This window comes from Pseudomonas sp. TWRC1-2, assembly GCF_049896685.1.
Taxonomy (GTDB): Bacteria; Pseudomonadota; Gammaproteobacteria; order Pseudomonadales; family Pseudomonadaceae; genus Aquipseudomonas.
Genome location: NZ_JAFCUU010000002.1, coordinates 555,841 through 613,253 on the forward strand (window position 1 = coordinate 555,841; position 57,413 = coordinate 613,253).

At 61.1% G+C, this 57,413-nt stretch carries 49 protein-coding genes, 1 other RNA gene and 1 pseudogene (2 of these 51 only partly in view); 27 read left to right on the forward strand and 24 right to left on the reverse strand.

Translation table 11 applies throughout. From position 1 onward, the window contains the following. On the reverse strand, positions 1-2,397 hold the 5' portion of the coding sequence (hrpA, locus tag ACP7B3_RS07030) for an ATP-dependent RNA helicase HrpA (RefSeq protein ID WP_426178518.1). 1,515 nt of this gene lie to the left of the window's left edge; the window shows 2,397 of its 3,912 coding nt (coding positions 1-2,397); it begins with the start codon at positions 2,395-2,397; the stop codon falls past the left edge of the window. A 70-nt stretch (positions 2,398-2,467) separates the two neighbouring features. Continuing rightward, a complete protein-coding gene (aceK, locus tag ACP7B3_RS07035; RefSeq protein WP_426178519.1) occupies positions 2,468-4,183 on the reverse strand; it encodes a bifunctional isocitrate dehydrogenase kinase/phosphatase in 1,716 nt (571 codons plus the stop codon). Positions 4,184-4,634: 451 nt separating this feature from the next. On the opposite strand from aceK, the gene ACP7B3_RS07040 reads away from it, so the two are divergent. Next, positions 4,635-6,197: a methyl-accepting chemotaxis protein gene (locus tag ACP7B3_RS07040; RefSeq protein WP_426178648.1), complete on the forward strand. Its 1,563-nt coding sequence runs from the start codon at positions 4,635-4,637 to the stop codon at positions 6,195-6,197. A gap of 64 nt (positions 6,198-6,261) precedes the next feature. Next, positions 6,262-7,158 (forward strand): DMT family transporter, encoded by an 897-nt coding sequence (locus ACP7B3_RS07045; protein WP_426178520.1) that lies wholly within the window; start codon positions 6,262-6,264, stop codon positions 7,156-7,158. Between the two features lie 91 nt (positions 7,159-7,249). Here the strand turns inward: ACP7B3_RS07045 and ACP7B3_RS07050 are convergent, their stop codons facing one another. The 4 genes and pseudogenes from ACP7B3_RS07050 to rfbD form a co-directional block, all read right to left on the reverse strand. Beyond that, a complete protein-coding gene (locus ACP7B3_RS07050; protein ID WP_306098697.1) occupies positions 7,250-8,059 on the reverse strand; it encodes a WxcM-like domain-containing protein in 810 nt (269 codons plus the stop codon). Positions 8,060-8,233: 174 nt separating this feature from the next. Continuing rightward, a complete protein-coding gene (gene rfbC, locus ACP7B3_RS07055; protein WP_145159031.1) occupies positions 8,234-8,776 on the reverse strand; it encodes a dTDP-4-dehydrorhamnose 3,5-epimerase in 543 nt (180 codons plus the stop codon). Positions 8,777-8,858: 82 nt separating this feature from the next. Continuing rightward, a pseudogene (locus ACP7B3_RS07060) lies at positions 8,859-9,401 on the reverse strand (sugar phosphate nucleotidyltransferase); the annotation flags it as partial. A 33-nt stretch (positions 9,402-9,434) separates the two neighbouring features. Further along, positions 9,435-10,331 (reverse strand): dTDP-4-dehydrorhamnose reductase, encoded by an 897-nt coding sequence (gene rfbD, locus ACP7B3_RS07065; RefSeq protein WP_145159033.1) that lies wholly within the window; start codon positions 10,329-10,331, stop codon positions 9,435-9,437. Positions 10,332-10,774: 443 nt separating this feature from the next. On the opposite strand from rfbD, the gene ACP7B3_RS07070 reads away from it, so the two are divergent. Together ACP7B3_RS07070 and ACP7B3_RS07075 are read left to right on the forward strand one after the other, a co-directional pair. Continuing rightward, positions 10,775-11,566 carry a CPBP family intramembrane glutamic endopeptidase gene (locus ACP7B3_RS07070; protein WP_426178521.1) on the forward strand — a complete coding sequence of 264 codons (792 nt, stop codon included), beginning with the start codon at positions 10,775-10,777 and terminating at the stop codon, positions 11,564-11,566. 74 nt (positions 11,567-11,640) lie between these two features. Beyond that, a complete protein-coding gene (locus tag ACP7B3_RS07075) occupies positions 11,641-13,206 on the forward strand; it encodes a methyl-accepting chemotaxis protein (protein ID WP_426178522.1) in 1,566 nt (521 codons plus the stop codon). Positions 13,207-13,308: 102 nt separating this feature from the next. Here ACP7B3_RS07075 and ACP7B3_RS07080 read toward each other — a convergent pair whose 3' ends face one another. Beyond that, a complete protein-coding gene (locus ACP7B3_RS07080; protein WP_426178523.1) occupies positions 13,309-14,001 on the reverse strand; it encodes an alpha/beta family hydrolase in 693 nt (230 codons plus the stop codon). Positions 14,002-14,080: 79 nt separating this feature from the next. Here ACP7B3_RS07080 and ccoN (ACP7B3_RS07085) point away from each other — a divergent pair, with 79 nt between their 5' ends. From ccoN (ACP7B3_RS07085) to hemN, 14 genes are all read left to right on the forward strand, one after another. Continuing rightward, a complete protein-coding gene (ccoN, locus tag ACP7B3_RS07085) occupies positions 14,081-15,505 on the forward strand; it encodes a cytochrome-c oxidase, cbb3-type subunit I (protein WP_242195813.1) in 1,425 nt (474 codons plus the stop codon). 10 nt (positions 15,506-15,515) lie between these two features. After that, entirely contained in the window at positions 15,516-16,124 is a 609-nt protein-coding gene (gene ccoO / locus ACP7B3_RS07090; RefSeq protein WP_065909614.1) for a cytochrome-c oxidase, cbb3-type subunit II, read from the forward strand. A 3-nt stretch (positions 16,125-16,127) separates the two neighbouring features. After that, positions 16,128-16,328, forward strand: coding sequence for a cbb3-type cytochrome oxidase subunit 3 (locus tag ACP7B3_RS07095; RefSeq protein WP_106576350.1), 201 nt, complete (start codon positions 16,128-16,130; stop codon positions 16,326-16,328). Then, the gene (ccoP, locus tag ACP7B3_RS07100; RefSeq protein ID WP_404484166.1) at positions 16,325-17,272 is read left to right on the forward strand and encodes a cytochrome-c oxidase, cbb3-type subunit III; all 948 of its coding nucleotides are present in this window, start codon (positions 16,325-16,327) and stop codon (positions 17,270-17,272) included. Before ACP7B3_RS07095 ends, ccoP (ACP7B3_RS07100) begins: the two co-directional genes overlap by 4 nt. Before the next feature lie 348 nt (positions 17,273-17,620). Next, complete coding sequence (ccoN, locus tag ACP7B3_RS07105) at positions 17,621-19,063, forward strand: cytochrome-c oxidase, cbb3-type subunit I (RefSeq protein ID WP_106576348.1); 1,443 nt, start codon at positions 17,621-17,623, stop codon at positions 19,061-19,063. Then, the gene (gene ccoO, locus ACP7B3_RS07110; RefSeq protein ID WP_078738505.1) at positions 19,063-19,671 is read left to right on the forward strand and encodes a cytochrome-c oxidase, cbb3-type subunit II; all 609 of its coding nucleotides are present in this window, start codon (positions 19,063-19,065) and stop codon (positions 19,669-19,671) included. Before ccoN (ACP7B3_RS07105) ends, ccoO (ACP7B3_RS07110) begins: the two co-directional genes overlap by 1 nt. 5 nt (positions 19,672-19,676) lie before the next feature. Beyond that, a complete protein-coding gene (locus ACP7B3_RS07115; RefSeq protein WP_003193169.1) occupies positions 19,677-19,862 on the forward strand; it encodes a CcoQ/FixQ family Cbb3-type cytochrome c oxidase assembly chaperone in 186 nt (61 codons plus the stop codon). After that, entirely contained in the window at positions 19,859-20,836 is a 978-nt protein-coding gene (gene ccoP / locus ACP7B3_RS07120) for a cytochrome-c oxidase, cbb3-type subunit III (RefSeq protein ID WP_242195823.1), read from the forward strand. The genes ACP7B3_RS07115 and ccoP (ACP7B3_RS07120) overlap by 4 nt, the downstream gene beginning before the upstream one ends. 337 nt (positions 20,837-21,173) lie before the next feature. Next, entirely contained in the window at positions 21,174-22,589 is a 1,416-nt protein-coding gene (gene ccoG / locus ACP7B3_RS07125; protein WP_426178524.1) for a cytochrome c oxidase accessory protein CcoG, read from the forward strand. Positions 22,590-22,604: 15 nt separating this feature from the next. Further along, the gene (locus ACP7B3_RS07130) at positions 22,605-23,144 is read left to right on the forward strand and encodes a FixH family protein (protein ID WP_106576345.1); all 540 of its coding nucleotides are present in this window, start codon (positions 22,605-22,607) and stop codon (positions 23,142-23,144) included. Positions 23,145-23,260: 116 nt separating this feature from the next. Further along, a complete protein-coding gene (locus tag ACP7B3_RS07135; RefSeq protein WP_426178525.1) occupies positions 23,261-25,711 on the forward strand; it encodes a heavy metal translocating P-type ATPase in 2,451 nt (816 codons plus the stop codon). Between the two features lie 22 nt (positions 25,712-25,733). After that, positions 25,734-25,946 (forward strand): cbb3-type cytochrome oxidase assembly protein CcoS, encoded by a 213-nt coding sequence (gene ccoS / locus ACP7B3_RS07140; RefSeq protein ID WP_262208362.1) that lies wholly within the window; start codon positions 25,734-25,736, stop codon positions 25,944-25,946. Continuing rightward, on the forward strand, positions 25,939-26,622 hold the full coding sequence (locus tag ACP7B3_RS07145; RefSeq protein WP_262208363.1) for a sulfite exporter TauE/SafE family protein: 684 nt from the start codon (positions 25,939-25,941) through the stop codon (positions 26,620-26,622). The genes ccoS and ACP7B3_RS07145 overlap by 8 nt, the downstream gene beginning before the upstream one ends. A gap of 103 nt (positions 26,623-26,725) precedes the next feature. Beyond that, positions 26,726-28,108: an oxygen-independent coproporphyrinogen III oxidase gene (gene hemN, locus ACP7B3_RS07150; RefSeq protein WP_426178526.1), complete on the forward strand. Its 1,383-nt coding sequence runs from the start codon at positions 26,726-26,728 to the stop codon at positions 28,106-28,108. Positions 28,109-28,115: 7 nt separating this feature from the next. Here the strand turns inward: hemN and ACP7B3_RS07155 are convergent, their stop codons facing one another. Beyond that, positions 28,116-28,586 (reverse strand): hypothetical protein, encoded by a 471-nt coding sequence (locus ACP7B3_RS07155; RefSeq protein WP_145159057.1) that lies wholly within the window; start codon positions 28,584-28,586, stop codon positions 28,116-28,118. 153 nt (positions 28,587-28,739) lie between these two features. Between ACP7B3_RS07155 and fnr the strand changes: the two genes are divergently transcribed. Both fnr and ACP7B3_RS07165 read left to right on the forward strand, forming a co-directional pair. Further along, entirely contained in the window at positions 28,740-29,474 is a 735-nt protein-coding gene (fnr, locus tag ACP7B3_RS07160) for a fumarate/nitrate reduction transcriptional regulator Fnr (RefSeq protein ID WP_106576340.1), read from the forward strand. Positions 29,475-29,555: 81 nt separating this feature from the next. Then, positions 29,556-30,104: an adenine phosphoribosyltransferase gene (locus ACP7B3_RS07165; protein WP_145159059.1), complete on the forward strand. Its 549-nt coding sequence runs from the start codon at positions 29,556-29,558 to the stop codon at positions 30,102-30,104. A 132-nt stretch (positions 30,105-30,236) separates the two neighbouring features. Here the strand turns inward: ACP7B3_RS07165 and ACP7B3_RS07170 are convergent, their stop codons facing one another. The 5 genes from ACP7B3_RS07170 to dnaX form a co-directional block, all read right to left on the reverse strand. Continuing rightward, positions 30,237-31,385 (reverse strand): acyl-CoA dehydrogenase family protein, encoded by a 1,149-nt coding sequence (locus tag ACP7B3_RS07170; protein ID WP_262208368.1) that lies wholly within the window; start codon positions 31,383-31,385, stop codon positions 30,237-30,239. 188 nt (positions 31,386-31,573) lie between these two features. Then, positions 31,574-32,176, reverse strand: coding sequence for a recombination mediator RecR (gene recR, locus ACP7B3_RS07175; RefSeq protein WP_106576337.1), 603 nt, complete (start codon positions 32,174-32,176; stop codon positions 31,574-31,576). Between the two features lie 66 nt (positions 32,177-32,242). Then, positions 32,243-33,277: an NADP-dependent oxidoreductase gene (locus ACP7B3_RS07180; RefSeq protein ID WP_426178527.1), complete on the reverse strand. Its 1,035-nt coding sequence runs from the start codon at positions 33,275-33,277 to the stop codon at positions 32,243-32,245. Between the two features lie 135 nt (positions 33,278-33,412). Continuing rightward, entirely contained in the window at positions 33,413-33,751 is a 339-nt protein-coding gene (locus ACP7B3_RS07185; RefSeq protein ID WP_083357362.1) for a YbaB/EbfC family nucleoid-associated protein, read from the reverse strand. Between the two features lie 43 nt (positions 33,752-33,794). Next, positions 33,795-35,870, reverse strand: a complete 2,076-nt coding sequence (gene dnaX, locus ACP7B3_RS07190) for a DNA polymerase III subunit gamma/tau (RefSeq protein ID WP_426178528.1) — start codon at positions 35,868-35,870, stop codon at positions 33,795-33,797. 133 nt (positions 35,871-36,003) lie between these two features. On the opposite strand from dnaX, the gene ACP7B3_RS07195 reads away from it, so the two are divergent. Both ACP7B3_RS07195 and ACP7B3_RS07200 read left to right on the forward strand, forming a co-directional pair. Beyond that, entirely contained in the window at positions 36,004-36,771 is a 768-nt protein-coding gene (locus ACP7B3_RS07195; RefSeq protein ID WP_426178529.1) for a substrate-binding periplasmic protein, read from the forward strand. A 55-nt stretch (positions 36,772-36,826) separates the two neighbouring features. Next, a complete protein-coding gene (locus ACP7B3_RS07200; RefSeq protein WP_369301343.1) occupies positions 36,827-37,198 on the forward strand; it encodes a VOC family protein in 372 nt (123 codons plus the stop codon). Here the strand turns inward: ACP7B3_RS07200 and ACP7B3_RS07205 are convergent. Continuing rightward, the gene (locus ACP7B3_RS07205) at positions 37,112-38,071 is read right to left on the reverse strand and encodes a DMT family transporter (RefSeq protein WP_426178530.1); all 960 of its coding nucleotides are present in this window, start codon (positions 38,069-38,071) and stop codon (positions 37,112-37,114) included. The two genes, ACP7B3_RS07200 and ACP7B3_RS07205, sit on opposite strands and share 87 nt — an antisense overlap. Positions 38,072-38,172: 101 nt before the next feature. Between ACP7B3_RS07205 and ACP7B3_RS07210 the strand changes: the two genes are divergently transcribed. Beyond that, complete coding sequence (locus ACP7B3_RS07210; RefSeq protein ID WP_426178531.1) at positions 38,173-39,036, forward strand: LysR family transcriptional regulator; 864 nt, start codon at positions 38,173-38,175, stop codon at positions 39,034-39,036. Between the two features lie 59 nt (positions 39,037-39,095). Then, positions 39,096-39,998 carry a DUF2167 domain-containing protein gene (locus ACP7B3_RS07215; protein WP_426178532.1) on the forward strand — a complete coding sequence of 301 codons (903 nt, stop codon included), beginning with the start codon at positions 39,096-39,098 and terminating at the stop codon, positions 39,996-39,998. A 56-nt stretch (positions 39,999-40,054) separates the two neighbouring features. On the opposite strand, the gene ACP7B3_RS07220 is transcribed toward ACP7B3_RS07215, so the two are convergent. From ACP7B3_RS07220 to ACP7B3_RS07265, 10 genes are all read right to left on the reverse strand, one after another. Next, entirely contained in the window at positions 40,055-40,672 is a 618-nt protein-coding gene (locus tag ACP7B3_RS07220) for a hypothetical protein (protein WP_426178533.1), read from the reverse strand. A gap of 74 nt (positions 40,673-40,746) precedes the next feature. Then, positions 40,747-41,337, reverse strand: a complete 591-nt coding sequence (locus ACP7B3_RS07225; protein ID WP_145159080.1) for a hypothetical protein — start codon at positions 41,335-41,337, stop codon at positions 40,747-40,749. A 1-nt stretch (position 41,338) separates the two neighbouring features. Continuing rightward, a complete protein-coding gene (locus ACP7B3_RS07230) occupies positions 41,339-42,385 on the reverse strand; it encodes an N-acetylmuramidase family protein (protein ID WP_262208377.1) in 1,047 nt (348 codons plus the stop codon). A gap of 156 nt (positions 42,386-42,541) precedes the next feature. Continuing rightward, positions 42,542-43,543 (reverse strand): N-acetylmuramidase family protein, encoded by a 1,002-nt coding sequence (locus ACP7B3_RS07235; protein WP_242195857.1) that lies wholly within the window; start codon positions 43,541-43,543, stop codon positions 42,542-42,544. Between the two features lie 217 nt (positions 43,544-43,760). Continuing rightward, positions 43,761-43,857: signal recognition particle sRNA small type (gene ffs, locus ACP7B3_RS07240), an RNA gene on the reverse strand. Between the two features lie 115 nt (positions 43,858-43,972). Beyond that, positions 43,973-45,136, reverse strand: a complete 1,164-nt coding sequence (locus tag ACP7B3_RS07245; protein ID WP_369301447.1) for a zinc-binding metallopeptidase family protein — start codon at positions 45,134-45,136, stop codon at positions 43,973-43,975. A 138-nt stretch (positions 45,137-45,274) separates the two neighbouring features. Further along, positions 45,275-47,641 carry an NAD-dependent DNA ligase LigA gene (gene ligA / locus ACP7B3_RS07250; protein ID WP_426178534.1) on the reverse strand — a complete coding sequence of 789 codons (2,367 nt, stop codon included), beginning with the start codon at positions 47,639-47,641 and terminating at the stop codon, positions 45,275-45,277. 87 nt (positions 47,642-47,728) lie between these two features. Further along, positions 47,729-48,592 carry a cell division protein ZipA gene (gene zipA / locus ACP7B3_RS07255; protein WP_034119293.1) on the reverse strand — a complete coding sequence of 288 codons (864 nt, stop codon included), beginning with the start codon at positions 48,590-48,592 and terminating at the stop codon, positions 47,729-47,731. Between the two features lie 285 nt (positions 48,593-48,877). Then, positions 48,878-52,366, reverse strand: coding sequence for a chromosome segregation protein SMC (smc, locus tag ACP7B3_RS07260; RefSeq protein WP_426178535.1), 3,489 nt, complete (start codon positions 52,364-52,366; stop codon positions 48,878-48,880). Positions 52,367-52,368: 2 nt separating this feature from the next. Continuing rightward, positions 52,369-53,028 (reverse strand): GntR family transcriptional regulator, encoded by a 660-nt coding sequence (locus tag ACP7B3_RS07265; RefSeq protein ID WP_426178536.1) that lies wholly within the window; start codon positions 53,026-53,028, stop codon positions 52,369-52,371. 280 nt (positions 53,029-53,308) lie between these two features. Between ACP7B3_RS07265 and xdhA the strand changes: the two genes are divergently transcribed. The 3 genes from xdhA to xdhC all read left to right on the forward strand — a co-directional run. Then, entirely contained in the window at positions 53,309-54,757 is a 1,449-nt protein-coding gene (xdhA, locus tag ACP7B3_RS07270; RefSeq protein WP_145159094.1) for a xanthine dehydrogenase small subunit, read from the forward strand. Then, a complete protein-coding gene (gene xdhB / locus ACP7B3_RS07275; RefSeq protein ID WP_145159096.1) occupies positions 54,750-57,149 on the forward strand; it encodes a xanthine dehydrogenase molybdopterin binding subunit in 2,400 nt (799 codons plus the stop codon). The genes xdhA and xdhB overlap by 8 nt, the downstream gene beginning before the upstream one ends. A gap of 118 nt (positions 57,150-57,267) precedes the next feature. Beyond that, a protein-coding gene (xdhC, locus tag ACP7B3_RS07280; RefSeq protein ID WP_145159098.1) for a xanthine dehydrogenase accessory protein XdhC crosses the window boundary here: on the forward strand, positions 57,268-57,413 show its start. Its footprint extends 694 nt past the window's final position; only the first 146 of its 840 coding nucleotides appear in the window; it begins with the start codon at positions 57,268-57,270; the stop codon falls past the right edge of the window.

Here is a 57,413-nt window from a genome sequence, read left to right on the forward strand (position 1 = left end):
GAAGGCGTACAGGGTTTCTTCGTCCGCCAGGATGTCGCGGCGGCGCGCCTTGGCCTCCAGTTCGTCGAGCTGCTCCAGCAGTTGCTGGTTGGCCGTCAGGCACTTGGCCCGCGACTGAATCTCGCCGCGCACCAGGCCTTCGCGGATAAACAGCTCGCGCGACACCACCGGGTCGATCGGCCCGTAATGCACCGGCCGGCGCCCAACCACAATCAGCCCGAACAGGGTGATCTGCTCAAAGGCCACCACTTGGCCGCGCTTCTTCTCCCAATGCGGCTCGAAGTGGTTTTTCTTGATCAAGTGGCCGGCCAGCGGCTCGATCCAGTCGGCATCGATCTTCGCCACCATGCGCGCATACAGCTTGGTGGTTTCCACCAGTTCGGCGGTCATCAGCCATTGCGGGCGCTTCTTGCCGATGCCCGAGGACGGATGAATCCAGAAGCGCCGCTGACGCGCGCCGAGGTAATCGCCGTCTTCGGTCTTCTGGCCGATCTGGCTCAACAGGCCAGACAACACGGCCTTGTGCAGCTTGGCAAAGTCCGCCGGCTCTTTATTGACGGTCAGTTGCATGTCGCGGCAAATCAGGCTGAGCTGGCGATGGGAGTCGCGCCACTCGCGCAGGCGCAGGTAATTCAGGAAGTTCTTGCGGCACCAGTTGCGCAACGGGCTGGCGGTCAATTCCTGGCGCTGCTCTTCAAAACCACGCCACAGATTCACCAACCCGGCGAAGTCCGAATCCGGGTCCTTCCACTGTGCGTGAGCCTGGTCGGCGGCTTGATGGCGTTCCGGCGGACGCTCGCGCGGGTCCTGAATCGACATGGCACTGGCGACGATCAGCACTTCCTGCAAACTGCCCAACTTGGCGGCTTCGAGCAGCATGCGGCCCATGCGCGGGTCCACTGGCAGGCGCGCCAGTTGACGGCCCAGCGGCGTGAGCTGGCTGTTGCGGTCGACCGCCGAAAGCTCTTGCAGCAGGTTGAAACCGTCGCTGATGGCCTTGCCGTCCGGCGGTTCGATGAACGGGAAATCGGTGATTTCGCCGAGGCGCAGGTGCAGCATCTGCAGGATTACGGCGGCAAGGTTGGTGCGCAGAATTTCCGGGTCGGTGAATTCCGGGCGGCCAATAAAATCCTCTTCGCTGTACAAGCGGATGCAAATACCCGGCTCGACCCGCCCGCAACGGCCTTTACGCTGGTTGGCGCTGGCCTGGGAAATCGCTTCGATCGGCAGGCGCTGCACCTTGGCGCGGTAGCTGTAACGGCTGATGCGCGCGGTGCCGCTGTCGATCACATAACGGATGCCCGGCACGGTCAGCGAGGTTTCCGCGACGTTGGTCGCCAGCACCACACGGCGGCCCGGGTGGGACTGGAAAATGCGCTGTTGTTCAGCCGGTGACAGGCGCGCATACAGCGGCAGAATTTCGGTGTGCTTGAGCTGGGCCTTGCGCAGCATCTCGGCGGCGTCACGAATCTCGCGCTCGCCCGGCAAGAACACCAGCACATCGCCAGGGCTGCGCCGCTCGCTGCGTTCATAGGCGGCGATTTCATCCAGGGTGGCGAGGATCGCCTGGTCGACGGTCAAGTCGTCCTCGACGCGGTTGCCCTCCTCGTCCTGCTCCAGGGTCAGCGGGCGATACCAGGTGTCCACCGGGAAGGTACGGCCCGAGACCTCAACAATCGGCGCATCGTCAAAGTGCTTGGAAAAACGCTCCAGGTCGATGGTCGCCGAGGTGATGATGACTTTCAGGTCGGGGCGACGCGGCAACAGGGTTTTCAGGTAGCCGAGCAGGAAGTCGATGTTCAGACTGCGTTCGTGGGCTTCGTCGACGATGATCGTGTCGTAGCGTTCCAGGTAACGGTCGTTCTGGGTTTCCGCCAGCAGGATGCCGTCGGTCATCAGCTTGATCAGGGTGTTGGCGTCACTCTGGTCTTCGAAACGCACCTGATAGCCGACCAGCGCGCCCAACGGCGTGGCCAGTTCTTCGGCGACGCGGCTGGCGACGCTGCGCGCGGCGATTCGGCGCGGCTGGGTGTGGCCGATCAGGCCGTATTGGCCACGGCCGATTTCCAGGCAGATTTTCGGCAGTTGGGTGGTTTTACCCGAGCCGGTTTCACCGGCGATGATCAGCACCTGATGCTTTTGCAGCGCGTCTTTGATCTCGTCGCGCTTGGCGGCAATCGGCAGGCTATCGTCGTAGCGAATCACCGGCAGGCTGGCACGCCGCGCCGTGACCTGTGCGCAGGACGCCTGCATGCGCGTGACCCACTGCGCCAGCTTGTCCTCGTCGGGCTTCTTGCGCAGCTCGAGCAACTGGCGCCGCAAGCGGTGGCGGTCGGCGAGCATGGCGTGATCGAGGTTTTTCAGCAGTTGGTCGATAGCGGGCGCTTGGTCAGTCATCAGATGCGTTTGGGTCGTCTATTTATGCAGGGGCCGGATTGTCGCAGAAAACCGCCAACGCGCGCGCCCCTCATTCGTTATCACGGTCTTTGCGCCGGTACGGGAACACGTCGATGACCTTGCCGGCGCGAATCGCGTCCTGCAGGCCTTTCCAGTAGTCGGCGTTGTACAGCTCACCATGCAGCTCATCGAACAGCTTGCGCTGGCCGGCGTCGGCAAACAGGAACGGCGGGAATTCTTCGGGGAACACATCCAGCGGACCGATGGAGTACCAGGGCTCCGAGGCCATTTCGTCCTCGGGCGTGCGCGGTGCCGGGATGTGGCGAAAGTTGGCTTCGGTGAGAAAGCAGATTTCGTCGTAGTCATAAAACACCACGCGACCGTGGCGGGTGACGCCGAAGTTTTTCAGCAGCATGTCGCCGGGAAAGATGTTCGCCGCCGCCAGTTGCTTGATGGCCAGGCCGTAGTCCTCCAGGGCTTCGCGCACTTGAGCGTCGTTGGCGTTGTCGAGGTAGAGGTTGAGTGGGGTCATGCGCCGTTCGGTCCAGCAGTGGCGGATCAGCACGGTGTCGCCTTCCACTTCGACGGTGCCCGCAGCGACTTCCAACAGCTCGGCCAGGCATTCAGGCTCGAACTTGCTCAAGGGGAAACGGAAATCGGCGAACTCCTGAGTGTCGGCCATGCGACCCACGCGGTCGACGCTTTTTACCAGACGGTACTTCTCGATGACGGTGGCGCGATTGACGTTTTTCGACGGTGAAAAACGGTCCTTGATGATCTTGAACACGGTGTTGAAGCCCGGCAGCGTGAACACGCTCATGACCATGCCACGCACGCCGGGCGCCATGATGAAGCGGTCATCGGTGGTGGCCAGGTGGTTGATCAGCGCGCGATAGAACTCCGACTTGCCGTGTTTGTAGAAACCGATTGAGGTGTACAGCTCGGCGATGTGCTTGCCAGGCAGGATACGTTTGAGAAACCCGATGAATTCCGCGGGCACCGGCACATCGACCATGAAATACGAGCGCGTGAACGAGAAGATGATCGACACGTCGGCTTCGTCAGTGATCAGCGCGTCGATCTGAATGCCGCGCCCTTCGCGATGCAGCAGCGGAATCACCAACGGCCATTGTTCGTCACGGGTATAGATGCGTCCTACAAGGTAGGCGCCTTTATTGCGGTAGAGCACCGAGGAAAACAGCTCGACATTGAGGTCAGGATCTTTGCACACCCAGTCCGGCAGGTTCTCGCGCAATTGCGCTTCGAGCCGGCGCAGGTCGGTCGCAAGGTCTGCGTAGGGTTCGCTGAACGCGTAATCGGCGAAGACCTGCGCCAACATCGCCGTCAGGTCGCCCGCCGGCTGATAAACGCGGGTTTGCGCCGCACGTGCACGGCGCAGGCTCGGCCGCGTGGTGTGGATGAACATGCAGGCGTCGCTGATCAGGTCATGACTGAACAGGCCGCAGAAGATCGAGTTGTACCAGGTCTCGGACAGCTCATCGTCAAAGCGCAGGTCGATCAGGCCGATGTAGGCACTCTTCACCAGCGGCCACGCGTCCACTTCCAGCAGCGTGGCCTCGTCGAACTGGGCGCGCAGGCGCGCTGTTACTTCAGCGACTTTTTCTTCGTACAAGTTGATCCGCGCCGCCGAAGCCGCCTGCCCTTGCTGCCACTGGGCCTTCTCGAAACGTTCACGGGCGCCGTCAGTGATCTGGCGAAAGTGCTCACGGTAATCGTCGAAGCCCTCGAGGATCATGCGGGCGATGGCGAGGGCGGATGGCGACATGCGGGAAACCTCGAACGGGCATCTGGAAGCCCTGAGCTTAGCCAGTGAAACGAAGCAGGAGAAGGATGATTTTCCGGGCTTATCTGTACCCCTTCGCGCAGTTTGTACATTTACTTTCAATTTTCCCAACTCGACCAAGCGGTCAATAAACGCACCGAAAAGTCTCACCGCGCACGCCTGTAGCCCCACAACCGCATGGCTTGGCGCTGGCGCGAGAGAAAACCAGTGCTGTCGCCGATTCTCAGCACAGGTCACCGCCTCGATGCACCGTAAGGGAAACCCTGATTACCACCTTGATGGCACTTTGATATATAGCGCGCCCTTTCCCACCCAAATCAGGTCCGAAGACGGTCCGGGAACAGAAGCTAATCGCCTAAGGAGCACCAAGATGTCATTGAGGAATATGCGAATCGGTCTGCGCGCCAGTCTGAGTTTCGGGGTTTTGGCCGCCATGCTGGTGATTGTCGGCCTGTTTGGCCTGGGCCAGATGGCCAAGCTGCGGGAAAGCGCGCTGGTCATCGAAGCGTCATGGATGCCGAGCATCGAGAATATTCACGACAGTGCCGCCTATGTGGCCAATATTCGCCTTGAGGCCTTGCGCCTGGCGACCACCGACGAATCGCGGATTCGCGACAACAGCAAAAGCCTAATCACCCGCCAGAGCACTGAGCTGCAAACGCTGCTGACCCATCACGAAACCCTGACCAGCGGCGACGACGAAACCGCTCTGCTGAAAAAACTCAAAGGCGACGTGGCGACCTATCTCGGCATCGTCGGGCAGATGGTTGCCCTGGTGGACAAGGATCAACAGCAAAACGCCATCGACCTGCTGACCAGCCGGCTGGCACCCCAAGGTGCGGTCCTCAACAAGAGCCTGGAGGACATGATCACCTTCAATCAGAAAGGCGTCGAAGACGCGGCCGACGCGGCCGCGCAGATGTATTCCAGCGCGCAGTGGGTAGTCGGCCTGATCATCGTTTGCGCGTTGATCGCCACCTTGTTACTCGCCTGGCTGCTGACCCGCAGTATCACCGCCCCCCTCGGCCAGGCCCTGGCCGTGGCACGCACCATCGCCGGCGGCGATTTGAGCCAGCCTGTGGTGGTCAAAGGCACCGACGAACCGGCGCAATTGCTGACGGCCCTGGCCACCATGCAGGGCCAGTTGCGAACCACTATCCATGGCATCAGCGAATCGGCGCAGCAACTGGCCTCCGCCGCCGAGGAGATGAGCTCGGTGATGGAACAGAGCACCCGTGGCCTGCAGGCGCAAAACGATGAAATCGAACAGGCGGCGACCGCCGTCAACGAGATGAGCGCGGCCGTGGACGAAGTGGCGGGCAACGCGGTGTCCAGCGCCGAAGCGTCCAAGGCCTCCGATGAAGACAGCAAGCACGGCCACTACCAGATCAGCGAAACCATCAGTTCGATCCAGAACCTGGTGAACGAAGTGCTTGGCGCCTCGAACAAAGCCGAAGGCCTGGCCGTGCAGGCTCAGGACATCAGCAAAGTGCTTGAAGTGATCCGCGGCATCGCCGGGCAAACCAACCTGCTGGCCCTCAATGCCGCCATCGAAGCGGCGCGCGCAGGCGAAGCCGGCCGAGGCTTTGCGGTAGTGGCCGATGAGGTGCGCTCGCTGGCGCAACGCACCCAGGATTCCACCGAAGAAATCGAACAGATGATCACCGGTATCCAGCAAGGCACTCAGGACACCGTTGACGCCCTCAACAGCAGCGCCGAACACGCCGGCCAAACCCTGCAACGCGCCAACAGCGCCGGCAGCGCGCTGGAGAAAATCACCGCGGCCATCTCGCAGATCAGCGAGCGCAACCTGGTCATCGCCAGCGCCGCTGAGCAGCAGGCACTGGTGGCCCGTGACGTCGACCGTAGCCTGGTGAACATTCGCGACCTGTCCACCCAAACCGCCGCCGGCGCCACCCAGACCTCAGCCGCCAGCCAGGAACTGTCGCGCCTGGCCGTGGACCTCAACGGCATGGTGACGCGGTTTGTCCTGTAATTAGCGATTGTGTCGGCCAGGCCTCTAGGCAACACTCGCCGCCTAATTCAGTTAGGAGTGTTCCGTGAGACCTGTCGACACCCTGTATTTGCTGGGGCTGGCTGCCATCTGGGGCGCGAGCTTCCTGTTCATGCGCATCATCGCGCCGGAAATCGGCACCGTGCCGACCGCATTTTTTCGCGTGTCGATTGCCGCCGCCGGCTTGCTGGTGATACTCGCAGCGATGCGCGTCAACTGGGACTTCCAGGGCAAGTTCAAGACCGTGCTGCTGCTGGGCGTGATCAACTCCGGCATCCCCGCGACCATGTACTCGGTGGCCGCGCAGGTGCTGCCGGCCGGCTACTCGGCGATCTTCAACGCCACCACGCCGTTGATGGGCGTGTTGATTGGTGGGTTGTTCTTCAGTGAACGGCTGACACCGTCGAAAATCGCCGGCGTCAGCCTGGGCCTGCTCGGCGTGGCCGTGCTGACGCGCGCCGGGCCGGTGGCGTTTGACCTGGAATTATTGATGGGCGCGCTGGCCTGCCTGCTGGCCACTACCTGCTACGGCTTCGCCGGGTTCCTCGCACGGCGTTGGCTGGACCAACGCGGCGGCCTGGACAGCCGACTCGCGGCGCTGGGCAGCATGCTCGGCGCCACTCTGTTTTTACTGCCGTTTTTTGCCTACAGCGCGATCAGCCATCCTCCTGCAAGCTGGGGCGGCTGGCAGGTGTGGGCGTCACTGCTGGGATTGGGGCTGGTGTGCACGGCGTTTGCCTACATCCTGTACTTCCGCTTGCTGTCGTCCATTGGGCCGGTCAAGTCGATGACGGTGACCTTCATGATTCCGCCGTTTGGGGTTTTGTGGGGGGCGTTGTTATTGGATGAGCCGTTGTCGATGGCGCATGTGTATGGCGGGGTGTTGATTGCGGGGGCGTTGTGGTTGGTGTTGCGGGTGGGGAAGTTGGCGAAGAACCGCTAGAAAGCACCCTGCGCGCGAAAGTCTCTCGCTGCGTCAGGGTGTGAGTCCTCCGGCAGAAACGCCTTTGAGGATGCTGGCTCCGCCGGACTTATCAAACGTCGGCGATCAGCGCTTTAAACTCGTCATAGCTACGAATGTAATCCGCAGAATCATAGTGATGCGAGGCGAACACCATCAACACAGCATCATGGGAATAGCGGTACTGAATTCCCCAGGTCATTGGCGGCAAATAAATGCCCTTGTTCGGCCGGTCCAGCACAAATTCTTCCCGGTTCGTGCCATCGTCAGCAACAACGTGCACCGAGCCTTTCACTGCGATCAAAAATTGATGGCAAACCCGATGAGCGTGTTCGCCTCGTGTTTCTGCAGTGGGGACGTCGTAAACCAGAAAATATCGCTCGGACTTGAACGGCACTGTACGCTCGAACTCGCCAACGGAGAGGTTGCCACGAATGTCGACAACTTCAGTCATCGTGTGCAACGTAACACCGCTGACGGACGTTTCGACCGCACCGGGCGTGACAGCCAGTTTTTCCGTCACTGCTTGCGAGGACGCGACGGGCTTGGCGTCAACGTAGCCAATAATTTTGGCCGGGTTGCCGACGACGATTGCGTTGGGCGGTATGGACCGTGTGACGACCGCGCCTGCGCCGATCATGGCATTGGTGCCAATGGTCAACCCTGGAAGGATCGTGCAATTGGCACCCAGCGAGGCGCCTTTTCTAATGATCGTACGAGCACAGGTCTGTGGGTAGACTTTACTGCGCGGAAAAATATCGTTTGTGAAGGTCGCATTGGGGCCAATGAAAACGTCGTCTTCAATCGTGATGCCGCCCCACACCTGCACACCGCATTTGAGTGTTACACGGTCACCAATGAGCACATCGTTTTCGATGAACACGTTGCCGTAAACATTGCATTCACTGCCCAATGCAGCACCCGGCAGGATATGCGCGAAGGCCTGGACTCATGTGTCTTTGCCAATATTTGTGGACTCGCACAGCGCATGGCTGTGGACGAAAAAATCTTTAGTACTGCTCATTCTTATCTCCAGGTCCGATGTGAGATGCCGTTATTAGAAGGCCTCAGCGTCAACCAGATTGACTGCATCTGCATCTTTGGCGGAGAGCGTAGGCGGCTCTGAAAGCGGCCAGTCGATAGCCAGGGCGGGGTCATTCCACGCCAGGCTGCGTTCGTGCTCAGGCGCCCAGTAATCGGTGGTCTTGTACAGAAACTCGGCATTTTCTGATAACACAACAAACCCGTGAGCAAACCCCTCAGGTATCCACAACTGAGCACGGTTACTATCGCTGAGGTGCACCCCTACCCATTTGCCGAAGGTGGGCGAACGTTTACGTAGGTCCACAGCTACGTCAAAGACTTCTCCATGGGTCACGCGCACCAGTTTTCCCTGGGTCTGCTTGATTTGATAATGCAGACCGCGAAGCACCCCCTTTGCAGATCGGGAGTGGTTGTCCTGCACAAAATGAACAGATCTTCCAACAGCGGCCTCGAAAACTTTCTGATTGAAGCTTTCGTAGAAAAATCCGCGCTCGTCCCCGAACACTTTCGGCTCAAACAGAAGAACGTCCGGGATAGCGAGTGGGCTGGCTTTCATCTTTGTAACATCTCCAAAATGTTGTCAGCAGACTTAACGGCACCACAGGTGCAAAGCGATCTTGGGGCAACGAGCCACTCGATCAAAAAATCTTTTCACGCAGTAAACGCTTGAGGTATTGCCCGTAGCCATTTTTGGATAGCGGTAGCGCAAGTTTCTCCAGTTGCTGCGCATCAATCCAGTTCTGCCGAAATGCAATCTCTTCAGGGCAGGCAACCTTGAGTCCCTGACGATGCTCAAGCGTGGCGATGAAACTGCTGGCTTCAAGCAGCGAATCATGGGTGCCGGTGTCCAGCCATGCGTAACCGCGCCCCATGATTTCCACTGACAGCTTGCCCCTCTCCATATAAATACGATTGAGGTCGGTAATCTCTAGCTCGCCACGAGCGGAGGGTTTGATGCCTTCGGCAATTTCAACCACGTCCTGGTCATAGAAATAAAGTCCGTTCACGGCGTATGATAAATGCCTGTGGCAGGCCATCCGGGGACGCTTGCACAGCGTAGGAAATGTTCAAGTGCCGTCACCCAGCAACTGTTCGAAACGCGGGGTGTCCTCTGGTGTGGAAATGATGAGGATGTCGCGAATACCTGCCAGCATCAGCGTGGTCAGCGGGTAATAGATCATCGACCAGAATTATTTTTTTACGTTTAGGCATGTTCATTTTTCGAGAATCTCAGTAAGCATCCGTGCCACGCCATCCTGCCATTCAGGCAAGCGCAGCGAGAAGGCATTCTGCAGCTTTTGAGTGTTGAGCCGGGAATTGCCGGGCCGTCTGGCCGGCGTGGGATAAGAGGCTGTCGTAATCGCACCTAGCGACGCCGGAGCGACCTTGAGTTGCACATCGGCAGCCTGCGCTTGCTCGAGCACAAAACGGGCATAGCGGTGCCATGTGGTTTCGCCAGCTGCGGCGAGATGGTAATTCCCTTCCAGTTGCGGGTTTATGCGCGTCGCGCGGATAGCGTGCGCGGTAACATCCGCCAGCAGGTCAGCCCCGGTTGGAGCGCCAAACTGGTCGTCAATCACGTTGAGGCTTTCACGCTCCGTCGCCAAGCGCAGCATGGTCTTCGCGAAGTTGTTACCTCGCGCTGCGTAGACCCAACTGGTGCGCAAGATTAAATACGCGCAACCGCTGGCCTCGATAGCTCGCTCACCTTGTAGTTTGGTTGCCCCATAGACACTCAGCGGCCCCACCTGATCGCTTTCCTGCCACGGCGCTTCACCATCACCTGCGAACACATAGTCAGTGGAATAGTGCACCAGCAAGGCATTCAGCTTGCGGGCCTCTGCTGCCAATACCGCTGGCGCCTCTGCGTTGACACGCAATGCCTGGTCCGGCTCGCTTTCGGCCTTGTCGACAGCCGTGTAGGCCGCTGCGTTGACGATTACGTCAGGCGCGAACCGCTGCACGCTCCCGGCCACCCCCTTGAGGTCGTTGAAATCACCGCAGTAATCCTGGCTCTGGGAGCTCAACGCTAAGACTTGGCCTAAAGTCGACAAACTACGTTGGAGTTCCCAGCCGACTTGGCCATTTTTACCCAGCAATAGAATCTTCATGCCAAACGCTCGGAATTATTCTTTTCGATCCACTCCCGGTAAAAACCGGACTGGTCATCAATGACGGGCGAATCCGTCAGATGATTAACGCGCAAGCCGCCTGCACCACCGCCCCATCGATCTGGGCCACAGTATAGAGCGGTAATAAAGCCAAGGCGGATTTGCGTCGGCATTTACAGGGAGGAGGGTATTGACCCGATCTGCGCAGGCTGACCGTTCGCGCACGGCACGACCACAGCGTTTAACGCTGAATCGGCTACCGCTGTGCGCTGGAAAGCTGGCATGTGCTGATCTTGTGTGAGAGGAAAAACAGGCGAGGACTATCACCAGCCACAAACACACTTTGCAATCACTTAACCCACGCGCCGTGCGTGGAAGAGTTTTCATGCCTGCGCAGAAAGCCGGTCGCTATAATGCCGGCCAGTTTTTTCCAAGGATTTCACATGATCGCTTTGCCCTGGCTGTACCTGGTGCTTCTTTCGATTGGCTACGGACTGGCCCTGACATACGGGCAACTGGGCGCGCTGGCGGCCGTGTCGGTGGCCATGCTGCTGATCGCCGGGTACGCCGTGCGCCAGCAACGCAGCCCTTGGGCGCGCTACCTCGGCCACGGCCTGTTCATTGTCCTGGCCCTGGGTCTGGCGATGCACTGGCTGCCGGGCTTCTACAACGGCCGCGGTATCGCGCCGCAGCGTTTTACCCCTGACTCGGTACCGTTTTCAATGTACCTGAACCAGGACAAACCGCTGATTGGCTTCTGGCTGTTGCTGGCCTGCCCATGGATCGTGGCGCGTCGCACGCTGCGCCTGTCGATCTGCGTCGCTGCCCTGGCACTGACCCTCACGGCGGTCGCTGCGCTGGGCGGCGCCACATTGCTGGGGATGATCGACTGGGCACCCAAATGGCCGGAACAGGCTTGGCTGTGGGTCCTGAACAACCTGCTGCTGGTGACGCTGGTGGAAGAGGCGTTGTTTCGTGGCTATATCCAGGGTGGCCTGAGTCAACGCTTCAAACACCTGCCCTACGGCGAGCACCTTGCACTGTTGCTGGCCTCGCTGCTGTTCGGCCTGGTGCACCTCGGCGCGGGCTGGCATTGGGTGCTGCTGGCGAGCATTGCAGGCATCGGTTATGGCCTGGCGTATCGCTTCGGCGGGTTGGGCGCCGCGATTGCCACGCACTTTGGCTTGAATCTGCTTCACTTCGGGTTGTTCACCTACCCGATGCTGGCCGGCTGATTGTTGCAAAAAATAAGTTAAATAAATGCCTGCAACGGCCGACAACCCATCAAAGCCTTGCGGATTGAACAATCATGCGTAATAACCAACCCGTTACCCAGCGCGAACGTACCTTCCCCGCTCAGCAACGGTTGATCTCCACCACAGACGCCAAAGGTGTGATCACCTACTGCAACGACGCCTTCGTCGAAATCAGTGGGTTCACCCGTGACGAGTTGATCCGTGCCCCGCACAACCTGGTGCGTCACCCGGATGTGCCGTCGGCCGTGTTCGCGCACATGTGGTCCACGCTCAAACAAGGCTTGCCATGGATGGGCATCGTCAAGAACCGCTGCAAGACCGGCGATCACTACTGGGTTAACGCCTATGTAACGCCGGTTTTCGATGGCAGCCAGGTGGTCGGCTACGAATCGGTGCGCATCAAGCCCACCGCCGAGCAGATTCGCCGCGCCGAAGCGCTCTATCAACGCATCAACCAGGGCAAGTCGGCCGTGCCTCAGCGCGACAAATGGCTGCCGGTGCTGCAAGACTGGCTGCCATTTATCCTGATCAGCCAGCTCAGCTTCATGATCGGTGCGTCGCTCAACTCCCACTGGGGCTTTGCCCTGGCGGCGGGGCTGTCGGTGCCGCTGGGCCTGCTGGGCCTGAGCTGGCAGCAGCGCGGCCTCAAGCGTTTGCTGCGCCTGGCGGAGCAGACCACGTCCGACCCGCTGATCGCGCAGATGTACACCGACAGCCGTGGCGCACAAGCGCGGCTGGAGATGTCGATTCTCAGCCAGGAAGCGCGCCTGAAAACGTGCCTTACTCGCTTGCAGGATACGGCCGAGCACCTCAACGATCAGGCAGCGCAGTCCAACACCCTGGCGCACAACAGCTCCAGCGGCCTGGAACGCCAGCGCGTGGAAACCGAGCAGGTCGCCACCGCCGTCAACCAGATGGCAGCAACGACCCAGGAAGTGGCCAGCCACGTGCAGCGCACGGCGGACGCTACCCAGGAAGCCAATCGCCTGACCGGTCGCGGTCGCGACATCGCCGGGGAAACCCGCGAAGCGATCCAGCGCCTGTCGGTCGCCGTGGGTGAAACCGGTGTAACCGTCACCCAGCTGGCCAAGGACAGTGATGAAATCGGCGGCGTGGTGGACGTGATCAAAGGCATCGCCGACCAGACCAACCTGCTGGCATTGAACGCCGCCATCGAAGCGGCCCGTGCCGGCGAAATGGGCCGTGGCTTTGCAGTGGTGGCTGACGAAGTCCGTCAACTGGCGCAGCGTACCGCCGAGTCCACCGGGCAGATCCACGCCCTGATCGCCAAACTGCAGCAGACCGCCGCTGCCGCCGTGCAAACCATGGACGCCGGGCATCGCCAGGCCGAAGAAGGTGTGGCGCGCGTGATGGAGGCGGATCAGGCGCTGGTGGGCATCAGTGAAGCGGTGGCCAACATCACCGACATGACCACGCAGATTGCCGCTGCCACCGAAGAACAAAGCGCCGTGGCCGAAGAGATCAGCCGCAATATCAGCACGATTGCGCTGTTGGCGGATCAGACCTCGGAGCAGGCGATGAACTCGGCGCAGTTGAGTGAAGAGCTGACGCATACGGCGAATACTCAGTATTCGCTGGTGGAGCGTTTTAACCGGTAAACCGCTATCGCGGGCAAGCCCGCTCCCACATTGGATTGGGTTCACACATTTCTATTTGTGAATACAGTCAAATGTGGGAGCTGGCTTGCCTGCGATGAGGCCCTAAAGGCCGCCGAGAAACTCGGAGACCTTCACCGCCGCAGCCTCCAAATGCTGCTCATGGCTAAACCCCGAAGCCTTCAACGGCTTCAAATCATGATCCCCCGCCACCAGCCACATCACCTCGATGCTCGGCGACAACGCATACCCCTGCACCGCCGCCCGATTGCCCAGCGCATCGCGCTCACCCTGCACAATCAACGTCAGCGTCTTCAGACCGGCCAGATGCTCAGTGCGTGGTTTCTCCGGTTTGCCCACCGCATAAAACGGATAACCCAGGCACACCAACCCGTCTGCAGCCAATTCATCTGCCAGCAAACTGGCCATCCGCCCGCCCATGGACTTGCCGCCAACGGCCAGCTGGCCAGCGACATGGCGTCGCACCTCGGCATACACCTCGCGCCAGGCTTGCAATAGTTTCGGCGCCGGATTCGGCGGACGTTTGCCGCCGTCCAGGCGGCGTTGGGCCATATAGGGGAATTCAAAGCGCAACACGTTCACGCCATGCCCGGCAAGGCGTGCAGCCATGTCGTTCATAAACCCCGAGTCCATGGGCGCACCGGCACCGTGGGCCAGGATCAGCGTCACCGGCGCACGCGCGCTGTTGCCTGTCGCCGCATCCCACAACCAGCCGCGCTCGCGCACACACTGCGCCCATTGATCCCCGTCAATACTGGCCTTGTGCTCTTTGCCCATGCTTGCCTCGCTTTTTAGTCTGCCTATAACTCCAGCCCAAGTGCCGCATTGGCTTGGGTTGAACCGTGGATGGGGAACCATGAACACTACTTTAAGTACCGCCTATAACTACAAGGTGGTCCGCCAATTCACCATTATGACGGTGGTGTGGGGCATCGTCGGCATGGGGCTCGGGGTTTTTCTCGCCGCCCAATTGGTTTGGCCTGCACTCAACTTCGATTTGCCCTGGACCAGCTTCGGCCGCTTGCGCCCGCTGCACACCAACGCGGTGATCTTTGCCTTCGGCGGCTGCGCGCTGTTCGCCAGCTCCTTCTACTCGGTACAACGCACCTGCCAGACACAGCTGTTCGCGCCGAAAATCGCCGCGTTCTGCTTCTGGGGCTGGCAGCTCGTGATTCTATTGGCCGCGATCAGCTTGCCGCTGGGCTACACCAGCTCCAAGGAATACGCCGAGCTGGAATGGCCGATCGACATTCTGATCACCATCGTCTGGGTGGCCTACGCCATCGTGTTCTTCGGCACGATCATGAAGCGCAACACCAAGCACATCTACGTCGGCAACTGGTTCTTCGGCGCGTTCATCATCACCGTGGCCATCCTGCACATCGTCAACAACCTGGAAATCCCGGTCAGCCTGACCAAGTCCTATTCCCTCTACGGCGGTGCGACGGACGCCATGGTGCAGTGGTGGTATGGGCATAACGCGGTAGGCTTTTTCCTCACCGCCGGTTTCCTCGGGATGATGTATTACTTCGTGCCCAAGCAAGCCGAGCGCCCGGTGTATTCGTATCGCTTGTCCATCGTGCACTTCTGGGCGCTGATCACCCTGTACATCTGGGCCGGCCCGCACCACTTGCACTACACCGCGTTGCCGGATTGGGCGCAGTCACTGGGCATGGTGATGTCGCTGGTACTGCTGGCCCCGAGCTGGGGCGGCATGATCAACGGCATGATGACGCTGTCGGGCGCCTGGCATAAGTTGCGCAGCGACCCGATCCTGCGCTTTTTGGTGGTGTCGCTGGCGTTCTACGGCATGTCGACCTTCGAAGGGCCGATGATGGCCATCAAGACGGTCAACGCCCTCTCCCACTACACCGACTGGACCATCGGCCACGTACACGCCGGCGCGCTGGGCTGGGTGGCGATGATTTCCATCGGCGCGCTGTACCACATGATCCCCAAAGTGTTCGGCCGCGAGCAGATGTACAGCCTCGGCCTGATCAACGCGCACTTCTGGCTGGCCACCATCGGCACCGTGCTCTACATCGCCTCGATGTGGGTCAACGGCATCGCCCAGGGCCTGATGTGGCGTGCGGTCAACGAAGACGGCACCTTGACCTACTCCTTCGTCGAAACCCTGGTGGCCAGTCACCCTGGCTACATCGTGCGACTGGTGGGCGGTGCAGTGTTTCTCAGCGGCATGTTCCTGATGGCTTACAACACGTGGCGCACCGTGCGCTCGGCGCAACCTGCCGAAGCCGCCCCTGTCGCGCAAATGGCCTGAGGAGTCAGTGATGAAACACGAAACGATTGAAAAGAACGTCGGCCTGCTGATGCTGCTGATGGTGCTCGCCGTGAGCATCGGCGGCCTGACCCAGATCGTCCCGCTGTTCTTCCAGGACGTGACCAACAAGCCGGTCGAAGGCATGAAGCCCTACACCGCGCTGCAACTGGAAGGCCGCGACATTTACATCCGCGAAGGCTGCGTGCAGTGCCACTCGCAGATGATCCGCCCGTTCCGTGCCGAAACCGAACGTTACGGCCACTACTCGGTGGCGGGCGAAAGCGTGTGGGACCACCCGTTCCTGTGGGGCTCCAAGCGCACCGGGCCGGACCTTGCCCGCGTCGGCGCGCGCTACTCGGACGACTGGCACCGCGCGCACCTGTACAACCCGCGCAACGTGGTGCCGGAGTCGAAAATGCCGGCCTACCCATGGCTGGTCACCGCGCCGGTCGACAGCAGCCACACCGAAACCAAGTTGAAAGTGATGCGCACCCTCGGCGTGCCGTACACCGACGACGACATCAGTGGCGCCGTCGCCAGCCTCAAGGGCAAGACCGAGATGGACGCGCTGGTTGCGTACCTGCAAGTGCTCGGCACTGCCATCAAGAGCAAAAGGTGAGCCATGGGATTTGAATTCGACGCGGGCACCATCCGCGGCCTTGGCACGCTGGTGGTCGCCATCGCTTTTATCGGCCTGTCGCTGTGGGTGTTCAACAACCGGCGCAACGCGGAATTCGAGCAGGCCCGCCTGCTGCCGTTTGCCGATGAACCTACTCCATCCGACGCTCAAGAAGAGCCTGCAACAAGGAGCACTCGCCCATGACGACCTTCTGGAGTACATGGATCTGCGTATTGACCCTCGGCAGCCTGATCGGCCTGACCTGGCTATTGATCGGCACCCGCAAGGGCGAAACCAAGGGCAGCGTCGACCAGACCATGGGCCACGCCTTCGATGGCATCGAGGAATACGACAACCCGCTGCCGCAGTGGTGGTTCATGCTGTTCGCCGGCACCCTGGTGTTTGCGGTCGGCTACCTGATCCTCTACCCGGGCCTGGGTAACTGGAAAGGCGTGTTGCCGGGCTATGAAGGCGGCTGGACCCAGACCAAGGAATGGGACAAGGAAATGGCCAAGGCCGACGCCAGGTTCGGGCCGATCTTCGCCAAATTCGCGGCGATGCCGGTGGAAGAAGTCGCCAAGGACCCACAAGCGCTGAAAATGGGCGGCCGCCTGTTTGCCTCCAACTGCGCGGTGTGCCACGGCTCGGATGCCAAGGGCGCGTATGGCTTCCCGAACCTGGCGGACAACCTCTGGCGCTGGGGCGGTTCGGCGGAAGCGATCAAGACGACCATCCTGAATGGTCGTCACGCGGCAATGCCGGCCTGGGGTGAAATATTGGGCGAAGAGGGTGTGAAGAACGTCGCCGCCTTTGTGCGTCACGACCTGGCCAAGCTGCCATTACCCGCCGACAGCACCGCCGATCTGGCGGCCGGTCAAGCCGCCTTCAATACCACCTGCGTCGCCTGCCACGGCCCACAAGGCCACGGCATGGAAGCCATGGGCGCGCCGAACCTGACCGAGCCTGCCGGTTTCATCTACGGCACCAGCCTGGCGCAACTGCAGCAGACCATTCGCCACGGCCGCCAGGGCCAGATGCCAGCGCAGGACGTGCTGCAAGGCAATGACAAAGTGCACCTGCTCGCGGCCTATGTGTACAGCTTGTCCCATAACGCTGATGGCGCAACGCCAGAAAGCCCAACCGAGTAACCGTAGACTGCCGCCCCAACCTGGGGCGGCAGCCCTGCCCCCCTCAGCGACCAAGTGTCGCACCCCTGCCCACCCCAACTTTCCCCTACTGCCATTCGGGTCTACGCTTGCCCAACAGTGACCGGTTTTGGCGTATCAGGCGACTGCCGTTGCGACCTGAAAAAATTCCTGTCCACTCGATCAGCTTTCGATTTCTGATTTTGTCCTTACGCCAAACATGGAAAGGGCGCAGAATCTGGCCCGGAACGCATTGATACAGGTCAGCCATTGCGTTGCAATGGCCCCTCGGTTTGTCCATACTTGCGGCCGATTTCAACTATAAAAAAACCTAAACCGTGGAACCTTAGAATGAGCACAGCAATCAGTCCGACTGCTTATAACTATAAGGTAGTCCGCCAGTTCGCCATCATGACGGTGGTCTGGGGGATCCTTGGCATGGGGCTCGGGGTGTTCATCGCCTCGCAACTGGTTTGGCCGGAATTGAATTTCGGTTTGCCATGGACGACCTTCGGCCGCCTGCGCCCGCTGCACACCAACCTGGTGATTTTCGCCTTCGGCGGATGTGCATTGTTTGCCACCTCCTACTATGTCGTGCAGCGAACCTGCCAGACGCGACTGATCTCCGACGGCCTCGCCGCCTTCACCTTCTGGGGCTGGCAAGCCGTGATCCTCGGCGCCATCATCACCCTCCCGCTGGGCTACACCACCACCAAGGAATACGCCGAGCTGGAATGGCCGATCGCCATTTTGCTGGCCATCGTCTGGGTGACCTACGCCGTGGTGTTCTTCGGCACCATCGTCAAGCGCAAGACCAAGCACATTTATGTGGGTAACTGGTTCTACGGTGCCTTCATCCTGGTCACGGCGATGCTGCACATCGTCAACCACGCGTCCTTGCCGGTGAGCTGGTTCAAGTCCTACTCGGCCTACGCCGGGGCGACGGACGCGATGATCCAATGGTGGTACGGCCACAACGCGGTGGGGTTCTTCCTCACCACCGGCTTCCTGGGGATGATGTATTACTTCGTGCCCAAACAGGCCGAGCGCCCGATCTACTCCTATCGCCTGTCCATCGTGCACTTCTGGGCGCTGATCACCCTGTACATCTGGGCCGGCCCGCACCACCTGCACTACACCGCGCTGCCGGATTGGGCGCAGTCGCTGGGCATGGCGATGTCGATCATCCTGCTGGCCCCCAGCTGGGGCGGCATGATCAACGGCATGATGACCCTGTCGGGCGCCTGGCATAAATTGCGCACCGACCCGATCCTGCGCTTTCTCGTGGTGTCGCTGGCGTTCTACGGCATGTCGACCTTCGAAGGGCCGATGATGGCGATCAAGACCGTCAACTCGCTGTCCCACTACACCGACTGGACCATCGGCCACGTCCACGCAGGCGCGTTGGGCTGGGTGGCGATGATCTCCATCGGCGCGCTATATCACATGATCCCCAAACTGTTCGGCCGTGCGCAGATGCACAGCGTCGGGCTGATCAATGCGCACTTCTGGCTGGCCACCATCGGCACCGTGCTCTACATCGCCTCGATGTGGGTCAACGGCATCACCCAAGGCCTGATGTGGCGTGCGATCAACGATGACGGCACGCTCACCTACTCCTTTGTCGAAGCGCTGCAAGCCAGCCATCCGGGCTACATCGTCCGTGCCCTGGGCGGTGCGTTCTTTGCCAGCGGCATGCTGTTGATGGCCTACAACGTCTGGCGCACCGTGCGTGCCTCCGACCCTGTAGAGGCTGAAGCCGCCGCCAAGATCGCCGTTGTGGGAGCTCACTGATGAAGCATGAAGTAGTCGAGAAGAATATCGGCCTGCTGGCCTTCTTCATGGTCATCGCCGTGAGTATCGGCGGCCTGACCCAGATCGTTCCGCTGTTTTTCCAGGACGTGACCAACAAGCCGGTCGAAGGCATGAAGCCGCGCACCGCGCTTGAACTGGAAGGCCGCGACGTCTACATCGCCAACGGTTGCGTGGGCTGCCACTCGCAGATGATCCGCCCGTTCCGCGCCGAAACCGAGCGCTACGGTCACTACTCGGTGGCCGGCGAAAGCGTGTGGGACCACCCGTTCCTGTGGGGCTCCAAGCGCACCGGCCCGGACTTGGCCCGCGTCGGCGCACGTTACTCGGACGACTGGCACCGCGCGCACTTGTATAACCCGCGCAACGTGGTGCCGGAGTCGAAAATGCCGGCCTACCCGTTCCTCGTGGAAAACAAGCTCGACGGCAAGGACACCGCGAAGAAGATGGAAGTCTTGCGCACCCTGGGCGTGCCCTACACCGATGAAGACATCGCCGGTGCAGCCGCAGCCGTCAAGGGCAAGACCGAAATGGACGCACTGGTGGCCTACCTGCAAGGCCTTGGCACCATCATCAAAAGCAAACGGTGATCTGCATGGATATCGGGATGATTCGTGGCCTGGGCACCGTTGTGGTGATGGTGGCCTTTATCGGCCTGGCGCTGTGGGTGTTCAGCCCCAGGCGCAAGTCGGAGTTTGACGACGCAACCATGTTGCCTTTTGCGGATGACCCCGAAGCCATCAAGCACGTCGAGCAAGCGTCTAGGAGTAACAAAGAATGACTACGTTCTGGAGTCTGTACGTCACAGTCCTCAGTCTGGGTACCATCTTCGCCCTGACCTGGCTGCTGCTGTCGACCCGCAAGGGCCAGCGCACCGAGCAGACGGACGAGACCGTCGGCCACTCGTTCGATGGCATCGAGGAATACGACAACCCGCTGCCCAAATGGTGGTTCATGCTATTTGTCGGCACCATCATCTTCGCGCTCGGCTACCTGGCGTTGTACCCCGGCCTTGGCAATTGGAAAGGCCTGCTGCCGGGCTACAACTACCTCGACAACGACAAGCAAACCCCCTTCGCCAACGGCCAGACCGGCTGGACCGGCGTGCACGAATGGGAAAAGGAAATGGCCAGGTCGGAGGCCAAGTTCGGCCCGATCTTTGCCAAATTCGCCGCGATGCCGATTGAAGAGGTTGCCAAGGACCCGCAAGCCTTGAAGATGGGCGGCCGCCTGTTCGCCTCCAACTGCTCGGTGTGCCACGGTTCCGACGCCAAGGGCGCCTACGGCTTTCCCAACCTGACCGACGCCGATTGGCGCTGGGGCGGCGAGCCGGCGACCATCAAGGAAACCATCATGAAAGGCCGCCACGCGGTGATGCCGGCCTGGGCCGAAGTCATTGGCGAGCAAGGCGTGGCTGACGTGGCGGGCTTTGTGGTGACCAACCTCGACGGTCGCAAACTGCCAGAAGGCGCCAAGGCCGATGTGGCCAATGGCGCGAAACTCTTCGCCGCCAACTGCGTGGCCTGCCACGGCCCTGCCGGTAAAGGCACGCCCGCGATGGGCGCGCCGGACCTGACCCACCCGGGTGCATTCATCTACGGTTCGAGCTTCGCGCAACTGCAGCAGACCATTCGTTATGGCCGTCAGGGCCAGATGCCAGCGCAGGAGTTGCTGCAAGGCAATGACAAGGTGCACTTGCTGGCGGCCTATGTTTACAGCCTGTCCCATGGCGACAAGCCAGCTGAAGAGCAGTAAGACACAAAAGCAAACGGTGGGAGGGGGCTTGGCCCCGATAGCGGTGCCTCAGTGACAGTTGATCAACTGACATGCCGCAATCGGGGGCAAGCCCCCTCGCACATTTGGAGCGCATTCGACTGCCTGCAAATCTGCAACACAGCCAAAACCGACCATACTTCACAAGTCAATTGATCCAGATCACTTACACCATCAATTGATTTCCCCCAACGCGACCAAAGGTCGCACCCGTGCAGCGCTGCCGCAGGCGTATCATTACGCCACTGCAAGAGCCTATTTTTGACCCCGGTTGGCACGTACTGGCCGAGGCAAATCTCCACCGCCGTGGGATGCAATGATGAGCAACCAAATACCGGTACATGACGTTACCCCGCCTGCCAAAAACCCCAGTCAGTCCGTCGACCTGTATGCGTCGCGAGAGAAAATCTACACCCGCGCCTTTACCGGCTTGTTCCGCAACTTGCGTATGCTCGGCGGCGCCGTTTTGTTCCTGCTGTACTTCGGCACCGTGTGGCTGAACTGGGGCGGGCATCAGGCGGTTTGGTGGAACCTGCCGGAGCGTAAATTCTTCATTTTTGGCGCGACCTTCTGGCCCCAGGATTTCATTCTGCTGTCGGGCATTCTGATCGTGGCCGCCTTTGGCCTGTTCTTTATCACCGTGTACGCCGGCCGCGTGTGGTGTGGCTATACCTGCCCGCAAAGCGTGTGGACCTGGATCTTCATGTGGTGTGAAAAGGTCACCGAAGGCGACCGCAACCAGCGCATCAAGCTCGACAAGACGCCGATGGGCGCCAACAAGTTCCTGCGCAAATTCAGCAAGCACACGCTGTGGCTGTTGATCGGCTTTTTCACCGGCATGACGTTCGTTGGCTACTTCTCGCCGATCCGCGAGCTGGTGTTCGACTTCTTCACCGGCCAGGCCGATGGCTGGTCGTATTTCTGGGTCGGCTTTTTCACCCTGGCCACCTATGGCAATGCCGGCTGGCTGCGCGAACAGGTGTGCATCTACATGTGCCCGTACGCGCGCTTCCAAAGCGTGATGTTCGACAAGGACACCCTGATCGTTTCCTACGACCCACGCCGTGGCGAAGTGCGTGGCCCGCGTAAAAAAGGCACTGACTACAAGGCCCAGGGCCTGGGCGACTGCATCGATTGCACGATGTGCGTGCAGGTGTGCCCCACCGGTATCGACATCCGCGACGGCCTGCAAATCGAGTGCATCGGCTGCGCTGCGTGTATCGACGCGTGCGACAACATCATGGACAAAATGGAGTACCCGCGCGGCCTGATCAGCTACACCACCGAGCACAACCTGTCGGGGCAGAAAACCCATAAATTGCGCCCGCGCCTGATCGGTTACGCGCTGGTATTGCTGGCAATGATCAGCCTGTTGGTCGGTGCATTTTTCATGCGCTCTCTGGTCGGTTTCGACGTCAGCAAAGACCGTGTGCTGTTCCGTGAAAATGCCGAAGGCCGTATCGAAAACGTCTACAGCCTGAAGATCATGAACAAGGACCAGCGCGACCACACCTATGTGCTCGACGCCTCGGGCCTGCCGGACCTCAAGCTGCAGGGTCGACGCGAGATCAAAGTGGCGGCTGGGGAAATCCTCAGCCTGCCGGTCGAGTTGTCGAGCGCACCAGAGCAACTGCCGTCGAGCACCAACGAGGTGACATTCGTCCTCAGGGATGCCGATGACGACAGCGTCCACATTGAAGCCAAGAGCCGATTCATCGGCCCACAAGTTCGTTAACAAGAGAGCACGACAATGCCCGCAGCTACTGCCGCAAGCCCTTGGTACAAGCACCTCTGGCCGTGGATCATCATTGGGATCCTGACCTGTTCGGTGACCTTGACCTTGTCCATGGTGACCATTGCGGTGAAGAACCCGGACAACCTGGTCAACGACAACTATTACGAGGCCGGCAAAGGCATCAACCGTTCCCTGGACCGCGAACTGCTGGCCCAGACCCTGCAACTGCGCGCCGCGGTGCACCTGGACGAACTGACCGGTGAAGTCGACCTGCACCTGACCGGCAACAGCAACCCGACCACCCTGGAACTGAACCTGATTTCTCCGACCCAGCCGGAGAAGGATCGCAAGATCAATCTGGCGCGCAGCGACAGTGAACCGGGCCGCTACATTGGCCAGGTCACCGACAAGGTCGAAGGCCGACGCTTTGTGGAATTGCTCGGCGTCGAGGGCGACAGGACCTGGCGCCTGTTCGAAGAAGAACAGGTCAGCCACGACAAGGACTTGCTGCTGGGTGATGAGCCGTTGCAGGGCGCTGAAGACCTGAAGAAGTAATAAGCCTGCGCTTCGCGCATCGCGGGCAAACCCCGCTCCCCCATTGGATCGCGATCCCCTGTGGGAGCCGGGCTTGCCCGCGATGAGGCCCTCCCAGCCGACTAAGATCTAAACCCATGAGCACCCCAACCCCCTGCTACCACTGCGCCCTGCCCGTCCCGTCCGGCAGCCGGTTCACCGCCGTGATCCTCGGCGAACGCCGCGAACTGTGCTGCCCGGGCTGTCAGGCGGTGGCCGAAGCCATTGTGGCCGGCGGGCTGGAAAGCTATTACCAGCACCGCAGCGATGCCTCGGCCAACCCCGAAGCGCTGCCGGTGCAACTGGTGGACGAGTTGGCCCTGTACGACCGCGCCGACGTGCAAAAACCCTTTGTGCGCCATGACGGTGAGCTCGCCGAAACCACCTTGTTGATGGAAGGCATCAGCTGCGCGGCCTGTGGCTGGCTGATCGAAAAACACCTGCGCAGCCTGCCTGCGGTGGCCGAGGCGCGGCTGAACCTGTCCAACCACCGCCTGCACGTGCGCTGGGCCGACGTGCAATTGCCGCTGAGCCAACTGCTCAGTGAGCTGCGCCATATCGGCTACGCCGCCCACCCTTATCAGGCTGACCGCGCCGCCGAGCAGTTGGCCGGCGAAAACCGTCTGGCCTTGCGCCAATTGGGGGTGGCGGGGTTGCTGTGGTTCCAGGCGATGATGGCGACCATGGCCACTTGGCCCGAATTCAATATCGACCTGAGCCCGGAGCTGCACGTGATCCTGCGCTGGGTGGCGATGTTTCTGACCACGCCCATCGTGTTCTACAGCTGCGCGCCCTTCTTCAAAGGTGCGCTGCGCGACCTACGCACGCGCCACCTGACGATGGACGTGTCGGTGTCCCTGGCGATTGGCGGCGCGTATCTGGCCGGCATCTGGACCGCTATCACCGGCGTCGGCGAGCTGTATTTCGACGCGGTGGGCATGTTCGCGCTGTTCCTGCTGGCCGGCCGTTACCTGGAGCGCCGAGCGCGGGAACGTACGGCCGCCGCCACCGCTCAACTGGTCAACCTGTTGCCCGCCTCGTGCCTGCGCCTGAAAGCTGACGGCCAGAGCGAACGCATTCTGCTCAGCGAATTGGCCGTGGGTGACCGCGTGCTGGTACACCCCGGCGCGGTGATGCCGGCAGACGGCGTCATCCTCGACGGCCAGTCAAGCATCGATGAAGCCCTGCTCACCGGCGAATACCTGCCGCAGCCACGCCACGTGGGCGATGTGGTGACGGCCGGCACACTCAACGTCGAAGGTGCGCTGACGGTTGAGGTCCGCGCCCTGGGCCATGACACGCGCCTGTCCGCCATCGTGCGCCTGCTGGAGCGCGCCCAGGCCGAAAAACCGCGCCTGGCGCAAATCGCCGACCGTGCCGCGCAATGGTTTCTGCTGTGCTCGCTGATCGCCGCGGCGTTGATCGGCCTGCTGTGGTGGGAATTGGATGCCTCGCGGGCGTTCTGGATTGTGTTGGCGATGCTGGTGGCGACCTGCCCGTGCGCGCTCTCTTTGGCCACGCCAACCGCCCTCACCGCCGCCACGGGTACGCTGCATAAACTCGGGCTGTTACTGACTCGCGGGCATGTGCTGGAAGGCCTGAACCAGATCGACACGGTGATTTTCGACAAGACCGGCACCCTGACCGAAGGCCGCCTGGCGTTACGTGCGACCCACCCCTTGGGCGCGCTGAACAGCGATGATTGCCTGAGCCTCGCCGCCGCCCTGGAAAACCGCTCCGAACACCCGATTGCGCGGGCTTTTGGCCGTGCGCCGCTGGCCGCTGAAGAAGTCCTGAGTTTCCCCGGCCTGGGCCTGGAAGGCCGTGTGGGTGAGCGCCAACTGCGTATCGGCCAACCGGGGTTTGTCTGCCAATTGAGCGGTTGCCCAACTCCCGCCTCGCCAGACGACGCGGGCCAGTGGCTGCTGCTGGGTGATCGTGACGGCGCACTCGCCTGGTTCGTGCTAGATGACCGTCTGCGCAGCGACGCGCCGGCCCTGTTGGCGGCATGCAAAGCGCGCGGTTGGCGCACGTTGCTGCTGTCCGGTGACAGCTCGCCGATGGTGGCCAGCGTCGCCCGCGAACTGGGTATCGACGAAGCCCACGGCGGCCTGCGCCCCGACGACAAACTGCAGGTGCTGCAACAGTTGCACAAGGAAGGCCGCAAGGTGCTGATGCTTGGCGATGGCGTCAACGATGTGCCGGTGCTCGCCGCTGCCGATATCAGTGTGGCAATGGGCTCGGCCACGGACCTGGCGAAAACCAGCGCCGATGCCGTGCTGTTGTCCAATCGACTCGACGCATTGGTGCAGGCCTTTACCCTCGCGCGGCGCACCCGCCGGGTAATCCTCGAAAACCTGCTGTGGGCCGGGCTGTACAATGGCCTTATGCTGCCGTTTGCCGCGCTCGGCTGGATCACGCCGATCTGGGCGGCGATCGGCATGTCCCTCAGCTCGTTGACTGTGGTGCTCAACGCCTTGCGCCTGACTCGCCTGCCGAGCGCGCCGACTGCAAGCGCCCCCTTAGTAACCCGCCCGCTGCCGGCCTGAGCCGCGTGGGCATGGAGTGCAGATGCCAGCTCTATACGTGATGATTCCAGCGGCGCTGCTGTTAGTCGGCGTCGCCATCTACATCTTCTTCTGGGCGGTGGACAGCGGCCAGTACGACGACCTCGACGGCCCGGCCCACAGCGTGCTGTTCGATGACCAGGACCCGAACCACTTGGCGGCTGTCGACGAAGCCAACGGGCCCGAGCAACCGCCCAAAGATCCGCCCCGTGTTTGAACTGGCGCCGCTGCTGGTCTCCGCGCTGATCCTTGGCCTGCTGGGCGGCGGCCATTGCCTGGGCATGTGCGGCGGGTTGATGGGCGCACTGACCCTGGCGATCCCCAAAGAGCAACGCAGTCGGCGCTTTCGCCTGCTGCTGGCGTACAACCTGGGGCGCATCCTCAGCTATGCCGCCGCCGGCTTATTGATCGGCCTGGCCGGCTGGGCGGTGGCCAACAGCCCGGCGGCGATGTTCATGCGTGTGCTTGCCGGTTTATTGCTGATCAGCATGGGCCTGTACCTGGCCGGTTGGTGGAGCGGCCTTACGCGCATCGAAAGCCTCGGTCGTGGCCTGTGGCGCTACCTACAGCCCGTCGCCAACCGTTTGCTGCCGGTGTCCAGCCTGCCGCGCGCGTTGCTGTTGGGCGCGCTGTGGGGCTGGCTGCCGTGCGGGCTGGTCTACAGCACATTGCTGTGGGCGGCGAGCCAGGGCAATGCGGCGGACAGTGCGTTGCTCATGCTGGCGTTCGGGCTCGGCACCTGGCCGGTGTTGCTGGCGACCGGGCTGGCCGCTGAACGCGTCACAGCCGTGCTGCGCAAACGCAGCGTGCGTGTGGCTGGAGGCTTGCTGGTAATTCTATTTGGCCTGTGGACCTTGCCCGGTCCGCACCAACACTGGCTAATGGGCCATTAAATCGCCATGTGGCATAGCGCCGCTCCCCGTTGATGCAAATCAACATGCCCTGCCCGGCGCGCCCCTAGACTCGGCCCACTAGCCAATCCGGGGGACCGCCCGCATGCTCGACGCCATTCGTTGGGACACAGATCTGATTCACCGCTACGACTTGGCGGGGCCGCGCTACACGTCCTACCCCACCGCCGTACAATTCGACAGCCAGGTCGGCACTTTCGACCTGCTCCACGCCCTGCGCGACAGCCGCAAGGCCGTGCGCCCCCTGTCGCTGTATGTGCATGTGCCGTTCTGCGCGAACATTTGCTACTACTGCGCCTGCAACAAGGTCATCACCAAGGACCGTGGCCGCGCCCAGGCTTACCTGCAACGCCTGGAGCAGGAAATCCAGCTGGTGGCCTGCCACCTCGACCCGAAACAGCCGGTCGAGCAGTTGCACTTCGGCGGCGGCACACCGACCTTTCTGAGCCACGACGAACTGCGCCAGGTCATGGCACGCCTGCGCCAGCACTTCAATTTGCTCGACGATGATTCTGGCGACTACGGCATTGAAATCGACCCGCGTGAAGCCGACTGGGCGACCATGGGCCTGCTGCGTGAACTGGGTTTCAACCGTGTGAGCATCGGCCTGCAAGACCTCGACCCCGAGGTGCAGCGTGCGGTCAACCGCCTGCAGAGCCTGGAAGAAACCCGCGCCGTGATCGATGCGGCGCGCACCTTGCAGTTTCGCTCGATCAATATTGACTTGATCTACGGGCTGCCCAAGCAAACGCCGATCAACTTCGCACGCACGGTGGAGGAAGTGATCAGCCTGCAACCGGATCGCCTGTCGGTGTTCAACTACGCGCATTTGCCGGAGCGTTTCATGCCGCAACGGCGGATCAACACCGACGACCTGCCCTCCCCGGCGGAAAAACTGCTGATGCTGCAAACCACCATCGAGCAGTTGACCCGCGCGGGCTATCGCTACATCGGCATGGACCACTTCGCGCTGCCGGATGACGAACTGGCCGTCGCCCAGGAAGAAGGCACGTTGCAGCGTAACTTTCAGGGCTACACCACCCACGGGCATTGCGACCTGATCGGGCTGGGCGTGTCGGCGATCAGCCAGATTGGCGACCTGTACTGCCAGAACAGCAGTGACCTCAACCACTACCAGAACGCCCTGGCCGGTGCGCAACTGGCTACCAGCCGTGGCTTGGTGTGCACCACGGATGATCGGTTGCGGCGCGAAGTGATTCAGCAGTTGATCTGCACCTTCAGCCTGAAATTCGAGCACATCGAACAGGCCTTCAACATCGATTTTCGCGGCTATTTCGACGAGCTATGGCCGCAGCTGCAGACGATGGCCGCCGATGGCCTGATCGAGCTTGATGCTCAGGGCATTCGCGTATTGCCTGCCGGGCGCTTGCTGGTGCGCTCGGTGTGCATGGTGTTCGATGCCTACCTGGAGCACCAGAACAGGCAACGATTCTCGCGGGTGATCTAGGCGTGAATTATTTCGACAGCAGCGTCATTGCTTCCATTTGAGCTTCAGGCGATTCATCTTTCAGCGACTTGGACAACTGCCCCTGAGCGGTCATCAACCCGGACTGAATCGAAGCAATATCTCCCTGCAAACCGGCGACCTTCGCCTGACGTGCCTCCGGGCTCAGGGCCGTGTCATTCATGGCTGCTGAAAGCTGAGCCATCTTCTCGGCAAGCTGTTTCCTGAGTTCGCGGATCATTTTCAGCAGCTGTTTGATGTTGTCTTTCAGATTGCTGTCGTCGATGTCCTGGTTAGGGTTGCTACCGGCTTGAGAAGCCTTGAGCCCTGCCCCGGATATCTTCACCACCACACCTTCACCGGGCGTGGGTGGAGGCGCAGGTTTGTCATCGACCTTCTTGCCCGCAAGCGCATCAGCGGCCGTCAAAACCTGCGGGGCCTTGGTAGTAATGACAGGGTTATTGAAAGGGATTACCGACATGACCTGAGCTCCAGCTCATAGGGATTCACCTATGTATCGGCGTCGATACATAAACCTTTATGCACGTGCCGCTTTTTTGTACACGCTGGTCTGATCCCCCCTCGGTGCGTTACCCTTACGTCTTATGTGTGTTTTCCCACAAGGATTTAAGAAATGTCCGAGCCAGTCAAACTGCGCGCTCACAGCCAGGCTCACTGCAAGGATTGCAGCCTGGCTCCCCTCTGCCTGCCACTTTCGTTGAATCTGGAAGACATGGAAGCGCTGGACGAAATCGTTAAACGCGGCCGCCCGCTGAAAAAGGGCGAGTTTCTGTTTCGCCAGGGCGACAAATTCGATTCCGTTTATGCAGTGCGTTCAGGCGCGTTGAAGACGTTCAGCCTCAGCGACAGCGGCGAAGAGCAGATCACCGGGTTCCACCTGCCCAGCGAACTGGTCGGGTTGTCCGGCATGGACACCGAGATTCACCCGGTGTCGGCCCAGGCGCTGGAGACGACATCGGTGTGCGAAATCCCCTTCGAACGCCTGGATGAACTGGCCCTGCAATTGCCGCAGCTGCGTCGCCAATTGATGCGTGTGATGAGCCGCGAGATTCGCGACGACCAGCAGATGATGCTGTTGTTGTCGAAGAAAACCGCCGACGAGCGGATCGCTACGTTCCTGGTCAACCTGTCGGCGCGTTTCCGTGCCCGTGGGTTCTCGGCCAATCAGTTCCGCCTGAGCATGTCGCGCAATGAAATCGGCAACTACCTGGGCCTGGCGGTGGAAACCGTGTCCCGCGTGTTCACGCGCTTCCAGCAAAACGAGCTGATTGCCGCTGAAGGCAAGGAAGTGCATATCCTCGATCCGATCCAACTGTGCGCGCTGGCCGGCGGCTCCCTGGAAGGTTGATCCAGCCGCTTGCGGCCGCGCCAATCGGCGAGGCCGCAGGTATACTTCGAGTCCGTTTTCCGCTCCCAGGACTCTTCGACGATGACCTTCGATTCGTTCGACATCAAATCCCTGATCCGCCCTGTCATCGACTTCCCCAAGCCTGGGGTTATCTTTCGTGACATCACCCCGCTGTTCCAATCGCCCCGCGCCCTGCGCCTGGTCGCCGACAGCTTTGCCCAGCGTTATGTCGAGGCCGATTTCACCCACATCGGCGCGATGGATGCGCGCGGCTTTCTGATCGGCTCGATCATCGCCTACCAACTGAACAAACCGCTGATTCTGTTCCGCAAACAGGGCAAGCTGCCGGCTGACGTGCTGGCCGAGGGTTATCAGACCGAATACGGCGAAGCGTTTCTTGAAGTGCACGCAGACAGCCTGTGCGAAGGCGACTCGGTGCTGATGTTCGATGACCTGATCGCCACCGGCGGCACCCTGATCGCGGCGGCCAATCTGGTGCGGCGCATGGGCGCGAGGATTTTCGAGGCGGCGGCGATTATCGACCTGCCGGAACTGGGCGGCTCGCAACGCCTGCAAGACATGGGCATTCCGACGTTTTGCCTGACGCAGTTTGCGTTGACAGAGCGTTAGTCACTCAGTTGATCTGTGCGTTGCCTAGGTGGCCGTCTTCGCGAGCAAGCCCGCTCCCACATTTGAATGTGTTCACAAATCAAAATGTGGGAGCGGGCTTGCTCGCGAAGAGGCCCTCAAAAACACCACCGATCAAAGCCCCATCTGCTTGCTGATGATTTCATTCATCACCTCGCGCGTGCCGCCGCCGATGGACAGGATGCGATTGTCGCGGTACAGCCGCTCCACCAAATTGCCGCGCATGTAACCCTGGCCGCCAAGGATCTGCACCGCGTCATAAGTCACGCGGTCGGCGGTGTCGGTGGCCAGGTTCTTGGCCATGGAAATCTCCTTGATCACACTTTTGCCGGCCGCCATCTTCGCCGCCTGGCGGTAGGTGAATTCCCGCGAAACCTCCACCGCCGTGGCCATTTCCGCCAGCCGGTGCTTGAGCACCTGGAATTTGCCGATGGGTTTGCCGAACGCTTCGCGCTGGGCGGCCCATTTGAGACTCTCCTCCAATGCAAGCTGCGCGGTCATATTGGCCATCAGCGCCAGGGCCAGGCGCTCACTCTGGAAGTTGCCCATGATGCAGGCAAAGCCCATGTTCTCGACGCCGATCAGGTTGCCCACTGGCACACGGCAATCGTCGAAGAACAACTCAGCCGTGTCCGACGCCCACCAACCCATTTTCTTCAGCGGCTGGCCGACCGTGAAACCGGGCGTGTCTTTCTCGATGAGCAATAAGCTGATGCCGCCAAAGCCCGGCCCGCCGGTGCGCACCGCGACCGTGTAGAAGTCGGCACGCACGCCGCTGGTGATAAAGGTTTTGCTGCCGCTCACGCGGTAATGCTCGCCATCGCGGATGGCGCGGGTTTGCAGGTTGGCGACATCGGAGCCGCCACCCGGCTCGGTAACCGCCAGCGCGCTGATCTTCTCGCCGGCCAATACCGGAGGCGCAACGCGCTCGCGCACCTCGGGCCGCGCCCATTTGACGACCGGTGGCAGGCCGATATCCAGCGAACCCAGGCCAGCCACCACACCACCGGAGCCGCAGCGCATCAGCTCTTCGCTGGCGGCGACCTTGGCGAACAGGTCACCTTCGTGACTGCCGCCCAGGCTTTCGGGGTAACCAATGCCGAGGATTCCCGCCGCGCCGGCCTTGAGGTACAGCTCACGGGGAAAGCTTTGCGCTTCCTCCCATTGCTCAATGCCCGGCAACATCTCGCGCTCGACAAAACGGCGCACGCTGTCGCGAACCAATTGGTGGCTGGGGTCGAAGTAGTCCTGATAGGCAGACATCGGCAAGCTCCACGGTGGGGTGGAGCGAAATTACCAAGCGCTTGCTTGGTTTTCAAGGTCCCCCTTACACCACAAAACCACTGTGGGAGCTGGCTTGCTTGCGATGGCGTTGGAGCAGAGACGTCGATGTCGCCTGACACTCCACCATCGCAGGCAAGCCAGCTCCCACATTTGAACAACGGTGTGGCTTAGAGGGCGATCGGCTTGCGGCCTGCAAACGAATGCGCCAGCGTCCCGCCGTCCACCAATTCCAGCTCGCCGCCCAACGGCACGCCATGGGCGATGCGCGAGGTGATCAAGCCTTTGTTGGTCAGCAGCTGGGCGATGTAATGCGCGGTGGCTTCGCCTTCCACCGTCGGGTTGGTCGCCAGGATCACTTCGGTGAACGTGCCCTGCTCTTCTATGCGCGCCACCAGTTGCGGAATGCCGATGGCTTCCGGCCCCAGGCCATCGAGCGGCGACAAATGGCCCTTGAGCACGAAGTAGCGCCCGCGATAGCCGGTCTGCTCAACCGCGTATACATCCATCGGCCCTTCCACCACGCACAGCAGCGTGTCGTCGCGACGCAGGTCGGCGCATTGCGGGCAAAGGTCTTCTTCGGTGAGAGTGCGGCACTGGCGACAGTGGCCCACACCGGTCATGGCCTGGCTCAAGGCCTGGGCCAACCGGGTGCCACCGCTGCGATCACGCTCCAGCAGTTGCAGCGCCATACGCTGGGCGGTTTTCTGACCGACACCCGGCAAGGTGCGCAAGGCGTCGATCAGTTGGCGAATCAGGGGGCTGAAGCTCATGAGCGAATGGTCCGACAAAACAACGAGACGCGGTTTATACCCGCGCCCCGGATTAGCGTCAAATGGTCAATCCTGCGCGACGCGTACCACCAACTTGCCGAAGTTGCGTCCCTCGAGCAAACCGATAAAGGCTTCGGGCGCCTGCTCCAGGCCCTCCACCACGTCTTCGCGGAACTTGATCTTGCCGTCCCGCACCCACGGCGCCATGGCGCTGAGGAATTCGGGCTGGCGATCGCCATAGTCGTCAAACACGATAAAACCCTGGATGCGCACGCGTTTGGTCAGCAAAGTGCGTTGCAACGCGGGCAGCCGGTCCGGCCCGCTTGGGGCTTCATGGGCGTTGTAGCCGGCAATCAGGCCGCACAAGGGAATGCGTGCCTTGGGATTGAGCAGCGGCAACACCGCGTCGAAGACCTTGCCACCGACGTTTTCATAATAGATGTCCACGCCGTTGGAGCACGCCAGGGCCAGCTCTTGGGCAAAGTTGGCGCTCTTGTGATCGATGCACGCGTCAAAACCCAGCTCGTCCACCACGTAACGGCACTTGTCCGCGCCACCGGCGATGCCCACCACGCGCAAGCCCTTGAGCTTGGCCACCTGGCCCACCACCGAGCCGACTGCGCCGGACGCCGCCGCGACGACCAGGGTCTCGCCGGCCTGAGGCTGACCAATATCCATCAACCCCATGTACGCCGTCATGCCCGGCATACCCAGCACACCCAGCGCCATCGACGGGCTGGCCAGGCCACCGGGCACCGGCATCAGGTTACGGCCGTCGCTGATGCTGTGGCTCTGCCAGCCCGTGGAACCGACGACCAGGTCGCCAACTTCAAATTTCGGATTACGCGACTGCTCGATACGGCTGACAGCGCCACCGGTCATTACCTCGTCGATTTCCACCGGTGCGGCGTAGGACGGTGCGTCGCTCATGCGGCCGCGCATGTACGGGTCGAGCGACAGGTAGAGCGTTTTCAAGAGCACCTGGCCGTCCGCCAGCTCCGGCAGATTCACGCGCTCCAGCCGAAAGTTTTCCGGGGTTGGCGCACCTTGCGGGCGCGAGACCAGCACGATGCGCTGGTTGAGAATGGGTTCTTGAGGCATGAGGGGGCTCCTTTTTATCGAATGCGTCGGTATAGGGTGCAGACCATGCTTGCCACGCCAGGGTTCGATTGGATCGGCACAAACAAAAATGCCAGGCACTGGGCCTGGCATTTGATTCTAGCCAAGGCTAGACCATCAGAACGGCATCTTCATGCCCGGTGGCAGTTGCATGCCAGCGGTCACGCCGGACATTTTGTCCTGGCTGTTGGCTTCGATCTTGCGCACGGCGTCGTTGACGGCCGCGGCGAACAGCGCTTCAAGCATTTCCAGGTCATCTTCGCTGGTGCCTGGCAATACGCTTGGGTCGATGCTCACGCGCTTGATGTCGTGACGACCGGTCATCACCACGCTAACCATATCGCCACCGGCTTTACCGGTGACTTCGGCGTTGGCCAGTTCTTCCTGCATCTTGGCCATCTTTTCCTGCATCTGCTGTGCCTGCTTCATCAGGCCGGCCATGCCACCTTTCATCATGGGAATCACCTCAAAAGTACGTGGATCAATTAATAGCCCGGTGTCATGACGCTTGGGGCACCGGGGCTTCGACAGGTTCAATAGTATCGTGACGCACGACCGCACCGAACTGTTGCATCATTTGCTGGATGAGCGGATCAGCCTGGATCGAGTTCTCGGCATCGCGCTGACGGTTGATGCGTCGGCGTGTTGCGGCCTGGGCCGGGGTTTCCTGCTCGGGCTTGATCAACTCAATGGTGATGGTCAGCGTGCGCTCATGGTACTGGTTCAATGCATCGTTGAGCCGGCGTTGCTGGGTCGCGTTGAACAGCGCGCTGTGCGCCGGGTCCAGGTGCAACAGCCAGTGATCGCCATCGATGGCAATCAAGGTGCAGTTGGCGGCGATGCTGCCGGTCATGCCGGAGATCGGCAACTTCGGAAACAATTCCAGCCATTGCAGCGCCAGGCCGGTGGCCGGGGCCGCAGCCGGTTCCGCCTCGGGCTCGGGTGCAGGCTCAGCGGTGTGTTCGCTGGCCAGGTCATCGAGGTAGCTGTAGGCCGAATCCATGTCCGGCTCGATGTAATCTTCGTCCAGTGGCGGTTCGTCATCGAGGTCGATGCCGGGCGTCGCGGCTTCAACCTGGGCAACGGTCGGCTCTGGAACCGGGGCAGACACCCACTCCGGTGCGTCCGGCACCACGCTGTCGGGCGTCGGCGTCGGCATCGGCGTGAGTTCGGGCTGCTCACCGCTGGTTTCCAGCACGGGCTCCACGGCAGGCTGCAGTTCCACTTCGGGCTCGGCGTCTACCGGGTCATTCCACGGCAGGTCGACCACGGCTTCGGGCTCAGGCTCGGTCACCGGCGCCGGCGCGATGGCTGGCGCAGCCGTCACCGGCTCGGGCGCAACCACTACGGGCTCAGGCGCGGGCGCCACGGGCGCAGGCGCAGCAACTACTGGCGCGACCACTGCCGCGCCAGCCACTGGTTTGGCGGAATCAACTGTGGCCTGGCTGATCCCCACTGGCTTTAGCGGCTGTCTCGGCGCGTCGGCCGCATCCGCCGGTCGGAACGCCAGCATCCGCAGCAGGACCATTTCAAAGCCACCGCGCGGGTCCGGTGCCAGCGGCAGGTCGCGGCGCCCGATCAGGCCCATCTGGTAGTAGAACTGCACATCTTCGGCCGGCAATGCCTGGGCCAGCGCCAATACGCGGTCGCGGTCGCCATGGCCGTTGTCGACACCTTCAGGCAACGCCTGGGCGATCGCAACGCGGTGCAAGACGTTGAGGATTTCCGACAGCACGCCGTTCCAGTCCGGGCCTTGTTCCGACAAGTGGCGCACCGCCTCGAGCAACGCCTTGGCGTCGCCCTCGATCAGCGCGTGCAGCACGTCGAACACCTGGCCATGATCAAGGGTACCGAGCATGGCGCGCACGTCGGCGGCCATCACCTTGCCTTCGCCAAAGGCGATGGCCTGGTCGGTGAGGCTCATGGCATCGCGCATCGAACCATCGGCCGCGCGGCCAAGCAGCCACAGCGCGTCGTCTTCGAACGGCACGTTCTCGACCCCCAGCACGTGGGTCAAATGCTCGACCACACGCTCAGGGGTCATGTTTTTCAGGGAAAACTGCAGGCACCGCGACAGAATCGTTGCAGGAAGTTTCTGCGGGTCGGTGGTGGCCAGGATGAATTTGACGTACGGCGGCGGCTCTTCCAGGGTTTTCAACAGCGCGTTGAAGGAATGGCTGGAAAGCATGTGCACTTCGTCGATCAGGTAGACCTTGAAGCGGCCACGGCTCGGTGCGTACTGCACGTTATCGAGCAACTCGCGGGTGTCTTCGACCTTGGTGCGGCTCGCGGCGTCGATCTCGATCAGGTCGACGAAACGCCCTTCATCGATCTCGCGGCACACCGAACACGTGCCGCAAGGCGTGGAAGTGATACCGGTTTCACAGTTCAGGCATTTGGCGATGATGCGCGCAATGGTGGTCTTGCCCACCCCTCGCGTGCCGGTGAACAGGTAGGCGTGGTGCAGCCGTTGGCTGTCCAAGGCATTGATCAGAGCCTTGAGCACATGGGTCTGGCCGACCATTTCGCGGAACGAGCGCGGACGCCATTTACGTGCAAGAACCTGATAACTCATCGAAAACCGTCGCAACTGGGAAGCGGAAGCCGGTAATGCTAGCGGAGCAAGGGGGAAATTGCATCCGGCACGCTCGTCTAATCTGACTAAGCTCTGCTCAATGGCCCCGCAAAGGCCTGAACCCGGAGAGTGTATGCGCGTAGTCCTGGGCGCCTTATGGATGATTTCCCTTACCAGCCTCGCGGCGCCTGCGCCGTTGCGTTTCTCGGTTTCCGACAGCTGGGCGATGCCGATGGCCCAGGTGGAGGACAGCCAGCCCACCCAAGGCATTTTGTATGACTTGATGTTAAGCCTGGCCACCCAGGTCGGGCGCCCGGCCGAGTTTCACGTGCTGGCGCGGGCACGCATCGCCAATGCCATGGCGCATGGCGACATCGATGTGCGCTGTTATGTCGCCCAGGACTGGGTCGACAGCCTGTCCGGCGACTACACCTGGAGCGTGCCGCTGATGGTGCAGCGCAATGTGCTGGTCGGCCGCCACACGACCCCGCAGCCTGCAGAAGTCGGCACGCTGACGCCTCAGCCGATCGGCACGGTGCTCAACTACCGCTACGCCGTCCTCGACCCGCTGTTTGCCACTGGCCAGCTCACCCGCGACGATTCGCGCAGCGAAGCCTTGGTGCTGCAAAAGCTGGTCGCCGGGCGTTTTGAATACGCCGTCATTAACGAATGGATACTAGAGCGCTTCAATTTGAACCTGCCGCCGAACCAGCGGCTGCAAAAGATCGCGATCATCGACGAGCAAAGCCTGGGTTGCATCGTGCGCAACGACCCGAACGTGCCGGTACAGCGGATCTTGCGTACGCTGCTGCGGATGAAGATGTCGGGGGAAATCGACGACATCATCAACCTGTACACCGGCGAAAGTGAGCGATCACCGCTCACTCCTGACAAGAACTGACAGGGCATCCCTCTAGACTGGGCGCACTTGAACGCCCATTCCCAAGGAGCCTGCAATGCACACCGTCGCCCATTACTTCCTGCTCTACGTCGACAGCCCGGCCACCAGTGCCAACTTTTATAGCCGCCTGCTGGATAAGCCGCCGGTTGAACTGAACCCCACCTTTGCCCTGTTCATCCTCGACAACGGCGTAAAGTTGGGGCTGTGGTCGCGCCACACGGTGGAGCCTGCGGCCCAGATGACCGGCGGCGGCGGTGAGGTGGGCTTTTCCCTGCCAGACCAGGCCGCCGTAGACGCCCTGCACGCTCAGTGGGTGGCGCGCGGCGCAACCATCATCCAGTCACCGACCCGTTTGGATTTCGGCTACACCTTTGTCGCCCAGGACCTCGATGGCCACCGGCTGCGCGCGTTCTGCATGAGCGACTGACCGCCAGCGGCCCTCCAGGCTGATGGCCGCCACGCTGGCCAGCACCATCACGCCGCCCAGCATCACCTGCACGGCAATGTGCTCGCCCAGCAGCGTCGCGGCCATCACCATGGCGACCGGCGGGATCAGGTACATCGACACCGACGCTCGGCTGACCTCGACGTGCTTCAACACATAGGCCCAGGCGAGGTACGCCAGGGCGCTGGGGAAAATGCCGAGGATCAGCACCGCGAGGTTTTCCGGCAGCGGTGCCTGCTCCACGGCATTGGCCAGGCCTGTCAGGTTCACGCACAGCATCAGGGTGCCCGCCCACACCATGTAACACGCCATGGTCAGCGGGCTGTAGCGATGGGCATAGTGTTTCTGGATGGCGAAATACACGCTCCATGACACCGCCGCCAGCACAATCAGCAAACCGCGCGGGTCAATATCGCCCACGCCATGATCGCCCCAGATCACCACCAGCACGCCAAGCAAGCCCAGCAACACACAGCCCCAGCGCCAGGCACTGACGCGCTCTTTCAAACACAAACACGCGATCAGCACACTGAACAGTGGCGCCGACTGCGCCAGCACGCTCGACGCTGCCGCCGTCACCCATTGCTGCCCATAATTGAGGCTGGTGTGGTGCAAAAACACGCCAAAGAACCCCAGCACCAGTAACCACGGCAGGTCGCGCAAACGCGGCCGGCCAATGCCTACCGCCAATGCCACACCGGCCATGAACACCGACGCAATCAGAAATCGCAGCAACGCCAACTGGCCGGGGCTGTAGCTGTGCAACCCCATGTGCACGCCAATCGGCGAATAGGCCCAACAGAGGATGACGCCAGAGATGACTAGCGTAAGCTTTGCGGGTGATGGGGTATTCATCGGCGGCGTCCGGCAACTGAGTAGGATGCCGTCAGTCTTGGCCCCGGCAAGGCGCAGGACAATTAAGCGTTTCTGACTTCTGAAATCACTGGAACTGAGCAATGGAACTGGCCCAACTGAAAATGGTGCGAGCCGTGGCGCAAACCGGCAGCGTGGCCCAGGCCGCCCTGCAATTGCATTGCGTGCCGTCCAACATCACCACGCGGATCAAGCAGTTGGAAGGCGAGTTGGGCACGCCCTTGTTTATCCGTGCCGGACGCGGGCTGGCAATCAGTGCCGCCGGGGAAATCTTCCTGGACTACTGCGAGCGCATTCTGGCGCTGGTAGACGAATCCAAACGCGCAGTGGATGCCGACGCCATCCCCCGCGGCACCTTGCGCATCGGCGCGGTGGAGTCCAGCGCCAGCGGCCGCCTGCCGCCCTTGCTGGCGGAATACCATCGGCGCTACCCGGACGTCTCGCTCGAACTGGTCACTGGCGCCTGGGCGCAGTTGCTGGACGACCTGCAACACCATCGCCTCGATGTGGCGCTGGTGGCCTGTGGTGGCAAACGCGCCAAGCTTGAACACAGCGTGGTCTACAGCGAACGTCTGGTGCTGATCGCCAGCGCGTCCAGCGCCCCGATCAACAGTGCCCAGGACCTGGCCGGTCGTACGCTGCTGGTATGGCCAGCGGGCTGTCCGTATCGCGCGGCGCTGGAGAACTGGGTCAAACCGCATGCCTTCAAACCGAGCATTGCCAGCTATGCCAGCTGGGGCACGATCATCGGTTGTGTCAGTGCGGGGATTGGCGTGGCATTGGCGCCGGAAGGCATCCTGGCCCGTTATGAGCAGGCCAATCAGTTGGCCTCCTACCGGTTTGAAGAGCTGCAGGCCGTGGACAACCTGCTGTTCTGGCACAAGGACACCCAGCGGCATTTGGCACGGGACGCGTTTGCCGGGCTGCTGCGGGAGACTTTTGGCTGACCCGGGCAGCAAATTTCAGTATTCTTCCGCGAAATTAATTCAAAATGTAAGGGACTACCATGAATTACTTCCGCGTGTTGATAGCGGCGGCTGCGTTGAGCCTGTCTGCCCTACCCGTCTTTGCTGCACCTGCGCCCGCGCCCGCCGACGCCAGCGCGCCGGCTGAAACGGCTGAACACTTCCTCGCCTCACTCAAGCAGAAGACCGGCACGGTCACGCTGCCCAGTGGCATTGCCACGCTCAAGCTTAACGACGAGTTCTACTACCTCGACCCCGCCGACACCGAGCGCCTGTTGACCGATGGCTGGGGCAACCCACCCGGCTTCAAAACCCTGGGCATGATCGTGCCAAAAGCAGTCAGCCCCTTGTCGGAACGCGGCTGGGGCGTGATCGTCAGCTACAAGGCTGACGGGCACGTTTCCGACGAGGACGCGGCAAAAATCGACTACGCCGAACTGCTCAAGCAAATGCAGGAAGAAGACGAGGAAGACAACCAGCAACGCCAGAAACAAGGCTACGCGGGCCTGCACCTGCTGGGCTGGGCCGAACCGCCGCACTACGACGACGCCACCCACAAAATGTACTGGGCGCGCGAGCTGAAAGCCGACGACGCCCAGCAAACCACCCTCAACTACAGCATCCGCGTGCTGGGCCGTGAAGGCGTGCTGGAACTCAACGCCGTCGCCGCCATGGCCGACCTGCCCACCATCAAGCAGGAAATGCCCAAGGTTTTGGCCTTTACCAACTTCACCGACGGCAACCTGTACACCGACTTCAACCCCAAGACCGACAAGCTGGCCACTTATGGCCTGGCGGCCCTGGTGGCCGGCGGGATAGCGGCCAAGGCCGGGTTGTTTGCCAAGATCGGCATCTTCCTGCTGGCGGCGAAGAAGTTCCTGGTGGTCGGCGTTGTGGCGCTGTTCGCCGTGATCCGTAAGCTGTTCAACCGCAACAAGGCCTGAACCCCGGGCATAAAAATGCCGCAACGTGCATGACAGGTTGCGGCGCAGGGGTTGGCTCAGTGCTGCGCAGCAGGCTCTGGCTGCTGCGCGCCCGGGCACGGGTTGACGATCGCGAACTCATCCACAGCCGCCATGCCCGGTTTGTAGCCCGGCACCGTTACATAGCGCAGCACCCGATTACCGGTGAGCTTCACAAATGAGCCCTCGATACCGGTGAACACCTTCTGCTGATGGCTCAACAGGTAATCGAAGATCTTGTCCTTCATCGGCACGTTGATTGCGCCACGCGGCGTGATCGGGGCAAGCATGAAGGCATCATCGTGGGTAAACACGTAGAAGGTTTCGGGTTTGCCGCGCCCATCCGTCACTTTTGCGCACATCACCTCATCGACGCGCAGCGTTCTGACCGGCAGGTAAGACTTGTCCTGGTAGAGGCTAAGAATAAAGCCCTTTTTGGTCAAAACACCCAAGCCCTGGACGGGATGGCAGATCTCCGCAATCCCGTAGGTGTAATAGCACCAGTTGGTCTCGGTGACCCCGATGACATCGGCCGGTGCGATGCCCAAGTCGTGTTCGATCCTGGCTCGGGCTTCAGGGCTTTCATAAGGGATCATCACGCAGCCGGGCAAACAAAACGCCAGCACGGACAACCAGGCGACGGCAGGAAAACGCATACGGGACCTCCATGTCTACGGGGGGCGCATGCTACCTCACCAGCCGCCTTTGCGTGAGCGCAGAGGGTCGCGTCTCAGCTTTTGGGCGCAGTCAGGCGGCTGTATTGATCCTGGCGGATCCAGCCGGTGAACGAGCGGTCCTTGGCATTGGTGAATTCAACCTGGGCCCAGCCATCTTTGAAAGCCAGTACGCCGACCACATCGTCCTTAACGATATACGGACGCTTGCCCGCGCTTTCGCCAGGGGTTTTGAGCAGATAAGCCTTGTCGGCAGTGACCGTCACCAGGCCGATCCACTGTTTGCTGGCGGTTTGGGTCAGGTCCAGCCCGGTGGCGATTTCCGGCATCAGCACGCTGAGGCAACCGGGGTGCTGGCGGCCTTGTTCCACGGTCAGCGTCACGCCATCGGACGAGGCCGTCACGCTGCCAGGGTAGGCGTCGTCGACCCAGGTCGTCAGCGCTTCGGGCGCGCCTTGCAGGTAAAACGTACAGGTGCGCGTTACGCCCTCACCCAACGCTTCCGAGTAGAAACCTTCGACTTGATGCTCAGGGGTGACCGCCAGCATCAGCCCTTCGTACTTGCCTGAGTGCAAGGCTGTTTCGTCTGCACATGCCGGCGCGATAGCGCACAACGACAAAACACCCACTGCCAGAAAACGCATCATCTTATTTCTTCCCTTCCAGTGCTTCGTAGGCCTTCTTGATACGGCGGTCATAGTCGCCGTAATCCTCGCCGTTATAGTTGCGCGCCATGGCCACGTAGTCTTTGTCTTTCATGGCTTTGATCAACGCCGGGCTTTTGCTGCAAAAACCGAGGAACGCCTTTAATTGGTTGCCGGCATTGATCTTTAATGCCGCGGCAAATTCGAACACGGTCTTGTAACCACAGGAGGCGTAGTTGAACCCCATGATCTGGAACATACCCCAGGACGCCGACATCAAGGCCGCTTCCTGATCCAGCGCAAAGGCGGTGGCCATGGTTTCCCAGGCCTTGGCCTGGTCCTTGTTGTTGACTTGCCACTGTGGCCCGGCCTTTCTCACGTAGACATACGACAGCAGTGGATGTGCCTGGTCGTAGATGTGCTTGGTGTACTTGCGAAACAGGTGCCCTTCAAAAGCGATCACCGGCAGCTGGGCCGGCCCGAAACCGGAACGCCCGCCGGACTCCACGGTAGCGAAGGCCTTGATGATATTCACCGAAATACCGCTGCCCAACTGCGTGGCGGCGTTCTGGAAGTCGGTTTCGGTGAGCGTCATGCCGCCGTCGCACGTGGGCTGGAGCATCAATTGCCGGTTGCGTCGCTCGGCCTCGATCATCGCACGCATGCGGTCCAGGTACACATTGACCGTGGCCTGCACCGCATCGCCGTTGTTATTGCCGAACGCGTTGAGAAAGCTTGGAATGCGCATCGTCGGAAACGCCTTCACCGGCACTTTCACCGCTTCTTCGATCAGGCTGTTGAACGTACGACCGGTGGGGTCGATCACCCCATCGGGGTGCGCGTATTTAAGGTGGCGAAACTGATACTGGCTGATGCACTGCACCAACTGGCCGTCGCACTTGCCGTTTTCGGCCAGCGGAAACCCCATCTTGGGAATGATCAAATTGAATAAATACTGGATGCACTGAACATCGGCAGGCAAGTTGCGCGCTTTACCGGGCGCGCCCACCGAAGCACTGATAAGACGGGGCAACCCTTGCAGGCTTTTCATCACTGACATCCTTGTAAGTTAAAGAAGTGCTGGCACTTCAATATCAATGCAGCGCTCTTGTTACACCTCGAAACAAGTGGCTGGCGGAAACTAACAAGATGGTTTTGGGTTGTCCAGTGGGCGCTTTGCACGTTGTGAAACAACCGTCATGCACGGCTACTTTTTCCTCTCCAGCGCCTCAAAGGCTTTCTGGATTCGCTTGTCGTAATCACCATAATCCGCCCCGTTGTATTGGGCAGCCATGCCCGCGAAGTCCTTGTTCTTCATGGCCTTGAACAAGGCCGGGTTCTTGCGGCAAAAACCGACGAACGCCATCAACTGCTGGCCGGCGTTGAGTTTCATCGCGCTGACGAAATCGAAGACGCTCTTGTAACCGCAGGCGGCGAAGTTGAAGCCCATGATCTGAAACATGCCGTACGACGCCGACATCAACGCCGCTTCCTGATTTAACTTGAACGCATCGGCCAGGGTCTGCCACGCCACCGCCTGGGTTTTGTTATTGGCTTTCCATTGCGGACCGGCTTTTTCCCGGTAGGGGTATGACAGGAGGGGATAGGCCTTGTCGTACTTCTGCTGGGTGTATTTGCGAAAGATGTGACCTTCATACGCGATCACCGGCATCTGGGCGGGGCCGAAGCCGGATCGCCCACCAGATTCCACAGTGGCGAACGCCTTGATGATGTTCACCGAGATACCGCTGCCCAGCGCTGTCGCGGCGCTTTGAAAGTCAGCATCGGTCAGCGTCACACGTCCATCACAGGTGGCTTTTGTAACCCAATGCAGTGTGTCTGGTTGGGCCGGGGCAGGCGCCGGAGGGCGTGGCGGGGTTGGGGCGACAGCGGCACCGGCCGAGTCGTTGGCCGGGGTCACGGGAGTTGCCTTGCGTGCATCTTCAAGCAGGGCGCTAAACGTTCGGCCTGCCGGGTCAATCACGCCGTCGGGTGTGGCGACCTTGAGACGATTGGATTGATAGTCCTTGATGCGCTGGACCAGCAGCGGGCCGCACTTGCCATCCACCAGCAAAGGCGAAGCGGGTTTGGCGGTGATCAGGTTGAATAGATTCTGAATGGATCGAACATCATCGGAATCATTGCGGGCCTTGCCGGCGGTGCCGACGGAACCGCTGATACGGCTGGGTATACCTTGGAGGCTGTGCATGGCAATCATCCTTTCTGATTGAAGGAGTGCCATCACTTCTTTACTACTCCAGCACCACGGTCATTTTTTGAAAAAAACCCATGATTGACGCTAGCAGACGGTCGAAGGTTGTCCAGCAAAAAGCCGTCATGGCTGCGCACTACAAATGGGCAGATGACTGAAGAAACGTTTTTTGATTTGAAACAGAGGGGGTTGCGGGAGAGCGTTATGGAGGCAACCCCACCAGCCACACCCCGGCACACAATGTTCCCGCTGTGGCTGCTGCCTTCCGGCTCTGACCAGGTTCACGGGTAATCGTTGCGGGGGGACCGATGGGGTCACCATAACGACGCTCGCCTCTCGGCAAGCCGCGCCATTGTACCGATCTCATCGGAAGTTACAACCGTTGGTTCAGGATTAAAAAATCAAGGGGCTCAAGCACTTGTGCCGCTACAGAATCACGGCTTCATCTGCCCTGCCGCCCTCTTCCTGGATGACCAAGTGAATAAAGTGCAGCTTGGCGATCACCGCCGGCGGCAGCACAAAGGGATAAAAATCCGGCTGGCCCATGCTGCGCGACAGTTCGTTGAGCATGCCGGCCAGTTCAATCCAGGCGTTGACGAACGACAGGAACGCCGTACCGCCTGGGTGTTCGGGGTCGTAAAGGGTGCTGAGGGGAAACGGCTGGTAATCCAGGTCCATCTCGCGGGCACTCATGCCAAAGCCCAGGGCGGTGTCGACGGCGTCCATCATGTGCAGGTAATGGGCCCAGGTTTCGGCCCAGTCTTCCCAAGGGTGCATGGTGGCGTAGGCGCTGACGCAGGTTTGCTGCCAGTCGGGGCGCGGGCCGTTCTGGTAATGATGGTCGAGTGCATCGGCGTAGCTGGCGCGTTCGTCGCCGAACAAGGCGCGAAAAGGTTCAAGCCAGTGGGTATCGGCGATCAGGCGGTCCCAGTAGTAATGGCCGACCTCATGGCGAAAGTGGCCAAGCAGCGTGCGGTAAGGCTCGCGCATTTGTACGCGAACTTTCTCACGGTGGGCGTCGTCGGCTTCCTTGATGTCGAGGGTAATCAGACCGTTGGCGTGGCCCGTCATCGGAGCATTGCCTTCCAGGTCGACGCCGACGAAGTCGAAGGCCAGGCCGTTGTCTTCATCGACGCTCTTAGGCACCACTTGCAGGCCGAGGCTGATCAGTTGCGCCACCAAACGGTGCTTGGCAGTTTCGACCTTGCGCCAGCGTTCGGCGTTTTCCGCGATCGACAGGTCGGGAATGGTGCGGTTCAGACTGCACGCCACGCACAGCGGCGCTGTACTGTGCGCCGGGATCAACCAGTTGCAGGCGGCGGGAGTGTCGAGGTTGGCACAGCGCCGGAAGGCGCCGGCGTCAAGGTTGTCGTCCTGCAGCCAGGTGCCGACAACCGGGCCCGGCTGTAAGGACGATACGCGACTTTGCTGCGGCTGATAACCGAGCAACGCCTGGCAAGCCAGGCACTGACTGTTGCGAAAGAACAGCGATTGGCCACAGCGGCACTGCCACACCTTGCTGTTACGAGATGCGCCCGCCGTGAACGGTGCTGCGATGCGTGAACTGAGTTGCTCGAAGTAGCGGAACATGGCGATCTCTCTCTGGGTGACCAAGACTAGATCATTTCCCGTGAGAGATCGTTCCACGGTGAGGGGGCTGCTGCGCAGGCCGACGCGGGGCAAGCCCGCTCGCCACAATAAGCAGCAGCTCATTCCCCGCTCGCGCGGTCAGACCGTGATGTTGTGCTTGGCCAGGAATGCCACGAACGCTTCTTCGTCCAACACCTTCAAGCCCAGTTCGCTGGCCTTGGCCAATTTCGAGCCAGCGCCCGGCCCGGCCACCACACAGTGGGTTTTCGCCGAGACGGAGCCGGCCACCTTGGCGCCGAGGCTTTCAAGCTTGTCCTTGGCCACATCGCGGCTCATCAGCTCCAGTGAACCGGTGAGCACCCAGGTGTGCCCTGCTTCGGGCAAGCCCTCGACGACCTTCTTCTCGCTCTGCCAGTGCATGCCGAAGTCCTTGAGCTGCTGCTCGATGGCCAGGGCGTGGTTGGCATTGTCTTGGTTGTCAAAAAACTCGCGCACGGCCTTGGCCTGCTTTTCAGGCAGTGCCTGACGCATGTCCAGCCAATCAGCCTGGATCACGCCTTCCAGAGAACCGAATTTTTCCGCCAGTTTCTGCGCAGCGCCCGGCCCAACGCTGGGCACGTGCAGTTTGTCGAGCAAGCCGCCCAAGGTGGTACTGGCGGCGAACTCGGCACTCAGGTCGCCCTGATCCTGCAGTTGCAGGCCGCATTCGTCCGGCGACAACAGCGCGCCAATGACCTCTTGGTTATGGCTGTCTTCAAAGAAGCTGTGAATCTCGTGCGCCACTTCCAGGCCCACGTCGGGCAGGTACGTCAGCACTTCCGGCAGGGCCTTCTGCACACGCTCCAGAGACGCCAGGGAGCGCGCCAGCACCTTGGCGGTCTCCTCGCCCACATCCGGGATGCCCAAGGCGTAGATAAAGCGCGCCAGGGTTGGGGTCTTGCTGTTTTCGATGGCGGTGATCAGCTTCTTGCTGGAAATATCGGCAAAGCCTTCCAGGTCGATGATCTGCTCGTACTTGAGCTTGTAGAGGTCGGCCGGCGAACCGATGAGTTTTTCATCCACCAGCTGCTCGATGGTCTTGTCGCCCAGGCCGTCGATGTCCATGGCCCGGCGCGAGACAAAATGGATAATCGCCTGCTTGAGCTGCGCGCCACAGGCCAGGCGCCCGACGCAGCGGTACACCGCGCCTTCGCTGACGGTTTCCTTGCCCTTGCTGCGCTTGACCAGTTGCGTGCGCTCCACGTGGGAGCCACACACCGGGCAGTTTTCGGGGACCTGTACCGCGCGGGCGTTTTCCGGGCGGCGTTCGGTGACCACCGAGACGACTTGCGGGATCACGTCACCGGCGCGGCGGATGATCACCGTATCGCCGATCATCAGGCCCAGGCGCGCGACTTCATCCATGTTGTGCAAGGTGGCGTTGGACACGGTCACACCCGCGACCTTGACCGGCTTGAGGCGCGCAACGGGGGTGACGGCGCCGGTACGACCGACCTGAAATTCGACGTCGAGCAATTCAGTCAGCTCTTCCATGGCTGGGAATTTATGCGCGATGGCCCAGCGCGGTTCACGCGCGCGAAAACCCAGTTCACGTTGGTCAGCAATGCTGTTGACCTTGAACACCACGCCGTCGATTTCATAACCCAGGCTGTTACGCCGCTCGCCGATATCGCGGTAGTAGTCCAGGCATTCCTGGATACCCTTGGCCAACTTAAGTTCGTGGCTGATCGGCATGCCCCACTTCTGCAACTGCTTCAAGTTGCCGATGTGGGTATCGCTGATGTCTGCGGTGACCTGGCCGATGCCATAGCAGCAGAACTCCAGCGGGCGGCTGGCGGTAATCTTCGAGTCCAACTGGCGCAGGCTGCCAGCCGCCGCGTTGCGCGGGTTGGCAAAGGTCTTGCCGCCGACTTCCAGCTGCGAGGCGTTCAGGCGCTCGAAACCGGCCTTGGACATGAACACTTCGCCGCGCACTTCCAGGGTCGCCGGCCAGCCGCTGCCGTGCAGCTTCAGCGGGATATTGCGCACAGTGCGCACGTTGACGCTGATGTCTTCGCCCGTGGTGCCGTCGCCACGGGTGGCGCCGCGTACCAGTTCACCGTCTTGATACAGCAGGCTGACCGCCAGGCCATCCAGTTTGGGCTCACAGCTGTACTCCACCGCCGCGCCACCGCCAAACAGATCGCCCACCGGCAGGTCGAGGCCTTCGGTGACTCGGCGATCAAATTCGAGCATGGTGGTTTCGTCAAAGGCGTTACCGAGGCTGAGCATCGGTATTTCGTGCTTCACCTGAGTGAACGCCGACAACGCCGCACTGCCGACCCGCTGCGTCGGTGAATCACGCGTGACCAAATCCGGATGCTCGGCTTCCAGGGCTTTGAGCTCGTGGAACAGCCGGTCGTACTCGGCGTCCGGAATGCTCGGCTCGTCGAGCACGTGGTAACGGTAATTGTGCTGATCCAGCTCAGCGCGCAATTGGAGGATGCGGGTATGGGCGGCGGTCATGGGTGTTCTCTCAGAAAGCAAAAGAGCAGCCGAAGCTGCTCAATATGTTAGTGCGCTTATTCTACTGACAACGCTGAAGACCAATCCTCAGCGTTTCTGTGTCAGGGCGCGACGTTCGAACTCGACGATGCGCTGACGGTAGTGTTCGATGGTCTGGGCGGTCAGGACGCTGCGTTGGTCGTCCTTGAGCTCGCCGTTTAGTTCCTGAGACAGCTTGCGGGCCGCGGCCACCATCACGTCGAACGCTTGTTTGGGGTGACGCGGGCCTGGCAGGCCAAGGAAGAAGCTCACCGCCGGGGTGCTGAACAGGTCGATGTCGTCCAGATCGAAGGTGCCCGGCTTGACCGCGTTGGCCATGGAGAACAGCACTTCGCCGTTACCGGCCATGCTTTCGTGACGGTGGAAAATATCCATCTCGCCAAACCGCAAGCCGCTTTCCAGGATGTTCTGCAACAATGCCGGGCCTTTGAAACCGGCGGCGTCGCGGCAGATCACGCTGATCACCAAGACTTCTTCAGCGGCCGGCTGGTCATTGACCGACTGGCGTGGAGCGCTTTTGGTCGGGGTCTCGTCGGGGAAATCGTCATCACGGCTGCTGAAGCTCGGGCCATCATCGACGTCAAGGTTCAGGTCGCCCTGATGCGGCTCGGCAACCGCGGCGCTGCCGCGTTTGCCACGTTTGGAAGACGGTTCGCGGGCTTCACGCACCGGCGCACTCATCGACGGCAAGTCGTGTTCGTCCAGTTGCGGCTCTTTATGGGTATCCAGCACGCGAGGCGGCCCCAGCAGTTCGGCGCTGCCATCATCGTCAGGCAAGTTGGACAGGTTGCGGTCCAGACGGAACTTGAGCTTGCCCTTGCCACCGCGCATGCGGCGCCAGCCATCAAAAAGAATACCGGCAATGACAATAATGCCGATGACGATCAGCCACTCGCGCAGACCGATTTCCATGTAATCCCGTGCCTCTAATAAAAAATGCTGAAAAATAAGGGGTTTAGCAACATCCAAACCGCTTTAAAACGTGGCGCCAACTCTATGTTCTGACTGACGTTTTGCCCACGCATACGAGGAATTGACAATAAACTAGCACGACCTTCGATAACTTTACACAGTTGGCGCGAAATGTGTCGATTTGCCATGTTTGGGCCACATGAAAGATCGCTTGCGCCAGCCGCCAACTGTGAGCTTCAAGCTGCAAGCTCTAAGCCTCAAACACGTGTAACCAGCAACTCGCCGCTAGGCATCCACCAGTGCCATCGCTTCTTCCACATCCACCGCCACCAAACGCGAACAACCGGGTTCGTGCATCGTTACACCCATCAATTGATCGGCCATTTCCATGGCGATCTTGTTGTGGGTGATATAGATGAACTGCACGGTCTGGGACATCTCTTTAACCAACCGAGCGTAGCGTCCAACGTTAGCGTCATCCAGCGGGGCGTCAACTTCGTCGAGCATGCAAAACGGCGCCGGGTTCAACTTGAAGATCGCAAATACCAGCGCCAATGCCGTCAGTGCCTTTTCGCCACCGGACAACAAATGGATGGTGCTGTTCTTCTTGCCCGGAGGCCGCGCCATGATCGTCACCCCTGTATCGAGTAGATCTTCGCCCGTCAGTTCCAAGTAAGCGCTGCCACCACCGAAAACTTTCGGGAATAACGCCTGTAAACCGCCATTAATCTGATCAAAGGTATCTTTGAAGCGATTACGGGTTTCCTTGTCGATCTTGCGGATCACATTTTCCAAAGTGTCCAGGGCTTCCACCAGATCGGCGTCCTGGGCATCCAGATAACGTTTGCGCTCGGACTGCTGCTGATACTCGTCGATGGCTGCGAGGTTGATCGCGCCGAGTCGCTGAATACGCGCAGCAATCCGTTCAAGTTCTTCTTCGGCATCTTTCTCGTTGGCCTGGGCGGTCAACGTATTAAGCACGCCGTGCAGGTCGTAGCCGTCTTCCAGCAACTGGTCCTGCAGGGTCTTGCGGCGAACCGTCAGGGCCTGCCATTCCATGCGCTGCTGTTCGAGCTGGCCGCGAATCAACTGCGATTGCTGCTCGGCCTGGGTCCGGCGTTTTTCCGCATCGCGCAGTTCGCGATCGGCGTCTTCCAGGGCGATCTGCGCAGTCTTGAGTTCTTCGTCGACGGTCATGCGCTTGTCGAGCAATTCTTCGAGCTTGAGCCGCAATTCTTCCAGCGGCGCTTCGCCTTCCTCCAGGTTGAGGCTCAGTTGCTCGCGCTTTTCGGTGAGGCGTTCGGATTGCATCTCCAGGCGCTCAAGGGCCTGACGCGTGGACGCGTGCTGAGCCTGCAACGAACCGAGGCGCACCGCCAATTGGTGAGCGTGATCCTTGTGCTGGCGCGCTTCCTGACGCACGCGGTCAAGGCGTTCGCGCAGGCTGTCGCGCTGGGCCAGCAGCAGTTCGCGCTGCTCGGTGTCCAGCGCCATGCTGTCGAGGGCTTCCTGCAGTTGCAGGCGCGCCTCACCGATTTGTTCGTGCTCAAGGGCGCGTTGCTCGCCCATCTCCGCCACTTCTTCATCAAGACGGGTGCGGCGCAGGGTCAGTTGCTCGACCTTGGCCTTGCTCGCCGACAATTGGGCCTTGAGTTCACCTTGCTGGCGCGCTTCGTCCTGCAACAAGCGGCGCAGGTGTTCGCGGCCGGTCTCTTGCTGGCGCTGGGTGGCGCGCAGGGTTTGCAGTTCGGTTTCCAGGCGTTCGAGGGTGGCTTCGCGTTCTTCGCGCTCGGCGCTCAGGTTGACGATTTCCTGGCCACGGGCCAATACGCCGCTTTCCGCTTCGCTGGCACGGCGCACACGCAGGAAGTGGCGACCCACCCAATAACCATCGCGGCTGATCAGGCTTTCGCCCGCGCCCAATTGGCCGCGCTGCGCCAGGGCTTGCTCCAGGGAATCCACCGGTTTGACCTGCCCCAGCCAGGGCGACAGGTCAATCGCCGCCTCGACCTTGTCCAGCAAACTGCCCGGCACGCGCGTGCCATCGGCCGCCGGGCTGAGCAAACGCAGATCGCCCTGAGTAAAGCCGGCCAGGTCGAACCCACCAAAATCGTCGACCAGCACCGCCTGCAGGTCGGCGCCGAGCACGGTCTCTACCGCCAGCTCCCAACCCGCTTCAACTGCTAACCCTTCCGCCAGGCGCGGTCGCTCGGCCAAATGCTGGTCGCGCAGCCACTCGGCAGTGCCGGTGCCCGGGTCCAGCGCGGCTTGCTGCAAGGCCTCCAGCGACGCCAATCGGCCGTTCAGCCGCTGCAAATCGCCCTGGGCCTGCTGCTGCGACTGGGTCGCCTGTTGCAGTTGCTGACGCAATTGCTCCAGGCGCTCCACTTGTTGTTCTTCGCTGGCTTCGAGCTCTTCCAGCGTCATCTCGCTTTCGGCCAGTTGCTCGCTCAGCTCCATGATCGCCGCGTCTTCCGGGTCGGCGGCGAGCAACACGCGCTCTTCCTGCAGACGCCGTTGGCGCTCGGCCAGACGCTCCATGCTGGTTTCCAACTGCTGGATGCGCGACTGCTGCACCTCAGCCTGGCGGCGCGGCTCGGCGGATTGCAGGTTGAAAGCGTCCCACTGCTCCTGCCAGCCGTGCATGGTGGTTTCGGCCTCTTCCAGGGCGGCGGCGGCTTCTTCGGCGGCGGCACTGGTGATTTCCTGCTCGGGGGTGAGCATGTCCAGCTCTTCGCCGAGGGTCAGCAGCAAGGTGCGGTCATGGCCCAGGTGCGATTCGGTCTCCAGGCGCGCGCGCTCGGCTTCCTTCAAATCATCTTGCAGTTGGCGCAGACGCTGCTGGCCATGCTGAATGCTCTGCTCGACCCGGGCGATGTCGCCACCCACCGAATAGAAGCGGCCCTGCACCAGATTGAAGCGCTCGGACAGGTCATGGTGACCGTCACGCAGGCGCTCGATGCTGGCGTCGGCATTGCGCTGTTCGGCCACCAGCGCTTCAAAGCTGATTTCCTGGGTGCCGATGATCGCTTCGCGCTGGCCGACCTGATCGTTCAGCGCCTGCCAGCGCAGGGCCGAGAGTTGCGCCTTGAGCTGGCGTTCTTCGCCCTTGTATTCCTGATACTTCTCGGCGGCCTGGGCCTGGCGGTGCAGGCGCTCCAACTGGCGCTCCAGCTCTTCGCGCAGGTCGGTCAGGCGGGCGAGGTTTTCGTGGGTGCGGCGGATACGGTTTTCGGTCTCGCGGCGGCGCTCCTTGTACTTGGAGATGCCGGCTGCTTCTTCAATGAAATTACGCAGGTCTTCGGGCTTGGCTTCGATCAGCTTGGAGATCATGCCCTGCTCGATGATCGAGTAGCTGCGCGGGCCCAAGCCGGTGCCGAGGAAGATGTCGGTGATGTCCCGGCGCCGGCACTTGGTGCCGTTGAGGAAGTAGCTGTTCTGGCTGTCGCGCGTCACTTTGCGGCGAATGGAAATTTCCGCGTACGCCGCGTATTCGCCGATCAGGGTGCCGTCGGAGTTGTCGAACACCAGCTCGATGCTGGCCTGACTCACCGGTTTACGGCTGGTGGAGCCATTGAAGATGACGTCGGTCATCGACTCGCCGCGCAGGTTTTTTGCCGAACTCTCGCCCATCACCCAGCGAACGGCGTCGATGATGTTCGACTTGCCGCAGCCATTGGGCCCCACCACTGCCGCCATGTTACTGGGGAAGTTCACCGTGGTCGGGTCGACGAAGGATTTGAACCCCGCCAGTTTGATGCACTTGAGCCGCACGTTTAGGCGTCCGCCAACGCAGCGATGACCAATGAACAACTGCGCTGGCCGTAGGCGGACAGCACCAGGCGAATCTGCGCCAGGTCACGCGCCAGCACGGCGGCGAGCAGTTGCTCGAACAGCGCCAGGTACTCGCTCATGGACGCCTTGCGCTGATCCAGCGCCAGGTAATAGGCGCGGTTCATCGCCGGCTGCAGGTTCTCGACGGTTTCCTGCAAATACGGGTTGTTGGCAAAAGGGTACGCGGCGCGCATCACGTTGAAGCTTTCTTCGACGAAGGCGCGGATGTCCTGACGCTCAAAACTGTTCACCAGACGCAGCTGGATCTGCAGGAACGGCGTCATGTCGGCCTGCACCTTCCAGCCCTCGGCCACCGCATTGCCGAGCAGGATGTACAACTCGCCCATCAGCGTGCACAGGCTCTGCACCTTGTGCGCGGTGAGCTCGGTGACGTGGGCGCCACGGCGCGGCAGGATCGCGATCAGGTGGCGGCGCTCGAGGATCAATAAGGCTTCACGCACGGAACCACGGCTGACATTGAGCGCCAGCGTAACTTTCTGTTCCTGGATCCGCTCCCCAGGCTTGAGATCGCCGCGAATGATACGTTCGGCGAGGTGGTGAGCAATTTGCTCGGCGAGACTGTCCGGCGCCTTGAACGTCATGTTTTCCCTTCAGAATCTTCTATCAGTACAAGCGCGGCAGTGTAGCGCATTGGCCCGCTGATGGCGCTACGCCCACGGTGGCGAATTTGGCATGAAATAAGCAGCGATGAAAACCCACAAGCCGCCAAAAACAACGGTTCCAGAAGACTGGACCATAATTGAAAGTGTTGTGACCGTAATTTCTTGACCTCCTGGTCAGAAAATCATTGACCGAAAAGTCAGACATGACTAGATTCGGCGCAAAGCGGTTAACAACAATAATGAGTCTGCGAGGCCTTCCGTGATCCAGTTTTTACTCAACCAGGAACTCCGTAGTGAGCACGCCCTGGACCCCAACCTGACCGTGCTCAACTATTTGCGTGAGCACGTGGGCAAACCCGGTACCAAGGAAGGCTGCGCCAGCGGCGATTGCGGGGCGTGCACCGTCGTGGTCGGCGAGTTGCACCGCGACGAACAAGGCGCGGAGCAGATTCGTTATCGCAGCCTCAACTCATGCCTGACCTTTGTGTCGTCGCTGCACGGCAAACAGCTGATCAGCGTTGAAGACCTCAAGCACCAGGGCCAACTGCACAGCGTGCAAAAAGCCATGGTCGAGTGCCACGGCTCGCAATGCGGCTTTTGCACACCGGGCTTTGTGATGTCGTTGTTTGCCCTGCAAAAGAACAGCGACGCCCCCGACAGCCAAAAAGCCCACGAAGCGCTGGCCGGCAATTTGTGCCGTTGCACCGGCTACCGCCCGATCCTGGCCGCCGCCGAACAGGCCTGCTGCAACAAACCCGTCGACCAGTTTGACAGCCGCCAGGCCGAGACCATCGCGCGCCTCAAAGCCATTGCGCCAACGCAGACCGGCGAACTCAACAGTGGCGACAAACGCTGCCTGGTGCCGCTGACCGTCGCCGACCTGGCCGACCTCTACGACGCCTACCCGCAAGCCCGGCTGCTGGCCGGCGGCACCGACCTGGCGCTGGAAGTCACGCAGTTTCATCGCACGCTGCCGGTGATGATCTACGTCGGCAATATCGAAGAAATGAAGCGCATCGAACGCTTCGACGACCGCCTGGAAATCGGCGCCGCCACCGCCCTCTCCGACTGCTACACCGCGCTGCACCACGAATACCCGGACTTCGGCGACCTGCTGCACCGCTTCGCCTCCCTGCAAATCCGCAACCAGGGCACCTTGGGCGGCAACATCGGCAACGCTTCGCCGATTGGTGATTCGCCGCCGCTGCTGATCGCCCTGGGTGCGCAGATCGTGCTGTGCAAAGGCAATGTGCGCCGCACCCTGGCGCTGGAAGACTACTTCATCGACTACCGCGTCACCGCGCGTCAGGACAGCGAATTCATCGAGAAAATCATCGTGCCCAAGGGCCACACACTGTTCCGTGCCTACAAGGTGTCCAAGCGCCTGGACGATGATATTTCTGCGGTGTGCGCCGCCTTCAACCTGAAGATCGAGAACGGCGTGATCAACCAGGCACGCGTCGCCTTCGGGGGCATGGCCGCTACGCCCAAACGCGCGAAAAGCTGCGAAGCCGTGCTGGTGGGCGCCACCTGGAACGCCGCCACGGTGGAAAAAGCCTGCGCCGCCCTGGCCGAGGATTTCACCCCGCTGTCGGACTTTCGCGCCAGCAAGGAATACCGCCTGCTCAGCGCACAGAACCTGCTGCGCAAATACTTCATCGAACTGCAAACGCCGCACATCGAGACTCGGGTGACCGCTTATGTCTAACCATCACGCCGTCGTTAAAACCCAGGCCGAACTCGCCGAGCTGTTCGCCCAGGACCTGACCTCCGGGGTCGGCCGCAGCGTCAAGCACGACAGCGCCGCCAAGCATGTGTCCGGCGAGGCGCAGTACATCGATGACCGCCTGGAATTTCCCAACCAACTGCACCTGTATGCGCGCATGTCCGACCGTGCCCACGCCCGCATCCTCAGCATCGACACCGCGCCCTGCTACGCCTTTGACGGCGTGCGTATCGCGATCACCCACGAAGACGTGCCGGGCCTGAAAGACATCGGCCCGCTGATGCCCGGCGACCCGTTGCTGGCCATCGACACGGTGCAGTTTGTCGGCCAGGTGGTGCTGGCCGTGGCCGCGCGCGACCTGGAAACCGCACGCAAAGCGGCCATGGCGGCGGTGATCGAATACGAAGACCTGGAGCCGGTGCTGGACGTGGTCGAGGCCTTTCGCAACAAGCATTTCGTGCTCGACAGCCACACTCACCAACGCGGTGATTCGGCGGGTGCACTGGCCACGGCGAAAAACCGTATCCAGGGCACGCTGCACATCGGCGGCCAGGAACACTTCTACCTGGAAACCCAGATCTCGTCGGTGATGCCCACCGAAGACGGCGGCATGATCGTCTATTGCTCCACGCAAAACCCCACCGAAGTGCAGAAGTTGGTGGCCGAAGTGCTCGACGTGTCGATGAACAAAATCGTCGTCGACATGCGCCGCATGGGCGGCGGTTTCGGCGGCAAGGAAACCCAGGCCGCCAGCCCCGCCTGCCTGTGCGCGGTGGTAGCGCGCCTCACCGGCCAGCCGACCAAAATGCGCCTGCCGCGCGTCGAAGACATGCTGATGACCGGCAAGCGTCACCCGTTTTATATCGAATACGACGTGGGCTTTGACGACACGGGTCGCCTGCACGGGATCAACCTGGAACTGGCGGGTAACTGCGGCTGCTCGCCAGACTTGTCGAACTCGATTGTCGACCGCGCGATGTTCCACGCCGACAATTCGTATTACCTGGGCGACGCCACCGTTAATGGCCATCGTTGCAAGACCAACACGGCCTCCAACACCGCGTATCGCGGCTTCGGGGGGCCACAAGGCATGGTCGCCATCGAGGAAGTGATGGACGCCATCGCTCGGCACCTGGGTCTGGACCCATTGGCGGTGCGCAAGGCCAATTACTACGGCAAGACCGAGCGCAACGTCACCCACTACTACCAGACCGTCGAGCACAACATGCTCGAAGAGATGACCGCCGAGCTTGAAGCCAGCAGCCAATACGCCGAGCGCCGCGAAGCGATCCGCCTGTACAACGCCCACAGCCCGATCCTGAAAAAAGGCCTGGCGCTGACGCCGGTGAAGTTCGGTATTTCGTTTACCGCCAGCTTCCTGAACCAGGCCGGTGCGCTGATCCACATCTACACCGACGGCAGCATCCATTTGAACCACGGCGGCACCGAAATGGGCCAGGGCTTGAACACCAAGGTCGCGCAAGTGGTGGCCGAAGTGTTCCAGGTCGACATCGACCGCGTGCAGATCACCGCCACCAACACCGACAAGGTGCCCAACACCTCGCCCACCGCGGCTTCCAGCGGTGCCGACCTGAACGGCAAGGCTGCGCAGAACGCCGCCGAAACCATCAAGCAGCGCCTGGTGGAGTTTGCCGCACGCAAGTACGACGTGAGTGAAGCGGATGTGGAATTTCACAATGGTCACGTGCGTGTACGCGACCAGATCCTGACCTTTGAGAGCCTGATCCAGCAGGCGTATTTCGCCCAGGTCTCGCTGTCGAGCACCGGTTTCTACAAGACCCCGAAAATCTTCTACGACCGCAGCCAGGCGCGTGGGCGGCCGTTCTATTACTTCGCGTTCGGCGCGGCCTGCTGCGAAGTGATCGTCGACACACTCACCGGCGAATACAAGATGTTGCGCACCGACATCCTGCACGACGTGGGCGCCTCGCTGAACCCGGCCATCGACATCGGCCAGGTAGAAGGCGGCTTTATCCAGGGCATGGGCTGGCTGACCATGGAAGAGCTGGTGTGGAACAACAAAGGCAAGCTGATGACCAACGGTCCCGCCAGCTACAAGATCCCGGCCGTGGCTGACATGCCCCTGGATTTACGCGTAAAGCTGGTAGAAAACCGCAAGAACCCGGAGGACACGGTGTTCCATTCCAAGGCCGTGGGTGAGCCGCCGTTCATGCTCGGGATCGCCTCGTGGTGCGCGATCAAGGATGCCGTGGCGAGTGTGGGTGAGTATCGCCATCAGCCCAAAATTGATGCGCCGGCCACACCCGAGCGGGTGTTGTGGGGGTGTGAGCAGATGCGGCAGTTGCAGGCGGCAAAGGCTGTTGAGGCTGAAACCGAGATGGCTTCGCTCTAAGACCGAGGTGCTGCCATCGCAGGCAAGCCAGCTCCCACATTTGATGGTGTTCACACATCAAAATGTGGGAGGGGGCTTGCCCCCGATAGCGGCCTGACAGACGCCACAAGAGGTGACTATGAACAACTGGATCAGCGCCCTCGCCGACCTGCAGAACCGCGGCGAACCCTGCGTGCTGGTGACCATCATCGAAGAGCTCGGCTCCACGCCGCGCAATGCCGGCTCGAAGATGGTGATCAGCGCCGCGCAGACCTTCGACACCAT

What these genes read in the sequence shown, in the direction of transcription:
- ACP7B3_RS07080 (WP_426178523.1), bottom strand. Translation starts at nt 14,001, where the DNA reads ATGGGCAAAGAGCACAAGGCCAGTATTGACGGGGATCAATGGGCGCAG.
- ACP7B3_RS07200 (WP_369301343.1), top strand. Translation starts at nt 36,827, where the DNA reads ATGCACACCGTCGCCCATTACTTCCTGCTCTACGTCGACAGCCCGGCC.
- ACP7B3_RS07180 (WP_426178527.1), bottom strand. Translation starts at nt 33,277, where the DNA reads ATGCCTCAAGAACCCATTCTCAACCAGCGCATCGTGCTGGTCTCGCGC.
- aceK (WP_426178519.1), bottom strand. Translation starts at nt 4,183, where the DNA reads ATGTCGCCATCCGCCCTCGCCATCGCCCGCATGATCCTCGAGGGCTTC.
- ACP7B3_RS07075 (WP_426178522.1), top strand. Translation starts at nt 11,641, where the DNA reads ATGCGTAATAACCAACCCGTTACCCAGCGCGAACGTACCTTCCCCGCT.
- ACP7B3_RS07205 (WP_426178530.1), bottom strand. Translation starts at nt 38,071, where the DNA reads ATGAATACCCCATCACCCGCAAAGCTTACGCTAGTCATCTCTGGCGTC.
- ACP7B3_RS07070 (WP_426178521.1), top strand. Translation starts at nt 10,775, where the DNA reads ATGATCGCTTTGCCCTGGCTGTACCTGGTGCTTCTTTCGATTGGCTAC.
- ACP7B3_RS07210 (WP_426178531.1), top strand. Translation starts at nt 38,173, where the DNA reads ATGGAACTGGCCCAACTGAAAATGGTGCGAGCCGTGGCGCAAACCGGC.
- ACP7B3_RS07235 (WP_242195857.1), bottom strand. Translation starts at nt 43,543, where the DNA reads ATGCACAGCCTCCAAGGTATACCCAGCCGTATCAGCGGTTCCGTCGGC.
- dnaX (WP_426178528.1), bottom strand. Translation starts at nt 35,870, where the DNA reads ATGAGTTATCAGGTTCTTGCACGTAAATGGCGTCCGCGCTCGTTCCGC.
- ccoP (WP_404484166.1), top strand. Translation starts at nt 16,325, where the DNA reads ATGACGACCTTCTGGAGTACATGGATCTGCGTATTGACCCTCGGCAGC.
- ACP7B3_RS07215 (WP_426178532.1), top strand. Translation starts at nt 39,096, where the DNA reads ATGAATTACTTCCGCGTGTTGATAGCGGCGGCTGCGTTGAGCCTGTCT.
- ACP7B3_RS07245 (WP_369301447.1), bottom strand. Translation starts at nt 45,136, where the DNA reads ATGTTCCGCTACTTCGAGCAACTCAGTTCACGCATCGCAGCACCGTTC.
- hemN (WP_426178526.1), top strand. Translation starts at nt 26,726, where the DNA reads ATGCTCGACGCCATTCGTTGGGACACAGATCTGATTCACCGCTACGAC.
- ccoG (WP_426178524.1), top strand. Translation starts at nt 21,174, where the DNA reads ATGAGCAACCAAATACCGGTACATGACGTTACCCCGCCTGCCAAAAAC.
- ccoN (WP_106576348.1), top strand. Translation starts at nt 17,621, where the DNA reads ATGAGCACAGCAATCAGTCCGACTGCTTATAACTATAAGGTAGTCCGC.
- ACP7B3_RS07040 (WP_426178648.1), top strand. Translation starts at nt 4,635, where the DNA reads ATGCTGGTGATTGTCGGCCTGTTTGGCCTGGGCCAGATGGCCAAGCTG.
- ccoP (WP_242195823.1), top strand. Translation starts at nt 19,859, where the DNA reads ATGACTACGTTCTGGAGTCTGTACGTCACAGTCCTCAGTCTGGGTACC.
- ACP7B3_RS07155 (WP_145159057.1), bottom strand. Translation starts at nt 28,586, where the DNA reads ATGTCGGTAATCCCTTTCAATAACCCTGTCATTACTACCAAGGCCCCG.
- ACP7B3_RS07195 (WP_426178529.1), top strand. Translation starts at nt 36,004, where the DNA reads ATGCGCGTAGTCCTGGGCGCCTTATGGATGATTTCCCTTACCAGCCTC.
- ACP7B3_RS07185 (WP_083357362.1), bottom strand. Translation starts at nt 33,751, where the DNA reads ATGATGAAAGGTGGCATGGCCGGCCTGATGAAGCAGGCACAGCAGATG.
- ACP7B3_RS07170 (WP_262208368.1), bottom strand. Translation starts at nt 31,385, where the DNA reads ATGTCTGCCTATCAGGACTACTTCGACCCCAGCCACCAATTGGTTCGC.
- ACP7B3_RS07095 (WP_106576350.1), top strand. Translation starts at nt 16,128, where the DNA reads ATGGGATTTGAATTCGACGCGGGCACCATCCGCGGCCTTGGCACGCTG.
- ACP7B3_RS07230 (WP_262208377.1), bottom strand. Translation starts at nt 42,385, where the DNA reads ATGAAAAGCCTGCAAGGGTTGCCCCGTCTTATCAGTGCTTCGGTGGGC.
- ccoS (WP_262208362.1), top strand. Translation starts at nt 25,734, where the DNA reads ATGCCAGCTCTATACGTGATGATTCCAGCGGCGCTGCTGTTAGTCGGC.
- recR (WP_106576337.1), bottom strand. Translation starts at nt 32,176, where the DNA reads ATGAGCTTCAGCCCCCTGATTCGCCAACTGATCGACGCCTTGCGCACC.
- ccoO (WP_078738505.1), top strand. Translation starts at nt 19,063, where the DNA reads ATGAAGCATGAAGTAGTCGAGAAGAATATCGGCCTGCTGGCCTTCTTC.
- rfbD (WP_145159033.1), bottom strand. Translation starts at nt 10,331, where the DNA reads ATGAAGATTCTATTGCTGGGTAAAAATGGCCAAGTCGGCTGGGAACTC.
- ACP7B3_RS07130 (WP_106576345.1), top strand. Translation starts at nt 22,605, where the DNA reads ATGCCCGCAGCTACTGCCGCAAGCCCTTGGTACAAGCACCTCTGGCCG.
- ACP7B3_RS07220 (WP_426178533.1), bottom strand. Translation starts at nt 40,672, where the DNA reads ATGCGTTTTCCTGCCGTCGCCTGGTTGTCCGTGCTGGCGTTTTGTTTG.
- ACP7B3_RS07135 (WP_426178525.1), top strand. Translation starts at nt 23,261, where the DNA reads ATGAGCACCCCAACCCCCTGCTACCACTGCGCCCTGCCCGTCCCGTCC.
- xdhB (WP_145159096.1), top strand. Translation starts at nt 54,750, where the DNA reads ATGTCTAACCATCACGCCGTCGTTAAAACCCAGGCCGAACTCGCCGAG.
- zipA (WP_034119293.1), bottom strand. Translation starts at nt 48,592, where the DNA reads ATGGAAATCGGTCTGCGCGAGTGGCTGATCGTCATCGGCATTATTGTC.
- ccoO (WP_065909614.1), top strand. Translation starts at nt 15,516, where the DNA reads ATGAAACACGAAACGATTGAAAAGAACGTCGGCCTGCTGATGCTGCTG.
- ccoN (WP_242195813.1), top strand. Translation starts at nt 14,081, where the DNA reads ATGAACACTACTTTAAGTACCGCCTATAACTACAAGGTGGTCCGCCAA.
- fnr (WP_106576340.1), top strand. Translation starts at nt 28,740, where the DNA reads ATGTCCGAGCCAGTCAAACTGCGCGCTCACAGCCAGGCTCACTGCAAG.
- rfbC (WP_145159031.1), bottom strand. Translation starts at nt 8,776, where the DNA reads ATGAAAGCCAGCCCACTCGCTATCCCGGACGTTCTTCTGTTTGAGCCG.
- ACP7B3_RS07265 (WP_426178536.1), bottom strand. Translation starts at nt 53,028, where the DNA reads ATGACGTTCAAGGCGCCGGACAGTCTCGCCGAGCAAATTGCTCACCAC.
- ACP7B3_RS07225 (WP_145159080.1), bottom strand. Translation starts at nt 41,337, where the DNA reads ATGATGCGTTTTCTGGCAGTGGGTGTTTTGTCGTTGTGCGCTATCGCG.
- ACP7B3_RS07165 (WP_145159059.1), top strand. Translation starts at nt 29,556, where the DNA reads ATGACCTTCGATTCGTTCGACATCAAATCCCTGATCCGCCCTGTCATC.
- ACP7B3_RS07115 (WP_003193169.1), top strand. Translation starts at nt 19,677, where the DNA reads ATGGATATCGGGATGATTCGTGGCCTGGGCACCGTTGTGGTGATGGTG.
- ligA (WP_426178534.1), bottom strand. Translation starts at nt 47,641, where the DNA reads ATGACCGCCGCCCATACCCGCATCCTCCAATTGCGCGCTGAGCTGGAT.